This window comes from Stenotrophomonas sp. 57, from assembly GCF_030291075.1.
In the GTDB taxonomy this organism is placed as follows: domain Bacteria; phylum Pseudomonadota; class Gammaproteobacteria; order Xanthomonadales; family Xanthomonadaceae; genus Stenotrophomonas.
In genome coordinates this window covers 4,380,001-4,437,671 of the sequence record NZ_CP127407.1, presented here as the reverse complement: position 1 = coordinate 4,437,671, position 57,671 = coordinate 4,380,001, and the positions used below count along the sequence as shown (strand labels likewise).

The 57,671-nt window shown below is 68.3% G+C and carries 46 protein-coding genes and 1 pseudogene (1 of these 47 running past the window's edge); 24 read left to right on the top strand and 23 right to left on the bottom strand.

The window, feature by feature from the left end; translation table 11 throughout:
- The 3 genes from QP512_RS20320 to QP512_RS20310 all read left to right on the top strand — a co-directional run.
- Positions 1–2,656: the 3' portion of a polysaccharide deacetylase family protein gene (locus QP512_RS20320; RefSeq protein WP_286070446.1), read on the top strand. It extends 17 nt beyond the left edge of the window; the window shows 2,656 of its 2,673 coding nt (coding positions 18–2,673); its start codon lies beyond the left edge, outside the window; the stop codon is at positions 2,654–2,656.
- A 3-nt stretch (positions 2,657–2,659) separates the two neighbouring features.
- Positions 2,660–4,009, top strand: a complete 1,350-nt coding sequence (mnmE, locus tag QP512_RS20315) for a tRNA uridine-5-carboxymethylaminomethyl(34) synthesis GTPase MnmE (protein ID WP_286070445.1) — start codon at positions 2,660–2,662, stop codon at positions 4,007–4,009.
- A gap of 137 nt (positions 4,010–4,146) precedes the next feature.
- Positions 4,147–5,262, top strand: a complete 1,116-nt coding sequence (locus QP512_RS20310; protein ID WP_286070444.1) for a glycerophosphodiester phosphodiesterase — start codon at positions 4,147–4,149, stop codon at positions 5,260–5,262.
- 141 nt (positions 5,263–5,403) lie between these two features.
- On the opposite strand, the gene QP512_RS20305 is transcribed toward QP512_RS20310, so the two are convergent.
- Together QP512_RS20305 and QP512_RS20300 are read right to left on the bottom strand one after the other, a co-directional pair.
- The gene (locus QP512_RS20305) at positions 5,404–6,174 is read right to left on the bottom strand and encodes a rhomboid family intramembrane serine protease (RefSeq protein WP_286070443.1); all 771 of its coding nucleotides are present in this window, start codon (positions 6,172–6,174) and stop codon (positions 5,404–5,406) included.
- 106 nt (positions 6,175–6,280) lie between these two features.
- Entirely contained in the window at positions 6,281–7,243 is a 963-nt protein-coding gene (locus QP512_RS20300) for a TerC family protein (RefSeq protein WP_286070442.1), read from the bottom strand.
- A gap of 319 nt (positions 7,244–7,562) precedes the next feature.
- Here QP512_RS20300 and QP512_RS20295 point away from each other — a divergent pair, with 319 nt between their 5' ends.
- The 4 genes from QP512_RS20295 to QP512_RS20280 all read left to right on the top strand — a co-directional run bounded on the left by QP512_RS20295 (position 7,563) and on the right by QP512_RS20280 (position 11,218).
- On the top strand, positions 7,563–8,732 hold the full coding sequence (locus QP512_RS20295; protein WP_010487449.1) for a class I SAM-dependent rRNA methyltransferase: 1,170 nt from the start codon (positions 7,563–7,565) through the stop codon (positions 8,730–8,732).
- A 96-nt stretch (positions 8,733–8,828) separates the two neighbouring features.
- Positions 8,829–9,509 (top strand): YafY family protein, encoded by a 681-nt coding sequence (locus tag QP512_RS20290; RefSeq protein ID WP_285318740.1) that lies wholly within the window; start codon positions 8,829–8,831, stop codon positions 9,507–9,509.
- Positions 9,510–9,601: 92 nt separating this feature from the next.
- Entirely contained in the window at positions 9,602–9,871 is a 270-nt protein-coding gene (locus QP512_RS20285; protein WP_285318739.1) for an antibiotic biosynthesis monooxygenase, read from the top strand.
- Between the two features lie 105 nt (positions 9,872–9,976).
- A complete protein-coding gene (locus QP512_RS20280) occupies positions 9,977–11,218 on the top strand; it encodes a dipeptidase (protein ID WP_286070441.1) in 1,242 nt (413 codons plus the stop codon).
- A 48-nt stretch (positions 11,219–11,266) separates the two neighbouring features.
- On the opposite strand, the gene QP512_RS20275 is transcribed toward QP512_RS20280, so the two are convergent.
- Together QP512_RS20275 and QP512_RS20270 are read right to left on the bottom strand one after the other, a co-directional pair.
- A complete protein-coding gene (locus QP512_RS20275) occupies positions 11,267–12,694 on the bottom strand; it encodes an amino acid permease (RefSeq protein ID WP_286070440.1) in 1,428 nt (475 codons plus the stop codon).
- A gap of 175 nt (positions 12,695–12,869) precedes the next feature.
- Positions 12,870–13,865, bottom strand: a complete 996-nt coding sequence (locus QP512_RS20270; protein ID WP_286070439.1) for an aldo/keto reductase — start codon at positions 13,863–13,865, stop codon at positions 12,870–12,872.
- A 122-nt stretch (positions 13,866–13,987) separates the two neighbouring features.
- On the opposite strand from QP512_RS20270, the gene QP512_RS20265 reads away from it, so the two are divergent.
- On the top strand, positions 13,988–14,890 hold the full coding sequence (locus QP512_RS20265) for a LysR family transcriptional regulator (protein WP_286070438.1): 903 nt from the start codon (positions 13,988–13,990) through the stop codon (positions 14,888–14,890).
- 23 nt (positions 14,891–14,913) lie between these two features.
- Here QP512_RS20265 and QP512_RS20260 read toward each other — a convergent pair whose 3' ends face one another.
- From QP512_RS20260 to QP512_RS20250, 3 genes are read right to left on the bottom strand one after another with little or no spacing between them, the layout of a single operon-like run.
- Complete coding sequence (locus QP512_RS20260; protein WP_286070437.1) at positions 14,914–15,351, bottom strand: hypothetical protein; 438 nt, start codon at positions 15,349–15,351, stop codon at positions 14,914–14,916.
- Positions 15,348–15,977 carry a leucine efflux protein LeuE gene (leuE, locus tag QP512_RS20255; RefSeq protein WP_286070436.1) on the bottom strand — a complete coding sequence of 210 codons (630 nt, stop codon included), beginning with the start codon at positions 15,975–15,977 and terminating at the stop codon, positions 15,348–15,350. Before leuE ends, QP512_RS20260 begins: the two co-directional genes overlap by 4 nt.
- Before the next feature lie 14 nt (positions 15,978–15,991).
- Positions 15,992–16,963: a LysR family transcriptional regulator gene (locus tag QP512_RS20250; RefSeq protein ID WP_286070435.1), complete on the bottom strand. Its 972-nt coding sequence runs from the start codon at positions 16,961–16,963 to the stop codon at positions 15,992–15,994.
- A 91-nt stretch (positions 16,964–17,054) separates the two neighbouring features.
- Between QP512_RS20250 and QP512_RS20245 the strand changes: the two genes are divergently transcribed.
- A complete protein-coding gene (locus tag QP512_RS20245) occupies positions 17,055–18,062 on the top strand; it encodes a zinc-binding alcohol dehydrogenase family protein (protein ID WP_286070434.1) in 1,008 nt (335 codons plus the stop codon).
- Between the two features lie 161 nt (positions 18,063–18,223).
- On the opposite strand, the gene QP512_RS20240 is transcribed toward QP512_RS20245, so the two are convergent.
- Positions 18,224–18,829 (bottom strand): glutathione S-transferase N-terminal domain-containing protein, encoded by a 606-nt coding sequence (locus tag QP512_RS20240; protein WP_286070433.1) that lies wholly within the window; start codon positions 18,827–18,829, stop codon positions 18,224–18,226.
- A 45-nt stretch (positions 18,830–18,874) separates the two neighbouring features.
- Here QP512_RS20240 and rmuC point away from each other — a divergent pair, with 45 nt between their 5' ends.
- The 3 genes from rmuC to QP512_RS20225 all read left to right on the top strand — a co-directional run bounded on the left by rmuC (position 18,875) and on the right by QP512_RS20225 (position 21,567).
- On the top strand, positions 18,875–20,425 hold the full coding sequence (rmuC, locus tag QP512_RS20235) for a DNA recombination protein RmuC (RefSeq protein ID WP_286070432.1): 1,551 nt from the start codon (positions 18,875–18,877) through the stop codon (positions 20,423–20,425).
- Between the two features lie 71 nt (positions 20,426–20,496).
- Positions 20,497–20,895, top strand: coding sequence for a hypothetical protein (locus QP512_RS20230; RefSeq protein ID WP_197619875.1), 399 nt, complete (start codon positions 20,497–20,499; stop codon positions 20,893–20,895).
- Between the two features lie 126 nt (positions 20,896–21,021).
- Entirely contained in the window at positions 21,022–21,567 is a 546-nt protein-coding gene (locus QP512_RS20225) for a glutathione peroxidase (protein WP_049429202.1), read from the top strand.
- 107 nt (positions 21,568–21,674) lie between these two features.
- Here the strand turns inward: QP512_RS20225 and QP512_RS20220 are convergent, their stop codons facing one another.
- The 6 genes and pseudogenes from QP512_RS20220 to QP512_RS20195 all read right to left on the bottom strand — a co-directional run bounded on the left by QP512_RS20220 (position 21,675) and on the right by QP512_RS20195 (position 25,762).
- A complete protein-coding gene (locus QP512_RS20220) occupies positions 21,675–22,679 on the bottom strand; it encodes a VacJ family lipoprotein (protein ID WP_286070431.1) in 1,005 nt (334 codons plus the stop codon).
- Between the two features lies 1 nt (position 22,680).
- Positions 22,681–22,992, bottom strand: a complete 312-nt coding sequence (locus tag QP512_RS20215; RefSeq protein WP_286070430.1) for an STAS domain-containing protein — start codon at positions 22,990–22,992, stop codon at positions 22,681–22,683.
- Positions 22,982–23,644, bottom strand: coding sequence for an ABC transporter substrate-binding protein (locus QP512_RS20210; protein WP_286070429.1), 663 nt, complete (start codon positions 23,642–23,644; stop codon positions 22,982–22,984). Before QP512_RS20210 ends, QP512_RS20215 begins: the two co-directional genes overlap by 11 nt.
- 56 nt (positions 23,645–23,700) lie before the next feature.
- Positions 23,701–24,165: pseudogene (mlaD, locus tag QP512_RS20205) on the bottom strand (outer membrane lipid asymmetry maintenance protein MlaD); the annotation flags it as partial.
- Positions 24,166–24,224: 59 nt separating this feature from the next.
- A complete protein-coding gene (locus QP512_RS20200; protein WP_286070428.1) occupies positions 24,225–24,974 on the bottom strand; it encodes an MlaE family lipid ABC transporter permease subunit in 750 nt (249 codons plus the stop codon).
- Complete coding sequence (locus tag QP512_RS20195; RefSeq protein WP_286070427.1) at positions 24,974–25,762, bottom strand: ATP-binding cassette domain-containing protein; 789 nt, start codon at positions 25,760–25,762, stop codon at positions 24,974–24,976. The genes QP512_RS20200 and QP512_RS20195 overlap by 1 nt, the downstream gene beginning before the upstream one ends.
- A gap of 189 nt (positions 25,763–25,951) precedes the next feature.
- Here QP512_RS20195 and recC point away from each other — a divergent pair, with 189 nt between their 5' ends.
- From recC to recD, 3 genes are read left to right on the top strand one after another with little or no spacing between them, the layout of a single operon-like run.
- Positions 25,952–29,299, top strand: coding sequence for an exodeoxyribonuclease V subunit gamma (recC, locus tag QP512_RS20190; protein WP_286070426.1), 3,348 nt, complete (start codon positions 25,952–25,954; stop codon positions 29,297–29,299).
- On the top strand, positions 29,296–32,976 hold the full coding sequence (recB, locus tag QP512_RS20185) for an exodeoxyribonuclease V subunit beta (protein ID WP_286070425.1): 3,681 nt from the start codon (positions 29,296–29,298) through the stop codon (positions 32,974–32,976). The genes recC and recB overlap by 4 nt, the downstream gene beginning before the upstream one ends.
- On the top strand, positions 32,973–34,853 hold the full coding sequence (gene recD / locus QP512_RS20180) for an exodeoxyribonuclease V subunit alpha (protein ID WP_286070424.1): 1,881 nt from the start codon (positions 32,973–32,975) through the stop codon (positions 34,851–34,853). The genes recB and recD overlap by 4 nt, the downstream gene beginning before the upstream one ends.
- A 384-nt stretch (positions 34,854–35,237) precedes the next feature.
- Here the strand turns inward: recD and QP512_RS20175 are convergent, their stop codons facing one another.
- The 6 genes from QP512_RS20175 to QP512_RS20150 all read right to left on the bottom strand — a co-directional run bounded on the left by QP512_RS20175 (position 35,238) and on the right by QP512_RS20150 (position 40,927).
- The gene (locus tag QP512_RS20175; protein ID WP_286070423.1) at positions 35,238–35,636 is read right to left on the bottom strand and encodes a hypothetical protein; all 399 of its coding nucleotides are present in this window, start codon (positions 35,634–35,636) and stop codon (positions 35,238–35,240) included.
- Positions 35,637–35,730: 94 nt separating this feature from the next.
- Complete coding sequence (locus tag QP512_RS20170) at positions 35,731–37,770, bottom strand: FUSC family protein (RefSeq protein WP_286070422.1); 2,040 nt, start codon at positions 37,768–37,770, stop codon at positions 35,731–35,733.
- A 3-nt stretch (positions 37,771–37,773) separates the two neighbouring features.
- Positions 37,774–39,243 carry an efflux transporter outer membrane subunit gene (locus QP512_RS20165; RefSeq protein WP_286070421.1) on the bottom strand — a complete coding sequence of 490 codons (1,470 nt, stop codon included), beginning with the start codon at positions 39,241–39,243 and terminating at the stop codon, positions 37,774–37,776.
- On the bottom strand, positions 39,240–40,157 hold the full coding sequence (locus tag QP512_RS20160; protein ID WP_286070420.1) for an HlyD family secretion protein: 918 nt from the start codon (positions 40,155–40,157) through the stop codon (positions 39,240–39,242). The genes QP512_RS20165 and QP512_RS20160 overlap by 4 nt, the downstream gene beginning before the upstream one ends.
- A complete protein-coding gene (locus QP512_RS20155) occupies positions 40,154–40,363 on the bottom strand; it encodes a DUF1656 domain-containing protein (protein WP_109814706.1) in 210 nt (69 codons plus the stop codon). The genes QP512_RS20160 and QP512_RS20155 overlap by 4 nt, the downstream gene beginning before the upstream one ends.
- A 108-nt stretch (positions 40,364–40,471) precedes the next feature.
- Positions 40,472–40,927, bottom strand: a complete 456-nt coding sequence (locus QP512_RS20150) for a MarR family transcriptional regulator (RefSeq protein ID WP_008265191.1) — start codon at positions 40,925–40,927, stop codon at positions 40,472–40,474.
- Positions 40,928–41,518: 591 nt separating this feature from the next.
- Here QP512_RS20150 and folE point away from each other — a divergent pair.
- The 4 genes from folE (at position 41,519) to QP512_RS20130 (ending at position 47,797) form a co-directional block, all read left to right on the top strand.
- Positions 41,519–42,130: a GTP cyclohydrolase I FolE gene (gene folE, locus QP512_RS20145; protein WP_004141296.1), complete on the top strand. Its 612-nt coding sequence runs from the start codon at positions 41,519–41,521 to the stop codon at positions 42,128–42,130.
- 112 nt (positions 42,131–42,242) lie between these two features.
- Entirely contained in the window at positions 42,243–43,712 is a 1,470-nt protein-coding gene (locus tag QP512_RS20140) for a DUF3375 domain-containing protein (protein ID WP_010487509.1), read from the top strand.
- Entirely contained in the window at positions 43,699–44,400 is a 702-nt protein-coding gene (locus QP512_RS20135) for a DUF4194 domain-containing protein (RefSeq protein ID WP_286070419.1), read from the top strand. Before QP512_RS20140 ends, QP512_RS20135 begins: the two co-directional genes overlap by 14 nt.
- A gap of 16 nt (positions 44,401–44,416) precedes the next feature.
- Positions 44,417–47,797: an SbcC/MukB-like Walker B domain-containing protein gene (locus tag QP512_RS20130; protein WP_286070418.1), complete on the top strand. Its 3,381-nt coding sequence runs from the start codon at positions 44,417–44,419 to the stop codon at positions 47,795–47,797.
- A gap of 108 nt (positions 47,798–47,905) precedes the next feature.
- Here QP512_RS20130 and QP512_RS20125 read toward each other — a convergent pair whose 3' ends face one another.
- Complete coding sequence (locus tag QP512_RS20125; RefSeq protein WP_286070417.1) at positions 47,906–48,685, bottom strand: sulfite exporter TauE/SafE family protein; 780 nt, start codon at positions 48,683–48,685, stop codon at positions 47,906–47,908.
- 102 nt (positions 48,686–48,787) lie between these two features.
- Here QP512_RS20125 and QP512_RS20120 point away from each other — a divergent pair, with 102 nt between their 5' ends.
- Positions 48,788–49,180 carry a YchJ family protein gene (locus tag QP512_RS20120; protein WP_286070416.1) on the top strand — a complete coding sequence of 131 codons (393 nt, stop codon included), beginning with the start codon at positions 48,788–48,790 and terminating at the stop codon, positions 49,178–49,180.
- 3 nt (positions 49,181–49,183) lie between these two features.
- Here QP512_RS20120 and QP512_RS20115 read toward each other — a convergent pair whose 3' ends face one another.
- A complete protein-coding gene (locus QP512_RS20115) occupies positions 49,184–50,464 on the bottom strand; it encodes a GGDEF domain-containing protein (protein ID WP_286070415.1) in 1,281 nt (426 codons plus the stop codon).
- Between the two features lie 143 nt (positions 50,465–50,607).
- Here QP512_RS20115 and egtB point away from each other — a divergent pair, with 143 nt between their 5' ends.
- From egtB to QP512_RS20095, 4 genes are all read left to right on the top strand, one after another.
- The gene (gene egtB, locus QP512_RS20110; RefSeq protein WP_286070414.1) at positions 50,608–51,879 is read left to right on the top strand and encodes an ergothioneine biosynthesis protein EgtB; all 1,272 of its coding nucleotides are present in this window, start codon (positions 50,608–50,610) and stop codon (positions 51,877–51,879) included.
- Positions 51,876–52,862, top strand: coding sequence for an L-histidine N(alpha)-methyltransferase (gene egtD, locus QP512_RS20105; protein ID WP_286070413.1), 987 nt, complete (start codon positions 51,876–51,878; stop codon positions 52,860–52,862). Before egtB ends, egtD begins: the two co-directional genes overlap by 4 nt.
- An 87-nt stretch (positions 52,863–52,949) precedes the next feature.
- Positions 52,950–55,109, top strand: coding sequence for a lytic murein transglycosylase (locus QP512_RS20100; protein ID WP_286072075.1), 2,160 nt, complete (start codon positions 52,950–52,952; stop codon positions 55,107–55,109).
- 31 nt (positions 55,110–55,140) lie between these two features.
- The gene (locus QP512_RS20095) at positions 55,141–55,902 is read left to right on the top strand and encodes a GYF domain-containing protein (RefSeq protein ID WP_286070412.1); all 762 of its coding nucleotides are present in this window, start codon (positions 55,141–55,143) and stop codon (positions 55,900–55,902) included.
- Here QP512_RS20095 and QP512_RS20090 read toward each other — a convergent pair.
- Positions 55,896–57,086, bottom strand: coding sequence for a benzoate/H(+) symporter BenE family transporter (locus tag QP512_RS20090; RefSeq protein ID WP_286070411.1), 1,191 nt, complete (start codon positions 57,084–57,086; stop codon positions 55,896–55,898). The two genes, QP512_RS20095 and QP512_RS20090, sit on opposite strands and share 7 nt — an antisense overlap.
- Positions 57,087–57,671: the final 585 nt, after the last annotated feature.

Here is a 57,671-nt window from a genome sequence, read left to right as displayed (position 1 = left end):
GTTCCGCCTGTTCCTGCCTTCGCTGCTGCTCACCCTGGTCGTTGCCGGCTGTGGTGACAATGACGCGAAGGCACCGGCGACCAGCGTCACCCAGCCGAGCGCGCAGGCGGCGGCGGCGGCCGATCCGGCCGCCGCACCGTTGCTGGCTGCGTTGCAGAAGCAGCTCGACGGCTACCGCCGGATCATCGTGCTGCTGGCTGACGAGGACCAGCAGTCGTCTGCCGACCGCGGCACCTCTACGCGTGTGGGCCAGCAGCTGTTCCACGATGGCCTGGAGCAGCGCACGGCGATCGCCGCGCAGTTCGACACGCTGTTGCGCGGTTCCAGTCCGCAGCGCTTCGCCACCCTCGGCACTGTGCTGGACTACATCGAGTCGGCGCCGGAACTGTTCGACGCCGATCGCCTCGCCTTCCGCGAAGTGCTGCGCGATCTGCACGAGCGCGTCGGCACCGACTCGTCGCTGCCGGCAGTGAAGCTGCACCAGCGCATCGGCGAGGACCTGGACGCGCTCGATGAGATCGAGCGCAACTACAACCAGGAACTGACCCGCATCTTCAGCCGCTTCGAACGCACCCGTGCCATCGAACTGAAGCGTGAGAAGTGGGACGACTACATCGCCCACCTGCACAAGGACTACCGCCGCGACGCGATCCTGCGCGACTACGGGGTGATCGAGCCGTACCCCATGTCGATGAAGGACAGCGACCGCGAGATCTTCGGCCGCGACCTGCCGCCGAAGACCGTGGTGCTGACCTTCGATGACGGCCCGCACAAGGCCTATACCGATGAAGTGGTGGCCATCCTCAAGCGCTACGACGTGCCGGGCGTGTTCTTCGAAGTGGGACGCAACCTGGGCAAGGTCGAAGCCGACGGCAAGGTTACCCTTGGACCGATGGCGAAGATCAGCCGCAGCCTGATGGAAGAGGGCTATGCGGTCGGCAACCACAGCCTGACCCACGCCCAGCTCTCGCGCACCACCGGTGATGCGCTGCGCCAGCAGGTGCTGGACACCGACACGTTGCTGAAGGATGTCGACAGCAAGCGCGCGCCGCTGTTCCGCTTCCCCTATGGCGCGCGCAACACCGAAGGCCTGCAGCTGCTCAACGAAGCCGGACTGAAGTCGATCATGTGGAACATCGATTCGATGGACTGGGCCGACCCGGTGCCGGAATCGATCGTGCAGCGCGTGCTCGACCAGGTGAACAAGGAACAGCGCGGCATCATCCTGTTCCACGACATCCACGACCGTGCGGTGAAGGCGCTGCCGCAGATCCTCGACCGGCTGATTGCCGATGGCTACCAGTTCGCAGGCTGGAACGGCCGCGACTTCACCGTCGCCCGCGCGCGGAAGGGTGACTCCAGCGCCGCCACCGTCACCACCGGCTACGAGAAGTCGTGGGCGATCGTGGTCGGCATCGACAATTACGCCAGGTGGCCAAAGCTGGAATACGCCAGCCACGATGCGCAGGCGGTGGCCGATACCCTGACCGGGCAGTTCGGCTTCCCGTCTTCGCAGGTGATCGTGCTGAAGAACGAGCAGGCCACACGCAACAACATCCTGGCCGCCTTCCACGACCGCCTGGCCGATGACCGCACCGGAAAGAACGACCGCGTGTTCGTGTTCTTCGCTGGCCATGGCGCCACCCGCCAGCTCGCCTCCGGACGCGACCTGGGCTACATCATTCCGGTGGATTCGGACCCGAAGGAGTTCGCCACCGACGCCATCGCGATGACCGACATCCAGAACATTGCCGAGAGCATGCAGGCCAAGCACGTGATGTTCGTGATGGATGCCTGCTACAGCGGCCTCGGCCTGACCCGTGGTGGCCCGTCGTCGTCCTCGTTCCTGCGCGAGAACGCACGTCGCAGCGCACGGCAGATGCTGACCGCCGGCGGCGCCGACCAGCAGGTGGCCGACGCCGGCCCGAACGGCCACTCGGTGTTCACCTGGGTGCTGCTGCAGGCGCTGGCCGGCAAGGGCGATCTCAACGGCGATGGCCTGATCACCGGTACCGAACTGGCCGCTTACGTGGCGCCGGCCGTCTCAGCCGTTTCGCACCAGACCCCGGCCTTCGGCAGCCTGCCGGGTTCGCAGGGCGGCGAGTTCGTGTTCCAGGTGCCCGACAGCCAGGAATTCCTCAACGCCGATACGCGCCAGCTGACTGCCGATGCGATCGCGCTGAACAACAAGGTGGATGCCGCCAGCGAAGCCAAGGGTGCCCAGGCGCCGGTGACCGTGGCCGATCTGCAGGGCGGCAAGGCCAAGCTGGTGGTGCCCACCGCCGGTCCGGCCTCCGACCGCCAGCGCGCACAGCAGGCCAATGACCGCGGCCTGCAGTTGTATCGCGAGAAACAGTACGACGAGGCGGCTGCGCAGTTCACCGAGGCACTGAAGCTGCGCCCGGACTTCGCCCAGGCCGCCAACAACCTCGGCTTCGTCTATTACCGCCAGCAGCGTTTCGCCGAAGCCGCGCGCTGGCTGGAGAACACGCTGAAGATCGACCCCTCGCGCGCCGTGGCCTATCTCAACCTGGGCGATGCCTACTTCAACGCCGGCGACAAGGCCAAGGCGAAGCAGGCCTACACCACCTATCTGGCGCTGCAGCCGCAGGGCAGTGGTGCCGCGCAGGCACGGGCGCAGCTGGAGAAACTCTGAGCCATGAATGATGCAATCCGCACCGATACCATCGTGGCCATCGCCAGTGCCCCCGGCGCGGGCGGTGTCGGCCTGCTGCGCCTGTCCGGCCCGCGTGCGGCCGCCATCGCCAATGAATTGGGTGCGCCCACGCTGCGCCCGCGCCACGCGCACTACGCACGCCTGCGCGACGCCGATGGCGAGGTCATCGACGATGGCATCGTGCTGTGGTTCCCGGCACCGAACAGCTTCACCGGCGAAGAGGTGGTGGAACTGCAGGGCCATGGCAGCCCGGTGCTGCTGCAGCAACTGGTCGCGCGCTGCATCGCGCTCGGTGCGCGCCAGGCGCGGCCGGGTGAGTTCAGTGAGCGCGCGTTCCTCAACGGCAAGCTCGACCTGGCCCAGGCCGAGGCCATCGCCGATCTGATCGCTGCGGGCGACAACCGCGCCGCGCGCGCGGCACGTCGCTCGCTGGATGGCGTGTTCTCGCGTCGCATCGACGCCGTGGTCGAGCAGCTGGTGCTGCTGCGCATCCATGTGGAAGCGGCCATCGACTTCGCCGACGAACCGCTGGATACCCTCGGCGGCGCGCAGGTACGGCGTGGCCTGGAACAGGCGCGCAGCGACCTGGCCCTGCTGCGCCGCGACGCTGAACGTGGCCGCCGCCTGCGCGATGGCCTGCATGCCGTGTTGATCGGTCCGCCGAATGCCGGCAAGAGCTCGCTGCTGAACGCACTGGCCGGCAGCGAACGCGCCATCGTCACCGACATCGCAGGCACCACCCGCGACACCCTGCGCGAGACCATCCGCCTGGACGGACTGGAGCTGACCCTGGTCGACACCGCCGGCCTGCGCGACGGCGGCGACGCCATCGAACGTGAAGGCATGCGCCGCGCCCATGTGGAAATCGAGCGGACCGACCTGGCCCTGATCGTGCTGGATGCGCGTGATCCTGCAGCCGGTGAAGCCGCGCTGGGGGATGCCGTGGCGGCGGTGCCGCACAAGGTCTACATCCACAACAAGTCGGACCTGCTGACGGCGTTGCCGGCGCTGGATGATCCGGACCGCGTGTTCGTTTCGGCCGCCACCGGCGCCGGCCTGGAAGACCTGCACGCGCGCCTGCGCGCGATTGCCTCGGCCGGGGCGGGCGAGCAGGTGGACGGCGAGTTTTCCGCACGAACGCGGCATGTGGATGCGATCGAACGCGCGCAGGAACACGCACAGCGCGCCGATGGCGAGCTGGCCCATGAGCATCTGGAACTGGCCGCCGAGGAGCTGCGGCTTGCCCATGATGCATTGGGCGAGATCACTGGGCAGATGAGCGCCGATGACCTGCTGGGAAGGATCTTCTCCAGTTTCTGCATCGGGAAGTAACTGTAGAGCCGAGCCCGTGCTCGGCTGTTCTACCCGTCAGCCGAGCATAGGCTCGGCTCTACAGGTGCAGGCTTCCCCCACCTGTCACATTGCCGCCGCATACTGACACCCATCACATACCGCTTGGGGAAGTCGCAGTGAAGTCGTGGGGTTGTGCGTTGCTGTTGTCGCTGGCCGTGGCACCATCGGTGGCCATGAGTGCTGAATCCTCCACCCCGGCCGCACCCAAGGTGTCGGTCTACGGCCACCGCGGCGCAAGCGCGCTGTTGCCGGAGCACACGCTGGCGGCCTACGCCCAGGCCATCGCCGACGGCGCCGACTACATCGAGCCGGACCTGGTGATGACCAGGGACGGGGTGATGGTGGCCCGCCACGAGAACGAGATCAGCGGCACCACCGACGTGGCCGCGCATCCGGAATTCGCCAGCCGCCGCACCAGCAAGGTCATCGACGGGCAGAAGGTCGACGGCTGGTTCACCGAAGACTTCACCCTGGCCGAGCTGAAGACCCTGTACGCACGCGAGCGCCTGCCGGAGCTGCGCAGCACCGCCTACGACGGCCAGTTCCGGATCGCCAGCCTGGACGAGATCCTGGCCTTCCTGGTGCAGCAGGCCGGCCGCGCCAACCGTGGCATCGGCCTGGTACCGGAGATCAAGCACCCGACCTACTTCCAGTCGATTGGCCTGCCGATGGAAGACAAGCTGCTGGCCGCACTGCGCGGCAACGCGTATACCAACGTCGGTCCGGTCACCATCCAGTCGTTCGAGACCGCCAACCTGCGTTACCTGCGCGGCAAGATCCCGCGTGGCAGCAACATCCGCCTGCTGCAGCTGTTGTGGAAGGGCGATACCCAGCCGGCCGACATCGCCAAGGCTGGTGGAAAGCTGACCTACGCGCAGATGATGACCCCGGCCGGGCTGAAGGACATCGCCACCTATGCCGACAGCATCGGCCCGGAGCTGCGCTCGATCATTCCGCTGGATGACAAGGGCGCACTGGGCACGCCAACCACGCTGGTGCGCGATGCGCACGCAGTGGGGCTGATGGTGATTCCGTACACCTTCCGACCGGAGAACCATTTCCAGGCCAGCAACCTGCGCAAGGGTGCCGACAACGCGCGCAACGCCGAAGGCTCGATCGCCGAAATGCGCGCCTACCTGGCGACCGGCATCGATGCGTTCTTCACCGATGATCCGGCGCTCGGTCGGCAGGCGGTGGATGGAATGGGCGCGGCGCGTAACGCGGCGGACTGACCCGCGCGGGTCCGCGTGCCCTGGTAGGTGCCAACCTTGGTTGGCACGCGACAACCGTGCCGACCAAGGTCGGCCACCACCGGGCCATGAAGACGCCGGATGGGGTGAGAGCCCCTTCGGGGGATCCGACCCCGTCTCCGATCAACCGCGCGGGTCGTCCGGGCGGCGGAACGGGATCACCACGTAGTCCTGCCCCTCGCGCGGCTGCCACAGCACCGGTACGCGATGCGGTGCCGGCGGCTCCAGCTCGTCGTCGGCCAGCGGCTCGACCTCGTCCTCTTCGTCTTCCCAGCTGTAGCGCTGGCGTGGCGGCAGTGGATCGGCGTTGCGGAACAGCAGCGCGGCGATGATTCCGGCGAAGGCGCCGCCCATGTGCGACTGCCAGGACACGCCGTCGGCATGCGGCAGGACGGTCATCAGCATACCGCCGTAGAACAGCATGCCGATCAGGCCGGTAGCGATCGCCGCGCGGTCGCGGCGCAGCAGGCCCAGGCTGGCCAGCAGGAACATCAGGCCATGGGTCACGCCACTGGCGCCCAGGTGCACGCTGCCGGGGTTGCCCAGCATCCACGCGCCCAGGCCCGAACCCAGCCACAGCAGGGGCAGCGCGCGTACGGTGGCTTTCGGATACACGCTGCCGGCCAGGGTGCCCAGGATCAGGATGGCGATGCTGTTGGCGGCGATATGCTCGACCGAGGCATGCAGCATCGGGCCACCGACCAGGCCGAGCAGGCCCTTCGCTTCCAATGGCGCCACGGCCCACGGCCGCCAGTCGAAGGTGCCCTGCAGGGCGAACACGGCCACCAGCACCAGCACCGCGGCCAGGCTGACATTGAACGCCCGCAGGATGCGCGAGCGGTCATTGCGGGGGGCCGGCATGTCGCCGGCGGGCAGGGGCGCGTTGTTGTCCATACCTCAGCAATGGCGGTGACTGGCACGAAACCAAGGCCACCGCAGCGGGAGAGTGGAAACGGCCGGCGGGACAATCCCACCGGCCGTGCCGTTCAACGGGTCAGGCTCAGGCCTGGCCTTCGCCTTCCTTCGGCGGGTACATCAGGCTCAGCACCACGGTGGCGGCGATGATCACCGCGACCACGCCCAGCGACACCGGGGTCGGGATCTTGAACAGGTCGATGATCATCATCTTGATGCCGATGAAGCCCAGCACCAGGGCCAGACCGTACGGCAGCAGGTGGAAGCGGTCGGCCATGCCGGCCAGCAGGAAGAACATCGCGCGCAGGCCCAGCACCGCGAACACGTTGGAGGTGAGCACGATGAACGGGTCAGTGGTGATCGCGAAGATCGCCGGGATGCTGTCCACGGCGAAGATCACGTCGGTGACTGCGATCAGGATCAGCACCGCGAACAGCGGGGTGAACCAGCGCACGCCGTCGCGCTTCACGCTCAGGGCGTTGCCGGCGTAGTCCGGCAGCAGGCGCAGGTGCTTGCGCATCCAGCGCAACGCCGGGTTGGTTTCCAGATCCGGCTCCTGGCCGGCGGCGAACCACATCTTCCAGCCGGTGAACAGCAGGAAGGCGCCGAACACGTAAAGCAGCCAATGGAACTGGCTGATCAGCACGCTGCCGGCGAAGATCATGATCGTACGCAGCACGATCGCGCCCAGGATGCCGATGATGAGCACCTTCTGGCGCTGCTCCTCCGGCACCGCGAAGTAGCTCATGATCATGAGGAAGACGAAGATGTTGTCGACCGCCAACGCCTTCTCGACCAGGTAGCCGGTCAGGAATTCGAGGCCGACCTTGTTGGCCACGACCTGACCGGCGGTCTCATTCAGGTAGTACCAGAGGCCGGCATTGAACAGCAGGGCCAGCGCGACCCAGCCGATGGACCACCACAGCGCCTCCTTGAAGGTGACCTTGTGCGGTCCACCATGGCGCATCAACACGAGGTCGACCAGCAGGGCGATGACCACCACCGCTGCGAAGCCGCCCCACAACCACACGTTACCGATCGTCTGCATTGGGAATGTCCGTTGGAAAGATGAATGCCAGGCCGGACGGCGAGGATCTGCAACGGAGGATCGGAAGGGGATCCAGGGACAGAGCTTCGCCAGTACGGCGAAGGTCTCGCTCGCAGTCCCAGTCGGCTGGAACTGCCGTTGCACCGGAGCCTGCGGGCTCGAAATGACGGCGACAACGTCTGGGAGCTACTCCCCTTCTGGCGCCGATTCTGCCGTCTGGGCGGGCTGCCGTCAAATGGGGCCCGGGCGGGGCCGGAACCCCAATGGAGTCAGAGCCCCTGCGGGGATCCGACCCCGGCGGCCGGTTTACAATAGGTGGATGAATACCCCCCTTCCGATTGTCCGCCTCAAGAATGCGTGGCGTTCCAGCCACCCGTGGATCTTCCAGAAACTGGTCGAGAAGCCGACCGTCCGGCCCAAGCCCGGTTCCATCGTCGACGTCGTCGGCATCGATGGTGAGTTCATTGGCCGCGGGTTCTACAACGGGCACTCGCGCATCGCCGTGCGCATCCTCGAAACCGATCAGAACGTGCCGGTCGATGCCGGCTGGTTCTCGCGCAAGATCGCCCAGGCGGTGTCGCTGCGCCGTGAGGTGCTCAAGCTCGATGCGGTCTCCGATGCCTGGCGCGTGGTGCACAGCGAAGGCGACGGCCTGTCCGGCCTGGTGGTCGACCGCTACGGCGACCTGGTGGTGGTCGAGTTCTTCGCCGCCGGCATGTTCCGCCACCGCGAGTGGATCTACGACGCGCTGCGCGAGCAGTTCCCGGGTTGCCGCTTCCACAGCTTCGCCGACGAGCACGTGCAGAAGCAGGAAAGCTTCGACTTCCATGGCAACACCACCACCGAAGCGTCGGTGATCACCGAGTACGGCATCAAGTTCCGCGCCGACCCGGCCGGTGCGCACAAGACCGGCTTCTTCGCCGACCAGCGCGAGAACCGCGAATGGCTGAGCCAGCAGGTGGAAGGCAAAAGCGTGCTGGACCTGTGCTGCAACACCGGCGGTTTCGCCGTGTACGCGGCGGCGCGCGGTGCCTCGGAAGTGGTTGGCATCGACATCGATGAAGACGTCATCCAGATCGCCAAGGGCAATTCGCGCCTGAACAACGTGCGCCCGAAGTTCGTCCAGTCCGACATCTTCCCGTGGCTGCGCGATGCCGCCAACCGCGGCGAGCAGTACGACGTGGTGATCCTGGACCCAGCGAAGATGACCCGCGACCGCGACCAGGTGATCACCGCGCTGAAGAAGTACCTGGACATGAACAAGCTGGCGCTGGGCGTGGTCAAGCCGGGTGGCCTGTTCGCTACGTTCTCCTGCACCGGCCTGGTGGCCGAGGACCAGTTCCTCGACATGCTGCGCCGCGCGGCCTATTTCTCCGGCCGCACGATCCAGATCCTGAAGGTGGCCGGCGCCGGTCCGGACCATCCGTTCATGGCCCACGTGCAGGAATCGCGTTACCTGAAGGCCGTGTTCTGCCGCGTGGTGGATTGACCGCGTGACCGCCGATCTCTGTAGAGCCGAGCCCACGCTCGGCTGATCGGCCTGGCAGCCGAGCATGGGCTCGGCTCTACACAACCAAGACCGCCCATGCGCAAAGCCGACCGCCTGTTCCAGCTGGTCAACCTGATCCGTGTGCGCCAGCCGGTGACCGCCGCCGTGCTGGCGGCGGAACTGGGCCTGTCGGTGCGCAGCATCTACCGCTACGTCGATGATCTGTCCGTGGCCGGCATCCCGCTCTATGGCGAGGCCGGCATCGGCTATCGCCTTGATCCCGGTTTCGAACTGCCGCCCCTGAGCCTGGATGCGGCAGAAGCCGAGGCACTGCAGCTGGCCGTGGAGATGCTGGCCTGCAGTGGCGCGGGCCACCTGCAACCTGCGGCGCGTTCGCTGCTGCACAAACTGCAGGCGGCCATGCCCACGCGTGCGACCAGCCCACGCACTGCCCGCGCGCTGCGCGCCATACCCGTGTCGCTGCCGTGCTGGCAGCCACTGCATACGGCCATCGCCGACGGCCGCAGTGTGCAGCTGCGATATCGCACGTTGCAGGGCGCATCGAGCGAGCGGACCGTGCACCCGCTTGGCCTGTTCCACTGGGGCCAGCACTGGACACTGGGCAGCTGGTGCGCGCTGCGCCAGGACTACCGCGATTTCCGCCTGGACCAGATCGAAGCCCTCGCCGAAGCAGAGGGGCTGGACCTGCCGGCGCAGGTCGGTCTGGAAGCCTATCTGCGCTACCAACAGCGGGCCTGGGCGCTGCGCGGCCACTGACACCCCGCTGGCAGCAGGGGCTGCGCAGACTGCGCGCTCCTCCCACAACGGGCATCTCCATGCACCCTGCTTCTTCCGTCCTCGAACTGGCCGTGTTCACCGTCAAACCGCACGCCCGTGCCGACATGCCGATGCTGCGTGAGCGGCTGCGCGCGGCCATCGCGCAGTTTCCCGGTCTGATCGACTACCAGCCGTTCTCGCCGATGGACGGCGACGACCGCTTCGTCGACATCGCCCACTGGAAGGACCTGGCCAGCGCGCAGGCGGCGGCACAGGCGTTCGCCGGTGGTGATGCGCGCTTTGCACCGTACATGGCCGCCATTGATGAGCTGCAGCTGATGCAGCACTTCCTGCCGGGTTGATCGACGCCTGGCACCCGTCTGTCAGTGCCGGGCTCATGCCCGGCCCTACAAAAAGGCCGGGCGCAGCGCTATGGTCGGGCTCTTCCCAATGCCGGTGAAAGCCCCATGCCATCGTTGCGTCAGCTGTCCGTCGTGCTTGCCCTGGCGCTGAGTGCGCCGCTGTCCGCCCACGCCATCGAGTTCAGCGCGCAGGAGCTGGCGCGGGCCAAGGCCCTGCAGCAACGCCTGGTCACCCTCGACAGCCATCTGGATACGCCGGCCAATTTCGGCCGCACCGGATTCGACATCGAACAGCGCCACGACCGCAACGCCCTTTCGCAGGTGGACTACCCACGCATGGTCGAAGGTGCGCTGGACGGTGGTTTCTGGGCGATCTACACCGACCAGGGGGACCGCAGCGCCGCTGCGCACATGGCCGAACGCGACCACGGCCTGCAGCGCCTGATGGAAATCCGCGAAATGCTGGCCGCCAATCCCGAGCGCTTCGCACTGGCGCTGACTGCCGATGACGCGGCGCGGATCAAGGCCGCCGGCAAGCGCGTGGTCTACATCAGCATGGAAAATGCCAGCCCGCTGGTGGAAGACCCGAGCCTGCTGTCGTTCTACCACCGCGCCGGCCTGCGCCTGCTCAGCACCGTGCATTTCGCCAACAACGAGTTCGCCGATTCGGCCACCGACCCCAAGGGCGCGGAATGGAAGGGCCTGAGCCCGGCCGGCAAGGAGCTGGTGCGGCAGGCGGTGAAGCTGGGCATCGTGATCGACCAGTCACATGCCTCGGACGCGGTGTTCGATGACCTGCTGGCGATGATGCCGGTGCCGTTCGTGCTCTCGCACAGCTCGGCCAAGGCGGTCTATGACCACCCGCGGAATCTCGACGATGCGCGCCTGCGCAAGCTGGCCAAGGCCGGTGGCGTGATCCAGGTGAACGCCTATGGCGGCTACCTGATCGATACGGCGAAGACGCCCGAGCGCAAGCAGGCCGAAGAAGCGCTCAGCAAGCAGCTGGGCGGCTGGGAAGGCATGGGCATCGAGCAGGGTGTGGCTCTGCTGAAAGCCGAACAGGCGCTGGACCACGAGCACCCGGTGCGCCATGCCAGCCTGGACGACTTCTTCGCCCACTTCGAGCACATCCTCAAGGTGGTCGGCCCCGAGCACGTGGGCATCGGCCTGGACTGGGATGGCGGCGGTGGCCTGAGCGATCTGCCCGATGTCAGCCAGCTGCCGAAGATCACCGCGTGGCTGCTGCGCAAGGGCTATACCGAGCAGCAGATTGCCGGCATCTGGGGCGGCAACCTGCTGCGGGTGATGCGCCAGGCGCAGGAGTACGCGGCAAAGCAGGGCGGTTGACCACCCTGCGGTAGGGCCGGCCAACGGCCGGCACTACCGGTGAACCGGTTATTTGGCGATCAATGCATTGCGGCGGCTGTACAGGAAGTACAGCACCAGGCCGACCACGTTCCACACCAGGAAGTACAGCTGGGTGGTGTGCGGCAGGCTGATGAACAGGTAGATGCAGCCCAGCGCGGCCAGCGGGCCGACCACAAAGGCCAGCGGCGTGCGGAAGGTACGCGCACGGTCGGGTTCGCGCAGGCGCAGCACCACCAGGCAGATGCCCACCGCGGTGAACGCGGCCAGGGTGCCGGCGTTGGCCAGTGCCGCGATCTCGTCCAGGCGCGCCACGCCGGCCAGCGCCGACACCACCACCGCGGTGAACAGCGTGGTCGCCACCGGTGTGCCGGTGCGGGCGTTGACCTTGGACAGGCCACGCGGCAGCAGGCCATCGCGGCTCATCACGAAGAAGATGCGGCTCTGGCCGTACAGGAAGGCCAGCAGTACGGTCGGCAACGCGATGATCGCGATCACGCCGATCACCATCGCCGCGGTCGGATGGCCCAGCTGGCGCATGATCAGGGCGAGCGGCTCGGCGCTGTGTCCGAACACCGCGTAGCTCATCGCACCCACGGCGGCCAGCGCCACCAGCACGTAGACGATGGTGCAGCCGATCATCGAGCCGATGATGCCGATCGACAGGTCGCGGCCCGGGTTCTTGGTTTCCTCGGCGGCCGTGGAGATCGCATCGAAGCCGTAGAAGGCGAAGAAGATGATCGCCGCTGCTGCCATCACGCCGTGCTCGACGCCGTCAGGGCCCATCGATTTGGCGAACCCGTATGGCATGAACGGCTGCAGGTTGGCGCTGTCGAAGGCGGGCAGGGCCACGGCCACGAAGATGGCCAGTGCGATCAGCTTGAACACCACCAGGATGGCGTTGAGCGTGGCGCTTTCCTTGGTGCCGGCCATCAGCATGCCGGCCACCAGCCAGGTGATGATGATCGCGGGCAGGTTGATCATGCCGCCTTCCACGTGCGGGCCGGCCGCAAGCCAGGCCGGCAGGTGCACGTTCCAGCCGAACTGGGTGTGCACCCATTCGAGGAAGCCGACGAAGTAGCCGGACCAGCCGACCGCCACCGTACTCACCACCAGCGAGTACTCCAGGATCAGGCTCCAGCCCACCACCCAGGCGAACACTTCGCCCAGCGCGCTGTAGCTGTAGGTGTAGGCACTGCCGGCGGCCGGCATCATCGTCGACAGCTCGGCGTAGGAGAGCGCCGCACAGGCGCAGACCGCACCGGCGATGGCGAAGGAGATCAGCACGGCCGGGCCGGCCAGGTTGGCACCGACGCCGATCAGCGTGTAGATGCCGGTACCGACGATGGCGCCGATGCCCAGCGCGATCAGGTGCGGCCAGCTGAGCGTCGGTATAAGGCGCCTGCCGGCTTCGTGGACGGTGACGGAATCTAGGGACTTGCGCCGGAACAGGGACATGCAGGCCTCGGAAGGGGTGACTGAGAACGACAAGTTCCCGAGTGTGACCGAACGCAGCGCAGCATTGCCACTGACGGGGGTCATGCATGGCGGGGCGCGCGCTGCGCCCCGGCCAGGCTGCCGGAATCGGCACAATCCGGCGGCAGCCACCCATGTGCGTTGGTCCCGGCCGCTGCTATGACTCGATGTTGGCCATGCCACTGACCGAATAGCGTTCACCCGCGGCGGCATGCAGCGGGAAGGCGGCATCCAGTGCGTCCAGCGTGGCCGCATCCAGTTCCACCTGCAACGCACCGAGGTTCTCGTCCAAGCGTGCCCGCCGCGTCGTGCCCGGGATCGGTACGATGTGCTCGCCGCGCGACAGCACCCAGGCCAGCGCCAGCTGCGAGGCGGCGATGCCGCGCTCGGCGGCCAGCGCCTGCACGGTACCCGCCAGTGCCAGGTTGCGCTGGAAGTTCTCGCCTTCGAAGCGGGGCGAGGTACGCCGGTAGTCGTCGGCGTCGAAGTCATCCGGGCTGCGGATGGCGCCGGTCAGGAAGCCACGGCCCAGCGGCGAATACGGCACGAAGCCGATGCCCAGTTCCGCCGTGGTGGCCAGCACGCCGTTCTGTTCCGGCTCGCGCGACCACAACGAGTACTCGCTCTGCACGGCGGTGATCGGGTGCACCGCGTGCGCCCGGCGGAGGGTGGACGCGGAGGCTTCCGACAGGCCCAGCCAGCGCACCTTGCCCTGTTCCACCAGGCGTGCCATCGCACCCACGGTGTCCTCGATCGGCACGGTCGGGTCGACGCGGTGCTGGTAGTACAGGTCGATGTGGTCCACGCCCAGGCGGCGCAGGCTGGCCTCGCAGGCGGCCTGCACATAGTCCGGGTGGCCGTTGACCTGCCGCGCCTTCGGGTCGGCCGGGTCCAGGCCGATACCGAACTTGCTGGCCAGGAACACCTGGTTGCGGCGGCCGGCAATCGCGCGGCCGACCAGCACTTCGTTGGTGTGCGGGCCATACACATCGGCGGTGTCGAGCAGGGTCACGCCACGGTCCAGCGCGTGCCGGATGACGGCGATGCCGTCATCGTCACTGCCGCGGCCGCCGTAGTAGGCGCTCATGCCCATGCAGCCCAGGCCGAGGGCGGACACGGTGGGGCCGGCGGGGCCGAGAGTACGGGTCTTCATGTGGATCTCCTTGGGGGAAGGCGCCATGCCGGGATGGGCAGTGGCGAGGGGCACAGGATCCTCCACGCCATCATGTGGATAAACTGCGTTCCACCGGACTTACCTTGAAGGCTGCCTTCACAATGGATGCCTCCGTCCCCCTCACTGCCGTGGTCGCCTTCGTCCACGTGGCCGAGCACGCCAGCTTTACCCGCGCCGCCGATGCGCTGGGCGTGTCGACCTCGGCGCTGTCGCAGAGCGTGCGCGCGCTGGAAGCGCGGATGGGCGTGCGGCTGCTGCAGCGGACCACGCGGCGGGTCAGCCTGACCGAACACGGCGCGCGTTTCCTGCAGCGCGTGCGCGGCGGCCTGGACCAGATCGACCAGGCCTTTGCCGAACTGGACAGCGCACGCTCGGTGCCTGCCGGGCGGCTGCGCGTGACCCTGCCGCGCATCGTCGCCGATCGCATGGTGCTGCCGCGGCTGCCCGATTTCCTTGCGCGTTACCCGCAGGTGCAGGTGGAACTGTGCGTCGACCCCGCGCTGACCGATCTGGTGGCCGAGGGCTTCGACGCCGGCATCCGCCTGGGCGAATCACTCGCACAGGGCATGATCGCGGTGCCGGTCGGGCCACCCGAGCGGCAGGTGGTGGTGGCCACGCCGGCCTATTTCGAACGCCATGGCATGCCGCAGACCCCACATGACCTGCAGGGCCACACCTGCATCGTGCATCGCTTGGCCAACGGCCGGCTGATGCCGTGGGAGTTCAGCCGCGAAGGCCACGACCTGGAGGTGGAAGTGAGCGGGCGGCTGGTGTTCAACGATGCCGGTGTTGCCCATCATGCCGTGCTGTCGGGTCTGGGCATGGCCCAGGGGTTCGCCTCGCTGATGGCCGACGACATCGCCGCCGGGCGACTGCAGAGTGTGTTGCAGGACTGGCAGCCGCCGTTCCCCGGCTTTCACCTGTACTACCCCGCGCGCGAGCAGATGGCGCCCAAGCTGCGGGTGTTCATCGACCATCTGCGGGCGGAGATGCACGACCGGTAGATGCCAACCTTGGCTGGCATGCTTCAATCGATCACGCGCGCCGCTACGCCTCCCGGCCAACGGCAGCCCTCTTCCTGCCAGGCCTCGGGGTCATCGTGGAAGGCGGTGGTGCGGCCGTCGCGGGCGCGTTCGTAGCTCAGGTCCAGCACCAGCGCGCCCTGGGTGCTCAGCCGGTAGCGGCCGTTGAGGCGCCCGTCGATGCGCTCTTCCCAGACGCTGTCGAACTGGTAGGGGCGATCTTCGGCCAGGACCGTGGTCTCCATCGAAACCCGGCGCAGGGTCAGGCGCTCACGCTGGCCGGCGTAGCGCACGTCGGCGCCGCCACCCGCCAGCCAGCGCCATTCCAGATGGATGCGGTCATTGCGACCACCGCTCAGGCAGCGATGGTCCTGCACGGTGGCGGCCGAGGCAGTACCGGCCGTCAACAGCAACGCGCCGACTGCGGCCCGCCAGGCCTTCACCCGTTCAGCCCCAGCCGGATGCCGAACCCCACCAGGAACAGGCCGGCCACGCGGCGCAATGCATCGCTGACGCGCGGATGCTGGATCAGCCGGCGGCGGGCCAGGTTGCCCACACCGATCAGCATCGAGCAGTAGGCGATGCTGACCACCAGGATGATCCCAGCCAGCGCCGCGAAGGTGGCGATGCCCTGGTGCGCCTTCGGATCGATGAACAGCGGCAGGAAGGCCATGTAGAACAGGATCGCCTTCGGGTTGAGCAGGCTGACCAGGATCGCCTGCTGGAAATAGCGGCCCGGCTGCATGCGGATCGGGCCAGCGTCACCAGCCTCGTGCTTCGGCGTGCGCAGCAGGCCGATGCCCACCCACACCAGATAGGCCGCACCCAGGTACTGCACGGCATGGAACACCAGCGGATTGGCTTTCAGCAGCGCAGCCACGCCGGCCAGCGCCAGCCACATCAGGATCTGGTCGCCGACCAGCAGGCCGGCCAGTGCTGTGTAGCCACCGCGCACGCCGCCTCGGCCGGTGGCGGTCAACAGGGTGAAGGTGCCGGGGCCGGGCAGGGCGAGGAAAACCAGCACGGCGACCAGAAACGTCCACAGGTCCTGGATGCCCATCCACGGCATGGCGGTGTTCTCTGTTACGGGGGGCTGCCATTGTCGGCCAGCGCCGGGACTGGCGACAGGGGGCCGGCGAGTCCATCGGGCATGCCAGACAGCAGCGGTTGCAGGTGCTGGCGCAGCTGCGCGTGCAGCTGCCGTACCGCCGGCGAGAACTGCTTTCGGTGCGGGCACACCAGCTGCAGCGGAATGTGGCTGCCAACGCCATCGAGCAGCAGCTGCAGGCGGCCGGCCAGCACGTCTTCGCGCAGGTCCAGCCAGGATTTGTAGGTGATGCCTTCTCCCGCCACCGCCCAGCGCCGCACCACATCGGCGTCGTCGCAGACCAGCGGGCCGCGCACCGGGATCACGGTGCGGCGCCCGTCGACCTCGAAGGACCAGCGATCGTAGGCGCGGCCACTGAGCTGGTAGACCAGGCAATCGTGCTCGCGCAGTTCCTCCAGGCGCACAGGCGTGCCCCGTCGCTGCAGGTAATCGGGCGAAGCCGCGAGGACACGACGGTTGCCTTCGAGCAGGGGCAGGGCGACGTAGTTGGCGTCGTCGAAGTGGCCGATGCGGATGGCCACGTCGACCGGGTCGCGGAACACGTCGGCCACTTCGTCGGACAGGCGCAGGTGCAGGCGCAGCCGTGGATGAGCGGCCCGGAACGCGCTCAGCCACGGCAGCAGCAGGTTGCGACCGAAGTCCGACGGCGCCGACAGCTGCAGCGTGCCGTGCAGTTCGGCGTCCTCGCCCTGCACGCGGGCCCGCCCTTCGCGCAGGGTAGCCAGCACCTCCTGCGCATACGGCAGGTACAGCGCGCCCTCGCCGGTCAGGCGCAGGCTGCGGGTGGTGCGCACGAACAGGCGCAGGTCCAGTTCGCGTTCCAGCCGCGCTACGGCAGCAGCGACCTGGCCGGGTAACAGATCGGCCTCGCGCGCGGCCTGCGAGAAGCTGCCCAGTGCGGCCGTGCGGACGAACAACTGCAGGTCGTCGAAGCGGATCATCTTCATTGCCGGAGTGAAAGTGCTGCCCGATTCTGCGCCTTTCTGAGTGGCCGTGCGCGGTGCAACCTGTCCGCTCCTTCCCCACTGGACCGCTGCCATGCGCGCCATTGCCTACACCCACGCCGGCCTGCCGATCGAAGATGCGCAGGCCCTGATCGACATCGAACTGGACCTGCCGCAGCCCGGCCCGCGCGACCTGCGGGTGGCGGTACGCGCGGTGGCGGTGAACCCGGTCGACACCAAGGTCCGCCGCGGCGTGGCCACCGACGGCCCGCGCGTGCTGGGCTGGGACGCAGTCGGCATCGTCGACGCCGTGGGCAGCGAAGTGACCCTGTTCCAGCCGGGCGATGCGGTCTACTACGCCGGCGTGATCGACCGGCCGGGCAGCAATGCCGAGTACCAGCTGGTGGACGAGCGCAGCGTCGGCCGCAAGCCGGCCAGCCTCGACGATGCCGCCGCTGCGGCGCTGCCGCTGACCGCGATCACCGCCTGGGAGCTGCTGTTCGACCGCCTGCGCATCCCCGAGGGCGGCGGAGAGGGTCAGACCCTGCTGGTGATCGGTGCGGCCGGTGGTGTCGGCTCGATCCTGGTGCAGCTGGCGCGGAAGCTGACGAAGCTGACCGTGATCGGCACCGCTTCGCGTCCGGATACCCAGGACTGGGTCTACGCGATGGGCGCGCACCACGTGATCGACCACAGCCTGCCGCTGGCCGAGGGCCTGGCACGCCTGGGTATCAGCGAGGTGCAGCACGTGGCCAGCCTGACCCATTCCGACCAGCACTACGCGCAGATCGTGGAGCTGCTGGCGCCGCAAGGCCAGTTCGGCCTGATCGATGACCCGGGCCAGGTGGATGTGATGGCGCTCAAGCGCAAGGCGCTGTCGCTGCACTGGGAGTCGATGTTCACCCGCCCGCTCTACAGGACCGCGGACATGCAGCGCCAGCATGAGCTGTTGAACCGGGTGGCCGAGCTGATTGACGCCGGTGTGCTGCAGACCACGCTCGGTGAGCACTTCGGGCGCATCGACGCGGCCAACCTGCGGCGCGCGCACGCGCTGCTGGAGAGCCATCGCGCCAAGGGCAAGATCGTGCTGGAAGGCTGGTAAGACCAGACCCGTCCTGTAGAGCCGAGCCCACGCTCGGCTGCCGTTCGGGCATGGGCGTCAGCCGAGCGTGGGCTCGGCTCTACAACGCTTCATCACCGCATGGCGTGGATCCGCCGTGTCGACCAGGGGCGACACCTACCAAGAGCTGGCGAAGCCGTCCGCTACGCCACGCCATTGTCGACGTGTTCCGCAAAACCGGGCTGCTGGCGCAGGCGCTTGAACCAGGCATCCACGCGGGCCAGCACAGGCTTGTTGCCCGGTGTGCTGCGCCAGCGCTGGGTCGACAGCCCCAGCACGACATCAGCGAGGGTGAAGGTGCTGCCCGCCACGTAGCCATCGGTGGCGGCCAGCTGTGCATCAAGCACCCCCATCAGCCGGTTCCACTGCGCCAGGCTGGCCTCGGCGCGGGCGTCATCCGGGTAGTCCGGGTGTTGCCGTACCCGCGCCATGAACACGTGGCGCCAGGCACTGTTGAGGTCGCTGGCCTGCCAGTCCATCCACTGCTCCACCCGCGCACGGGCCTGCGCCGCAGCAGGCAGCAGGTCGTCACGGCCGGCGAGCACGGCCAGGTAGCGGCAGATGCTGTTGGACTCCCACAGCACGAAGTCACCATCGCGCAGCACCGGTACCTGCCGGTTCGGATTCAGTGTGGCCACCAGGTCTGCCGGTGGCGCAGGCTCGTGGTGCAGGGGCAGATCCAGCCCCGCGCACAGCCACAGCACCTTGCGCACATTGATGGAGGTGGGCTTTCCGTACAGAGCGAGCATGGTTCCGGCGCAGCAGCTGAGACTCCGCCAGCCTACACTTGTGCCATGCAAACCGAATATCTGCTCATTGGCGGCCTTCTATTGGCCGTGCTCATCCTGCAGCTGGTCGCCCTGCTGCGCCGTCCACCGCATGACCGCCTGGAACAGGCGGTGCGCGAGGAGGCACGCGCCGGGCGCAGCGAACTGCGCGAACAGCTCGATGGTTTTGCCCGCGCGCTGACCGACCTCTCCACCCGCACCGACCAGCGCCTGGACCTGCTGCGCGAAGCCTTGGGTGAAGACGCCCGCAAGGCGCGCGCCGAAGCCGCCGACAGCCAGCAGCGCGGCGCCGCGTTGATGGGACAGCGCCTGCAGGAACTGCGTGGCCAGCTGGAAACCTTCGGCCAGCAGCAGGAAGCGCGCATCCACGCGTTCGGCCAGCAGCTGCAGGAGCTCACCGGGCGCACCGACACCCAGCTTGGCGCGCTGCGGCAGACATTGGTGGACGATGCGCGCAAGGGCCGTGAGGAAGGTGCGCAGTCGCAGCAGCGCCTGACCGAAAGCCTGGGCCTGCGCCTGCAGGAACTGACCCAGCGCAACGAACAGCGCATCGCCGAAATGCGCGCCACGCTGGAAGAACAGTTGCGCGCGCTGCAGAACGACAACGCACAGAAGCTGGAGCAGATGCGCCACACCGTGGACGAGAAGCTGCAGTCGACGCTGGAAACGCGCCTGGGCAACTCTTTCAAGCTGGTGTCCGAGCGACTGGAGCAGGTGCAGCGTGGCCTTGGCGAGATGCAGCAGCTGGCCACCGGCGTCGGCGACCTCAAGCGCGTGCTGACCAACGTCAAGAACCGCGGCAGCTGGGGCGAAGTGCAGCTGGAGAACATCCTCGAGCAGACGCTTACCCAAGAGCAGTACGCACGTGCGGTGAAGGTGCGGCCGGACAGCGGTGAAATGGTCGACATTGCCGTACGCCTGCCGGGGCGCAGCAGCGATGACACGCCCGTGTGGCTGCCGATCGACTCCAAGTTCCCGCGCGAGGACTACGAACGGCTGCTGGATGCGCAGGAACAGGGGGACGCAGAGGGCGTGCGCCTGCAGGGCATCCAGCTGGAGCGCGCGGTGCGCGTGCAGGCCAAGTCGATCTGCGACAAGTACATCGCGCCGCCGCACACCACCGACTTCGCGGTGATGTTCCTGCCCACCGAAGGCCTGTACGCCGAAGTGATCCGGCGCCCGGGCCTGGTCGACCTGTTGCAGCGCGAGCATCGCGTGGTGGTGGCCGGGCCGACCACCGTCACTGCCCTGCTCAACAGCCTGCAGATGGGCTTCCGCACGTTGGCCATCGAGCAGCGCTCCAGCGAAGTGTGGAGCCTGCTGGGAGCGGTGAAGAGCGAGTTCGGCAAGTTCGCCGGCATCCTGGAAAAGGCCGAGAAACAGATCACCACGGTCGGCCGCAGCATCGGCGAGGCCAGCCGCAAGACGCGCACCATCGAACGACGCCTGCGTGGCGTGGAATCGTTGGCGTCCGAACAGGCGCAGTCGCTGCTGGGTGATCTGGCCGAGGGCGATGGGGCCGGCGAGGACGAAGGCAACGACGGCGACGAGGCCTGAGCCACGCTGACACGCCGCCTGCATCGCCGATGCGTATGCTGGCGGCCTGTCCGCTTCGATCAGGTACCGCCATGCGCCTGCGCCTCTGCTCCAGCCTTGTCCTGACTGCGCTGCTTGCCGCCTGCAGCAGTGCGCCGCCGGCCGTGGACGTGGCGGCGCAGACCGGCACTGCGGCCAGCCCCGAAGCCGCCGAGGCCTACCAGGAGGCACGCGACGTCGACTGCCAGGCGGCCGGTGGCACCCTGCAGCGGCTGGGCCGGCTGCAGCGCGAGCAGTGCGTGATTCCCTACGCCGATGCCGGCAAGGCCTGCAGTCGCAAGAGCGACTGCACGGGCCAATGCCTGGCCAGCGGCGAGGTGGCCGCTGGCAGCGTCGCCACCGGTACCTGCCAGCGCGATGTCAGCCAGAACTTCGGCTGCCGCCAGCGCATCGAGGACGGCAAGGCGCAGGGCACGATCTGCGTGGATTGAAGATGTCCTGTAGAGCCGAGCCCATGCTCGGCTGCCCTGCAATGAGCCGAGCGTAGGCTCGGCTCTACAACAGTGCGCGCGGCGCTATGCTGGTGGGCCATTCCCCGCCGTAGCCGGAGCCCCCGCGTGAGCACCCCGATCCAGGACATTTCCCTCACCACCATCGACGGCCAGCCGTCCTCGCTTGCCGACTACCAGGGCAAGGTGCTGCTGCTGGTCAACGTGGCCTCCAAGTGCGGCCTGACCCCGCAATACGAAGGCCTGCAGGCGCTGTATGCGGAAAAGCACGCGCAGGGCCTGGAAGTGCTGGGCTTCCCCGCCAACAACTTCCTCGGCCAGGAGCCGGGCAGCGAGGCGGAAATCCAGCAGTTCTGCCAGCTCACCTACGACGTCAGCTTCCCGATGTTCTCCAAGATCAGCGTGGCCGGTGACGACACCCACCCGCTGTACCAGCAGCTGATCGCCGCTCAGCCGCAGTCGATCGGTGAAGGCCCGTTGCGCGAGCGCCTGGCCAGCAAGGAGATCCCGATCCACGCAGCACCGGCGGTGCTGTGGAACTTCGAGAAGTTCCTGGTTGGCCGCGACGGCAAGGTCCTCGCGCGCTTTGCCCCGGACGTGGCGGCCGATGACGCGCGCCTGCGCGAAGCCATCGAGGCCGCCCTGGCGGCCTGATCGGCCGGGGCCGGATCCCTTTCCACGGGAAAGGGCTCCGACCCACCCCGCAGCGCCCAAAGAAAAACCCCGCCGAGGCGGGGTTTTTCATGCACCGATCAGCGAGCTCAGTGGGTCCACTGCGGCATCGGCATCGCATCGACCGGAATCGGCGAGTTGGCATCGTCGTGGCCACGGTCGCGCTTGCTGCGCAGATCGTTCTCGATCTGGTAGTTGCGGCGCTGCATCCACGCATCGCGCACCAGCGAGTACTCGTCCACCGCGGTGTCACGCAGGTCGTCGATCGCCAGCAGCTGCGCGCGGGTGTCGACCAGCTGCAGGCCCTGCAGGCCGATGCGGACCTTGTCCTCTTCGATGCGGCGGATCGGTGACAGCGGGATGTCACCGGCCAGGCCGAACACATCGCGCACGGTACGCGGGCCGAAGAACGGCAGTTCCACGTAGCGCGAGCGACGCCAGCCCCACACGCCCAGGGTCTGGCCGAAGTCTTCATTGCGACGCGGCACCATCGCCTTGCTGGCCGGATCGAACAGGCCGCCGATGCCCAGCGTGCTGTTCATCAGGAAGCGGCCCAGGCTGTCCCAGGCATCGGCACCACGGCCCTGCAGCAGCTGGTTGGTGATGGTCACCGGCGCGCGCAGGTTGCTGAAGAAGTTGCTGACGCCCGTGCGGGCGAAGCGCGGCACGACGTGGGTATAGGCGGTCGCCAGTGGGCGGGCGATGCCGCGGTCGACCGCGTTGTTGAACGTGTGGACCTTGCGGTTGAACGGTTCCCACGGGTCGTAGGCCGCCGCGCTGCCGGTATTGCCGGCGCCGCCATAGAGGGCATCGAAGTCATCATCGCCGCCCGGTGCGGTGGCCGCTGCGGTCTTCGCTGCATCGGCACTGGCCGGGGCCGGGGTTGGCGCTGCAGCGGTGGCGACCGGCGGGGTGTTCACCGGGGCCACCGGGGCGACGTCGGCCACGCCGGTGTCAACGGGCGCCGCCTCGGCCGGAGCGCTGGCCGGGACCAAGGTGCTGGCGGACGGCGCCTCGCTGCGTGCGGGCTTGCCGGCACAGGCGGTCAGCGCGGTGGCCAGGACGATCAGGGGGAGAGTGCGTACGACGTTCATGTCAGCTCGCAGCAGAAGTTGCGTTGAAATCCAGGTCGGGCGACAGCCGGTAGGCCGCGCTCAGCTCGTTGTAGCCGGCCGGCGCGCCGGAGATCGCCAGCGGGTGGCCGGCCTTGCGCGCACGTGCCGCCAGTTCGGCCAGCAGGGCCAGGCCGGCGCTGTCCACGCGCTCGACCTCGCCCAGCTCCAGCCGTGCCAGCTTTGCCGGCAGGGCCTGCAGCTGCGGCCACAACGCGATCACCGCGGCACGGTCGAGTACCCCGCGCAGGCGCAGGGTGTCGCCTTCCAGCAGCGCCAGCGCGTTACTTGCCATTGCCCGCAGGGCCGGCCTGCATGCTGCCGTTGTGCAGCTCGGTGGCCACCTGCTTGATGCCCTTCTGGCGCAGCGGGGTATCGAACTGGTTGCGGAAGGTCTGCACGTAGGAGATGCCTTCGATGTTGACGTCGAAGATCTTCCACTGGCCGTTCACGTTGCGCATCCAGTACTCGACCGGGGTCGGTTCGTTGCCGGCACGCACCAGCTCGGTGCTCACGCGCACGCCGCGGTTGCCCGGCAACGGGCTTTCACCCTTCAGGCGGAAGCTCGGCTTGCCCTGGATGTTGAGCAGGGTCGAGCCGTAGCGCTGCATCAGGCTGTCGGCCATGGCATCGGCGAACAGCTTGATGTCCGCGTCGGAGGCGCCGCGGGCGTGCGGGCCCAGCACCAGGCGCGCCGCGTAGTCGCGGTCGAAGGTGCGGGTCAGCTCGCTGTCGATGTAGCTGCGCAGGCTGGCCGGGTTGCTGGTGAACTCGCTCTTGCGCTGCTGCAGGGTGGACAGGATGCGGCTGCTGGCATCGATCACCACCTTGCCGGCCTGGCCCTGCGTCGCGGACGCCGCGGGGGCGGCGGCCTGGGCCTGGGCCAGGAGCGGCGTAGCTGCCAGCAGCGCCGAGGCGAGCAGGGCCGGGATCAGTTTCATCTTCATGGTTGCGGTTCCGTTGCAGGCGCCTGCGCGCCATCGTTGGGCTTCTGGCCTGCGCCGCCACCGGCGCCGCCACTGAACATGTACTTGCCGACCAGCTGGATCAGGTCCACGGCTGGCTGGGTGAAGACAATCTCGTCGCCGGCCTTCAGCACGTCCGGATCACCGCCCGGCTGCAGACCGATATAGCTCTCTCCGAGCAAACCACTGGTGAAGATGCCGGCCGAGGTGTCCGCCGGCAGGTCCTTGACCTTGCTGTCCATGCGCAGGGTCACGATGGATTCGAACTTCACCGGGTCCAGGTCGATCGAGGCGACCTGGCCGACGGTAACGCCGCCGATCTTCACCGGGGCCTGCTTGCGCAGCTGGCCGACCTGGGAGAAGCGTGCTTTCAGCTCGTAGCCGTCGCTGCCCCAGCTCCAGCGCTGGTTGGTCGAGGCCACGGCCAGCACCATCAGCGAGGCCAGGGCCAGCAGCAGGAAAGCGCCGACGGAGAATTCGAGTCTGGGACCGCGGATGGCCATGTGGATTACCTGATCGAGTCGTGGTGGCCGCGCGCGCCTGCGCACCGCCGGTGGAGGGGTTAGGTGAACAACATTGCCGACAGCACGAAGTTGAACATCAGCACCAGCAGCGAGGCGTTGACCACCGCACGGGTGGTCGCCACCGAGGTGCCCTCGATGGTCGGCTCGGCGTGGAAACCAACGTAGGCGGCAACCAGCGCGGCAGTGCCGCCGAAGATCGCCGACTTCAGCATCGCCACGCCGAAGTCATCCCAGAAGTCGACGCTGTTGCGCAGCGCCGACCAGAACACGCCATTGTCCAGGCCCAGCACATGCACGGCCTCGAAGTAGCTGGCGCTGATCGCCAGCGAACAGAAGATGCCGGTCAGCAACGGCACGGTCAGCACCGCCGCCCAGAAGCGCGGCGCCACCGCCTTGGCCACCGGGTCGATGGCCATCAGCTCCAGCGCCTTGATCTGGTCGGTGGCGCGCATCAGGCCCAGTTCGGCGGCAATCGAACTGCCGGCGCGGCCGATGAACAGCAGCGCGGTCAGCACCGGCGCCAGCTCGCGGTACAGCGACAGGCCGAGCAGCGTCGACAGCGCGTCGGCCGCACCGAAGGTGGTCAGCGTGCGGTAACCCTGCAGGGTCAGCACCAGGCCGACGAAGGCACCGCCGACGGCGATGATCGGCAGCGAGCGCGCGCCGATCTTGTAGATCTCGCGGGTCAGCTCGGTCAGGAAATCACGCGTGGGCAGCGAACCGCGCAGCACGGTCAGCGAGAACAGGCCGGCGCGGCCCAGCGAACGGGTGGCTTGAACGAACGGCATCAGGCAACCCTCGCGCGCGGCGCGGCATCGAACGGGATGGGGCCATCGGGCTGGCCATGCAGGAACTGCCGCAGCAGCGGGTCCTGGCTGGACTGCAGCGCCTCGGGCGTGCCCTGGAACACGATGCCGCCATTGGCGATGGCGATCACCTGGTCGCAGATCGGCAGGGTCTCGTGCACGTGGTGGCTGACGATGATGCTGGTCAGGCCCAGGCTGTGGTTGAGGCGCTGGATCAGGCTCATGATCACCCCCGAGGCGATCGGGTCCAGCCCGGTCAGCGGCTCGTCGTAGATCATCAGCGGCGGGTCCAGCGCCAGCGCACGGGCCAGCGCCACGCGGCGCGCCATGCCGCCGGACAGCTCGCGCGGCCAGGCGTCGGCAGCGGCCAGCAGGCCCACGGCATGCAGCTTCATCTGCACCAGCCGGCGCAGCACGGCGGCCGGCAGGCGGGTATGGGTGCGCAGCGGCAGCGCAACGTTCTCGGCCACGGTCAGGTCGGTCAGCAGGCCATTGCCCTGCAGCAGCACGCCCACGCTCTTGCGCATCTCCAGCAGCGCACTGCTGTCATGCGGAATCGGCTTGCCGAACAGGGTGACTTCGCCAGCGACCGGGCGCAGTTCGCCGGTCAGCGCCGCCAGCAGCGTCGACTTGCCGCTGCCGGACGGGCCGAGCACGGCGGTGATGCTGCCCTGCGGGACCTGCAGCGACACGTCGCGCAGGATCGTGCGCCCGCTCCGGTCGATGCGGACGTTGGACAACTGCACCAGACTGGAGGTGGAAGCCGACATGGGCACCATTAACGTTTTTTAGACATCGAAGGATCGGGCCCGTCGGCTGAACATAAGCAGACTGGACGGTCCAGTATTGTTGCACGACAAGGCCTGGCGCAGGCCGGGACAATCGGCCAGAGGCCCGGAACAATCCGTACCGGTGGTGCGCCCACCATTGAATACTGCCTGTCGTCCTGCACACTGTGCATGATGAGTGACCCAGGCAGCGATTTCCGCCTCTACCATTCCAACTCCCTGGACGTGCTGGCCGCGCTGCTGGCGCGCAATGTGCGTGCGCCGGTGCCGGGCCAGCCGCTGCTGGCACCGGAAGTGGTGCTGATCCCGCAGGTGGCGATGCGCCGCTGGCTGCAAGCGACACTGGCCGCCGAGTTCGGTGTCGCCGCCAACCTCGAATTCCTCACACCGGGCGAGTTCGTGGCCCGCGCGCTGAAGGCCAATGTCAGCGGCGAGCAGGACGACCTGGATGCCGCCGGCCTGCACTGGAGGCTGTACCAGGCGCTCCGCGACCCGGCGTTGCTGGCGCAGCCACCGATGCGCGCGCTGCAGTCCTACCTTGCCGGCGACGACGCATTGAAACCCTGGGCGCTGGCCGGCGAGCTGGCCTCGGTGTTCGAGAAGTACCAGGCCTGGCGCCGCGACTGGCTGCTGCGCTGGGCGGCCGGCGCCGATCCGGCCGATCCGCAGGCGATCCTGTGGCGCACCATCACCCAAGGCCACGACTATCGCGCACGGCGCATCCAGGAGTACCTGGACCGGTTCGAGGGTGCTGGCCAGCCGCTGCCGAAGGGCTTGCCGCCGCGCATGTCCGCGTTCGCAACGCTCAACATCTCGCCCGATGTGCTGCGGGTGATGGCCACCCAGGCACGGGTGGGCGAACTGCACTTCTACATGCCCACCCCGGTGCAGTCGTACTGGGGCGACCTGCAGACGTTGGCCGAGCGCCTGCGCAGCGGCGCGCCGGACCCCTTCGGCGAAGCGGCCGGCGAGAACCGCCTGCTGGAAGCCTGGGGCGCGGCCGGCCGCGACTTCATGGCGGTGCTGGGCAGTTACGAAGTGGTGCACCCGGCCGGCGAGATCGCCGCCTATTCCGATCCGGAGGAGGACACCCGGCCGACCCTGGACGAAGGCGGCCTGTCCGACAGCCTGCTGCATCGCCTGCAGCGCGATCTGTTCCACCGCCGCGCGCTGCCCTCGGGCGAGCTGCGCGACGGTCTGCGCAGCGACGATCCCAGCCTGCAGGTGCATGCCTGCCATACCCGCCTGCGCGAGCTGCAGGTGCTGCACGACCAGCTGCGCAGCCTGCTGCAGGACCCGCGCTTCGACCCGCCATTGCAGGCACGCGAGATCGCGGTGCTGGCGCCGGATATCGATCCGTACGTGCCGTACCTGGAAGCGGTGTTCGGTGGCCGCGGCGGTGACGACGAACACATTCCCTATGCGCTGGCTGACAGCAGCCCACTGGCCGGCGAGCCGCTGGCCGACGTGTTCGTGCATCTGCTGGGCCTGCCGGTCTCACGCTTTGGCTTGAACGAAGTGCTGGATCTGCTGGCCAGCGCGCCGCTGGCCGAGGCGGCCGGGCTGGAAGCGGTGGACTTCGACCGTCTGCACGGCTGGCTGCAGCAGGCCGGTGCGCGCTGGGGACTGGATGCCAGGCATCGCGACCAGCATCAGGCGCCGGCCGACGATGCCTACACCTGGCAGTTCGCGCTGGACCGGCTGGTACTCGGCCATGCCACCGGCAGCGAGGCCGATCTGGCCGGCGTGGCGCCGTGGATCGAACTGGAAGGCGGCGCGCTGGACGCGCTGGACCGGCTGCTGCGCCTGCTGCGGGTGCTGGCCATCTACCAGCGCCGCCTGGGCGAACTGCTGACACCGGCGCAGTGGCGACAGCGCCTGCTGTCGCTGCTGGATGCACTGCTGCCCACCGCGCCCAGCTCGCCCAACAGCCAGCGCGCGCTGGAGCGCCTGCGCAAGCTGCTCAACCAGTTCGCCGACGATGCCGCCAAGGCCGGTTTCGAAGACGGCGTGCCGCCGGAGGTGGTGCGTTCGCACTTCGCCGGCGTACTGGGGGAGGCCGATACGCGCGCACCGCTGCTGACCGGTGGCATCAGTTTCGGCCGCATGGTGCCGATGCGCCTGCTGCCGTTCCGGGTGATCTGCGTGCTCGGTCTCAATGATGGCGATTTCCCGCGCCGCGACCCTGCCGCCGGTCTCAACCAGCTCACCGCCGAGCTGGATACGCCGCGCCGCCGTCCGGGCGACCGCTCTACCCGCGAGGATGACCGCTTCCTGTTCCTGCAGCTGTTCGCGGCCGCCCAGGAGGTGTTCTATCTCAGCTATCTCGGCGCCGACCCGCGCGATGGCAGCGTGCGTGAGCCGTCGGTGCTGGTCAGCGAACTGATCGATGCTGCCGCCGCGTATCACCTCGATCCGCCTGCGGCGGTCCGCGACTTCACCGTGCGTCACGCCTTGCAGCCGTTCTCGCCAGCCGCGTTCGGTGATGGCGATCCACGCCGCTTCAGCTATCGCCGCCAGTGGCATCCGGCCGCCGGTCGCCTGACCGGCCAGCGCGGTGGCCTGCAGCCATGGTTCGATGCACCGTTGCCGCCGCCGCTCGACGATGCGGTGGAAGAGGAGGTCTCGCTCGATACCCTGCGCCGCTTCCTGTGCGACCCGGCCGGGCAGTTCCTCGCACAGTCGCTGGGCCTGCGCCTGGCCGACGATGTCGAGGAGGTGGATGACCTGGAACCGCTGGTGCTGTCGTCGCGCGGGCCGGAAAAACGCAGCGTGCAGGCGGCGGTGGTACGCGCCACGCTCAGCGGCGATACCGAGCCGTTGTACCCGCGCCTGCGCGCGCGTGGACTGCTGCCGTCGGGTCCATTGGGCGAGCGCCAGTTCGAGGTGGAGCAGCTGAAAACCCGCCCGTATGCCAGTGCGCTGCTGGGCTGGATGCAGGGCGAACCACTGGAAAGCCGTCGCTACGAAGTGGAGATCGACGGGGTGCGCGTGCACGGCCGCGTGGCCGATCGGCATCCCGAAGGCCTGGTGCGCCTGCGCGCGGGCACCCTCAACGGCAACGCGGTGATCCGCCAGGGCCTGGACTGGCTGCTGGCCAACGCCGCTGGCGACGCGCTGCCGCTGGTGCAGTTCCACGATGGTGGCGACGCCGGCCCCGGCCCGCATGTGCTTCCGGCATTGAGCGTTCCGGCGGCGCGCGCGGCGCTGCGTGCGCTGCTGCAGCTGCGCCAGCGTGGCCTGCGCGAGCCGTTGCGCTTTGCCCCGTATACCGGCTGGGTGCTGTACAACGCGCCGATAGAAAAACAGCGCAGCGAAGGCTGGAAGCAATGGCACGGCAGCGACCGCACCTGGGGTGAATCCAGCAGCGACGCCTGGCAGCTGCTGCTGCGCGGCGCAGACCCGTTCGCCACCGATGCCAGCTATGCTGACCTGCTGCGCAACAGCCAGGTGGTCTTCAGCGCGGTACGCGAAGGCCGCACGCTTGGGGCCGAATCACGCCGGGAGAATGGCGCATGAACAGTGCCATCGCAGACGAGCCGATCGTGCCCATGGTCGGCGACCCTTACTTGGCACTGCCGCTGGACGGCATCCGCCTCATCGAAGCCAGCGCCGGCACTGGCAAGACATTCACGCTGGCCACGCTGTTCACCCGGCTGGTGGTGGAGCAGGGCCTGCGCATCGGCCAGATCCTGGCGGTGACCTTCACCGACGCCGCCACCCAGGAACTGCGCAAGCGCATCCGCGAGCGGTTGGCGCTGGCCGCGAGGCTGGTCGATCTGGAACCGGCCGAGGGCGAAGCGCCGGACGTGCGTCTCACCCGCGAGGTGCTGCAGCGGCATCTGCAGGAGGGCAGTGAAAGCGCCGCCGCACTGAAGCGCCGCCTGCAGGTGGCCGCCGACGAGATCGACCTGGCCTCCATCTTCACCATCCATGGTTTCTGCACCCGCGTGCTGCGCGAGCATGCGCTGGAGAGCGGCCACACCTTCGACCCGCCGGAACTGCTGGCCAGCGATCGTGAACTGCTGGAGGAGCTGGCGGCGGACCTGTGGCGGGTGCATGCCAACGACCCGACCACGCTGGAACCGCTGACCTGGCTGTGGTCCACCCCGGACGCGCTGGCTGCCGATCTGCGCGCGCTGCTGGCCGCGCCGCCACTGCATCCGTTGCCGCAGCCGGTGGCGTTGCCCGATCCGCATCCGGCCCTGCAGAGCGCGGCGGAAGCACTGTCGGCAAGCGTGCGCGCGCATGGCGAGCAGTTCTTCATCGACCTCTGCGATGCCGTCGACAACAAGTGGATCAACGGCGTGTCGTACAAGCTGGGCTGGCTGCACCCGCTGGGCCGGCAGCTGCTGGCCTGGGCCGAGCGTGCCGATCCACGCGAACTGCTGGCCAGCGAACGCCTGCCGGCGCTGCTGCCGGAGGCGTTGGCCGCCAAGACCAACAAGAAATTCGCCGGGCGCACGCCGTCATCCCCGTTGCAGGTGCCGCTGGCGCGCTATGTCGCGCTGCTGGCCGAACGCGATGCCTGGCTGCGGGCCACCGCATTGAATTTCCTGCACGCGCTTCGCGACGAAGCCACGCACCGCCTGCAGGCACTGAAGCGCACCCGCCGGGTGCAGACCTACGACGATCTGATCGATGGCGTGGCACTGGCCCTGGAAGGCCCGCAGCGGCTGGCACTGGTGAAGCAGCTGCGCGCGCAGTACCGCATCGCGCTGGTCGATGAGTTCCAGGACACCGACGACCGCCAATGGGGCATCTTCCACACCGTGTTCGGCAATTCGCCGGAGGTGCGTGAACTCGGCCTGGCGCCGGCGCTGTTCCTGATCGGCGATCCCAAGCAGGCGATCTACGGCTTCCGCGGCGGTGACATCCACACTTACCTGAAGGCCAAGCAGGTGGCGCAGCAGGCGCCGGTACTGGACCAGAACTTCCGCTCGCGCCCGGCGGTGCTGCGCGCGCTGCAGGCACTGTATGACAACGGCGGCGAAGACGCCTTCCTCGAACGCGACATCCAGTTCGAGCGGGTGCGGCCCGGTGGCGTGCGCGTTGACGAGGATTACCTGCGCGATGGCCGCGCTGCCATCGCGCTGACCCTGCACGTGCTGCGCAGTGGTGGCGACAAGGCAATGAGTGCCGACGCCTCCCGTGACGCGGCCACCCAGGCGTGCGTCGCCGCCATCCACCAGACCCTGGTCGATGCGCGGGCCGGCAACGCCGTGCTGCGCGGGCGACCGGTGCAGCCGGGTGATATCGCGGTGCTGGTACGTTCGCATCGCGAGGCCACCCTGGTGCAGCGCGCGCTCGCCGCGGCCGGCATTCCGGCAGTGGCAGCCGGCAAGCAGAGCCTGTTTTCCACGCCTGAAGCGCGTGATCTCCGTGCGCTGCTGCTGGCACTACTGCAACCGGCTGACGAGGGCCGCCTGCGCGCAGCGCTGGCCACGGTACTGCTCGGCCAGCGCGCAAGCGCGATTGCGGCGATGGAACGCGAGGGCGACCTGCAACGCGGATTCCAGGCACAGCTGCTGCACTGGCGCGAACGCTGGCAGCGCGGCGGACCGTTCGCGGTGATCGCCGACGTCTGTGCTGCGCAGGGCGAGCGCCTGTTGGCGCTGATCGACGGCGAACGCCGCCTGACCAACTACCTGCAGCTGGGTGAACTGTTGCAGGAAGCTTCCGCGCAGGCGCTGGGCATGCACGGCCTGCTGGACTGGTTGCAGGGGAAGATGGCCAGCGCCGACCAGGATGACGAGCAGCAGCTGCTGCGCCTGGAATCGGACGCGCGCCGCGTGCAGATCATCACGCTGCACAAGAGCAAGGGCCTGGAATACCCGCTGGTGTTCCTGCCGTTCGTCGGCATCGACGGCGGTGCGCCGAACACCGCCTCGCACTGCACGGTGCATGTGGGCGGCCAGCGCCAGCTGCACTGGAAGCTGGACAAGGACGAGGCCTGGGAAGCAGCTACGGCGCAGCGCGAACGCGAGCAGCGTGCCGAAGATGCACGCCTGCTGTATGTCGGCCTGACCCGTGCCGAGCACGCGCTGTGGATCGCCGTGGGCGACCTGGCCGGGCTCGGCAGGACGCGCCTGGCGCCGCTGCTGGGTGACCTGCAGGGGCTGCGCGCACATGCCGATGTACATGTCGACGACAGCGAGGCGCCGGCCACGCTGCCGCAGCTGGCGGCCGAGGTGGAAGGTGAGCTTCCGGCCGTGCGTGCACTGACCCGGCGCGTGCCGCATGACTGGTGGGTTTACAGCTTTACCCAGCTGGCCCATGCCGATGCGGGCGCCGGCGACGATATTGAAGCGGCCGCCACCGAGCTGCCGGCACCGGCGGCCGACGAACCGGCTGGCCCGGAACTGCCGCTGGAACCGGCCCTGCCGGAACCCACCGCGGCCGCCGAAGACAGTGCACCGCTCGATCCGCGCTTCATGGGCAGTCGCTTCGGCAACGTGCTGCATGAGGCCATGGAGAACGTCGACTTCGCTGCATGGGCGGATTGGCAACCGGGAATGGAAGCGCCCGAGGGGCAGGCCGAGGTACTGCGCAAGGCGCTGCACGACGAAGGCTATGCCGATGTCGATCTGGACGATGGCGTGGCGGTGCTGGTGCCGTTGGTTGGCCACACGCTGACCGTACCGCTGCCCGAAGGCGGCGCCCTGTACAGCCTGGCCGAAGGCGAGCGCCGCGCGGAAATCGACTTCCATTTCGCCATCGAGCCGACCACCGTGCCGGCACTGCTGCAGGTGCTGCATGCGCACGGCGTTTCCAGTGGTCGTCGAGGCTTCGGTCAGCGCCGCCGGCTGGAAGGGCTGATGACCGGCATGATCGACCTGACCTACGTGCGCGACGGGCGCTGGTACGTGCTCGACTACAAGTCCAACCGCCTGCCCGGCTACAGTCCGGACCTGCTGGCCATTGCCATGCGGCACAGCGAGTACGACCTGCAGGCGCTGATCTATACCGTGGCCCTGCATCGCTGGCTGCGTTTCCGCCTGGGCGCGGCCTACGACTACGAGCGCGACATGGGCGGCATCCGCTACCTGTTCTGCCGCGGCCTGGATGCGGCCGGCAATGGCGTGCATGTGGATCGTTTCCCGCTGGCGTTGGTAGATGCGCTGGACGCGCTGTTCGCCGGTGGCGAGCAGGCCCAGGCCGAACTGGCTGCGCGTGCCCGTGGAGCCAGCGCATGAGCCTGTTGAAGGAACTGCACCGGAAGGGCCTGCTGCGCACCCTCGACCATGCGTTGGCGACCAGCCTGATGCGGCTGCGCGACGACACGCCCGAGAGCGTGGCGCTGGCGGCGGCGCTGGCCTCGCTGGCGGTGTCGCAGGGCCATGCCGGTTTCGATCCGGCGCAGCCGCAGCGCCTGCTGGAGGGCGTACCGGAATGGCCGGATGCGCAGGACTGGCTTGCCCAGCTGCGAGCATCGCCATGGGTGGCGACACCCGAGCAGTCCGACGCCCTCGCCGAGGACGCGCCGCTCGTGCTGGAAAACGGCCTGCTGTACCTGCGCCGCTACCGCGAGTACGAGCGCCAGCTGGCCGCCGGCCTGCAGCGCATCGGTCGGCATCCGCTGCCGGCGCCGGACGTGACGGCGTTGGCGCCGTTGTTTGCGCAGCTGTTCCCGCAGGCAGTGACCAGTGAAGATCACCAGGCACGCGCAGCCGGCGTGACCCTGCGCCATCCGCTGGCGCTGGTCACCGGCGGCCCTGGTACCGGCAAGACCACCACCATCGCGCGCCTGCTGCTGCTGCTGGCGGCACAGGCCCGGCAGGCCGGCCAACCGCTGCCCGCGGTGGCGCTGGCCGCGCCTACCGGACGCGCCGCCGAGCGCATGGCCGAGAGCCTGCGCGTGGCCGTGCAACGGCTGCAGGAAAACGGTGTGGACCCGGCGCTGTGCGCGGCACTGCCCAGTACCGGCACCACCCTGCATCGCCTGCTCGGCGTGATCCCGGATTCACCGCGCTTCCGTCACCACGCCGACAATCCGCTGCCGGTGGATGTGGTGGTGGTCGACGAAGCCTCGATGATCGATCTGCCGATGATGGCCAAGCTGGTCGAGGCGATTGCCAGCGGCACCCGGTTGATCCTGCTCGGCGATCCCGATCAGTTGCCGTCGGTCGAAGCCGGTGACGTGCTCAGCGCGATCCTGCGTGCCAGCGGCGATGGCATTGGCACCCGCGCCGACGACGCGCAGGCGCTGCATGGCCTGCTGGCGCCGGCCACGCTGCTACCCCAGGCCGCACCTCGCGCCTTTGCCGGCCGCCGCGTGCAGCTGCAACGTGGTTACCGGCAAAGCGATGCGCTGGATCTGGCGCCGCTGGCGCATGCCGTGCGCGAGGGCGACAGCAGCACTGCATTGCAGCTGCTGCGCGGCGGGTCGCTGGCGGGCGTGCATTTCCACGAAGGCGAAGCCGATCCGTTGCGCGGCCAACGCGAGCATCTGCTGGGGCACTGGCGCGGGTTGGCCGAGGCTGCCGATCCGGTGCTTGCCCTGCAGCAGGCCGGCCGCTTGCGCGTGCTTACCGCATTGCGCGAGGGCCCGCAGGGTGCACGCGGGCTCAACAGCCGCATCGAGCAATTACTGGCCGGCAACACCCCAGGCTACTTCCAGGGCCGCCTGCTGCTGGTCACCGAGAACAGCTACCGGCACCGCCTGTTCAACGGCGATATCGGCATCTGCCTGCGCGATGGCAGCGGCGCGATGGTGGCCTGGTTCCCCGGCGATACCGTCGAGCAGCCACGTGCCTTCCACCCGGCCGCGTTGCCCGCGCACGAAAGCGCGTTCGCGATGACCGTACACAAGGCACAGGGCTCGGAGTTCGACGAAGTGTGGCTGCAGCTGCCACGCCAGGACAGCCGCGTGCTGTCGCGCGAACTGGTCTACACCGGCCTGACCCGCGCCCGCCAGGTGCTGCATGTGGCCGGCAGTGCCGAGGTGCTGCAGGCCGCATTGAAACGCCACGCCAGTCGATTGGGTGGCCTGGCCTGGCGCTTGGGTGCGGAAGCGGTGGCCGAAGCACCGGCGCGCATCGAACAGCCTACCGTGCAGGGCACCTTGTTCTGAACGGGGGTCGGATCCCGTTCCCATCGGGAACGGGATCTGACCCCTTCACCTGATCGCCAGGCAGAAGCAGTCGAGCATGACTCGACTCTACAACAGCGTACTTCGATCATTCCGACGTTCATCCACGCATGCCGTGGATCTACCGTGTCGACCAAGGTCGACACCCACCAGAACAGAACGCCGTGCCGACAGCTCGCAGGAAACTGTCGAAGGCGGGGTGGGTCCGGTTGAGGGGGTGTGAGCGGCATGGATGCCGCGACCAAGCCCCCATGGATGGGTTTACGGCGTCCCCCTCAACCGGACCCACCCCGCCATCCCAAGGAATACCCGCTTTTGACGTTGACGTTGATTCGGCAGGTGCAGGGTGCAGCCCTGCCGCCCCCGTCATTCCGCGATCAGCACCAGCCCATCGGGGAACACGATCGCTGCTTCGTCGGCACTCACATCGAAGAAGCCGACGCCGTGCTTCTCGGCCAGGTCCTGCACGCGCCCATGCGCGCGCTCGGCCACCGAATACGCAAACGCACCGTAGATCACCTCCTGGCCGATGCTGTACTCGGTCACCTCGGCGCGATCATCACCGTCGTTGCTCAACGGGCCGTCCAGGGGCGGGAATTCCTGCGCCATCTCCGCGAACCACGCCTGCAGCGCCAGGCTGCTGACGGCCGGGTCGTCATACTCGTGGCGCTCGTTCCACTGCGTCTGATTTTCGAACCAGGCGATGAACGCCGCGGCCTCGCGTGGGGCGGCGCTGGCCTCGAACACCATCATGTCGTAACTCATTGGAGCTTCCTGTGCAGAGCAGGGGTCAGAGCCTTCGCCCGGGGCGAAGGATCCGACCCCGGCAACGGGGTCTGTGGACGCACAGGGTATCGCGCTACGGCTGTGCGGCTGCGCTCATCGACAACCCCGGCGCCAACGCTTTCGCCTCGGGGAACAGCGCGAAGCGCAGGCCGATCAGGCCCATCAGCGCCTCGTCGCGGGCCTTGCAGGCGCCGACGCTGCCGACCCGGCCCAGCGAAGTATCCAGCCGCTCGCGCAGCGCCTCAGCCGCTACCATCGGCTTGCGCGCGGCAATCTGCCGCCGGTAGTGCGCGGCGATTTCCTCGAGGATGTGCTCGACCGCCTCGCGGCTGCGCTCCGGCAGCTCCAGCCGCGCGCGCCGCAGCTGCAGGATGTTCAGGCCGATGCGCGCCTCATTGAGCATGTCCACCGAAGCGATGTCACTGCCCTCGGGCGTCGCCGCCAGGCGCGGGGCGAGCAGGCCCAGCAGGTCGAGCATGCGCGCGGCGAAGCGCTGGCGGTCCTGCTGGCCACGTCCTTCGGCGGCTTCGGCCAGCGTGGTCCAGCCTTGCCGCACCAGCCGGCGCGCGGTCCACTCGGCACCCACCGAACGGAACAGGCGGGTCATCACAACTGCGAAGCCAATGCCGATGAACATCGCGATGGACGAGTTGAGGAAGCTCTGGATGTTGGCGCTGTAGGTGTTCTGCAGGCTCAGCAGCGCGGCCAGGTTCACCGTCAACGGCAGTGCGAACAGCGCGCTCTTGGGGTGGTGCAGCAGCAGCCCCAGCGGCAGGAACGCCACCGCCAGCACCAGTGCCAGCAGGCCGAAGTCATGCACGGCCGGGAACACACCGAACAGGTGCACGCCGGCCACCAGCGAAGCGACGATGGCCCAGACCAGGAACGAGACCATGCTTGGTGCCGGGTCGTCCTGTGCGGCAAAGAACGCGGCCGTTACCGCGGCCATCATCGCGCCGTTGCCGCCGCCTTCCCAACCCAGGCCGATCCACAGCACGCAGTAGCTCATCAGCGCCACGCCGGCACTGAGCGCGGAGAACAGCGCCATGCCGTAGTCGACGTGCTTGTCGGTGGCCACGCGCTCGGTGCGGATGCGGTAGTGCGCGCGGTCCAGCGGTGCGGTGCCGTGGTCGATGGCGTGCTGCAGGGTGCGGCAGTCCTGCCACAGGTCCACCAGCTCCTCCAGGCGCAGTAGCAGGCTGGCCAGCTGCAGGTGCTGCAGGTCGCGGTCTACCTGCGGCTTCAGCGCGCTGATGCGCGCACGCAGGCGTGCGTAGTCGCTGGCACTGGCAGGCGTATCGATCCAGTCGTGGATGTCATCGACCAGCGCCGGCAGGCCCTCGGGCAGCGTCTGCCCCTCGCTGCGCAGCGCGCTCAGGCGGTCGGCAATCGACGACAGCACCGGCAACAGCAGCAGCATGCGTTCGCGCAGCCGCTCCATCGACACTGCCGAACCGGCATGGCGCGGGTCGTCGCGGCGCAGGAACTCGATCAATGCCTCGAACTGCACCAGGTCGGCGGCCAACCGGTTGCGTGGCGCATGCGCGCGGCCACGTTCAAGAATCTGCCGGCACCACTGCGCCGCGTCCTCCATCCAGTTGCCGATACGGGCGCGCAGCATCGGTCGCACCGACGCGGGGAACAGCAGCGAGGCGAACAGCACCGCCACCACCGTGCCGAGGATGATCTCTTCGCTGCGTGCCACCACCGTGTCGAAGATGGTCTCCGGCGAAGTCACCGCAGGGAAACCGATGAAGGCGGTGGTGTAACCGGCCAGCAGGAATGCGTAGCCACGCGGCCCGCGGTTGAGCAGGGCCATGAACAGGCAGCCGGCCAGCCAGATCGACATCGCCGCGCTCAGCACCAGCGGCGTTTCCACCAGCGCCGGCAGCACCAGCAGGGTGGCCAGCCCGGCCACCAGGGTGCCGACGATGCGGTATACGCCCTTGGCCCGGGTCGGGCCCAGCAGCGGCTGGCTGACGATGTACACCGTGCCCATCGCCCAGTACGGGCGCGACAGGTTGCCGGCCATGGCGATGTACAGCGCGGCCACTGCGGCCAGGTAGGTCTTGATCGAGAACAGCCAGGCCTGGCGGTCGGTCAGCGCGTTCATGGCTTACTTCGCCGAGGCCTGTGCGGTGGACGGCGCAGCGGGGGCAACCGTTGCCTGCCAGCCGCCACCCAGCACCAGGAACAGATGGATCTGGTCGCGCGAGACCTGCGCTTCGGCGGCGGCCAGGGTGGCGTCGCTGGTGGCCAGGCTGCGGTCGGCATCCAGGCTGGACAGGTACGGCGTGCGGCCACCCTGGTACAGCCGGCGGTTCTGTTCGGCGGCCAGTGCGGCCTGCTCCTGTGCGGTACGCAGCGACTGCAGGCGGCGCAGGTCCTGCGCATAGAGGTCCAGCGCAGTCTGGGTCTCGCGCAGCGCCTGCAGCACGGTGTGATCGAACTCGGCCAAGGCGGCGTCGGCACCGGCTTCGGCGGCGTGGATGCGCGCGTGCGTGCCCGACGACGGCAACGTCCACGAGATCAGCGGGCCGATCGACCATTGCTGGGTCATCGGCGTGCCGAAGTCTTCCAGCAGACCGGCGGCGCCGACCGAGGCACCCAGACGGATGTCCGGATACAGCTCGGCGGTGGCCACGCCAATGCGCGCGGTGGCCGAGGCCAGCTTGCGTTCGGCCTGGCGCACGTCCGGGCGGCGCTGCAGCAGTGCACGGCCATCACCGACCGGCAGCGGCTGCGCCAGGCCGGGGGCGTGTGCACAGTCGATCACGCCGGCCGGCAGCTGGCCCGGGGTCTGCCCGAGCAGGGCGGCCAGCGAATAGGCGGCCGCCGAACGCTGCGCGCGCAGCGGCGGCAGTGCCGCTTCCAGCAGTGCCACCTGGGCATTGGCGCGGGCCAGTTCCGGCGGCGTGCCGCGGCCCGCGGCGATCAGGCGCTCGGTAACGGTGCGGCTGCGCTGCTGCAGCTGCAGCGAATGCTCGGCCACGTGCAGTTCGTGGTTGGCGTGGCAGATTTCCAGGTAGCTGTCGGCCACCTGCGCGACCACGCTGACCTGGGCCAGATCGCGTGCCGCCGCCACCGACTGCTCGTCGGCACGCGCCGCTTCGGCGCCGCGCTTGAGCTTGCCGAACAGGTCGAACTGGTAGCTGACCGCGAACTTGCCATCGGCCAGGTTGATCACCGGCAGCTCGTGCTCCTGCAGGAACGATTCGGCCGACAGCTGCGCGCGGCTGACGCCGGCCTCGGCCTCGTACTCGAAGCCGCCGGCGTCCAGCGCCTGTTCGTACACGGCGGCGGCGCGACGCAGGTGCGCATCGGCGGCCTTCAGTTCCACGTTGTCACGCAGCGCCTGGGTGATCAGCCCGTCGAGCACCGGGTCGTTGTACAGCGACCACCAGCGGTCGGGCAGCGCCTGGTTGGCGGCCACCTGCGGGTTCTGCGTATCGATGAAGGCCGCATTGGCCTCCGGGCGCTTGAACGCCGAGCCTTCCGGCAGCGCGTAGTCCGGGCCGACGGTCCTGCACGCGGCCAGGCTGGCCAGCGCGATGATCAGGCCGAGACGGGGCAGGGTGGCGTTCACAGGCCCGCCTGTGTCGGTGCGGTGCCGACCTTGCCTGCATGCTTCGTGCTGTTGGTCTGTACGGTCACCGTGGCGGTACGGCCGGCAATCAGCTCAACGCCCTTTGGCACTTCGTCGATGGCGATGCGCACCGGAATGCGCTGCGCCAGCCGCACCCAGTCGAAGGCCGGGGTCACGTTCGGCAGCAGGGTGCTGCCGTTGCTGCGGTAGCGGTCCTCGATGCCAGCGGCGATGCTCTCGACATGGCCGCGCAGCGGCGCCGATTCGCCCATCAGGCGGATGTCCACGCGCTGCCCCGCGGCCACGCCGCGCAGGCGGGTTTCCTCGAAGTAGCCGTCGATGCGGAACGAGCCGGTGTCCAGCAGCGCCAGCACCGGCTTGCCGGCCACCACGTAGTCGCCCACGCGCATGGTGCGGTCGTTGACCCGGCCATCGGCCGGTGCGCGCACCTCGGTGCGGCCCAGGTTGAGCTCGGCCAGGTCGACCGCCGCCTGTGCGGTGCCCAGCGCAGCCTGTGCAGCCTGCAGCTTGGCGCGACGCACTTCGGCGTCCTCGGCGGCGACCAGATCCTGCAGGCTGCGGTCACGGCCGATTTCGCGGCGCAGCTGCGCCACCGAGGCCTGGCGCTCGGCCAGGCTGGCCTTGGCCTGTTCCAGCGCGATGCGGTAGCGCGCGCGGTCGATCACGAACAGCACGTCGCCCTTCTTCACCGCCTGGTTGTCGGCCACGTTCACCGTTTCCACCAGCCCGGACACGTCCGGTGCCACCTGCACCACGTCGGCACCGACATGGGCGTCGCGGGTCCACGGCTCATCCATGTAATAGACCCACAGCTGGCGCAGCACCAGCAGGGCGACGATCACGGCTGCGCTGGTCAGCAGTATGGGCAGGGTCTTCTTCACGATCTTGTTCACGATTGCATCCAACGCAGGAGGTGGAACAGCAGGCCAAGCACGATCCCGTACAGCGCCAGGTTGAACAGCGCCGGGTGCCATACATGGCGATAGGCGCCGACACGCTGCAGCAGCGCGTGCAGGCCGCTGTTGACCAAGTAGGCCAACAACATCAACCCGAGCAGGGTCGGGACGAACACTCCATGGAGACTGAATTCACCGGGCATCGGAAGGGGCGGGGGCGAGGTGGGGGAGGGGAGGGACAACAGAACAACGGCAACGGGCAAAAGCCGCTGGCGTATGCACGGCAGCGGCGGTGTTCGGGGGCAGCGCTCTTACGTGATGCGGTCGGCGGCCTCGGCCAGCAGGCGCCAGGCCTTCAGCACGGCGTGCAGTTCATCCATGGAAAGCTCGCCGAACACGTCCTGGCGCAGGCCGATCAGCTGGTCTTCCAGCTCGCTGACCAGCGCCTGCCCGGCGTCGGTCAGCCACAACAGGTTGGCGCGGCGGTCGCTGGCATCGCTTTCGCGGCGGACCAGGTCGCTGGCGCACAGCTTGTCCAGCAGGCGCACCAGGGAGGGCCCTTCCATGCCCAGCTGCTGGGCCAGTGCCACCTGGCGGATGCCACCGCCGGAGCGTCCGATCATCAGCAGGGGCATGGTGCAGGCGGTGGAGATGCCGTAGCTGCCGAGCCGACTGTCGGCCAGGCGCTGCCACTGCCGCCCTGCGTACAGCAGGCCGGAGCTGAGCTGCATCTGCAGCACGGTGCGCTCGTCGAGGGGTCGGTCCATAAGATATAGATAGGATACTACTAATTTCATTCCTATCAATGGGTTTTTCTGAATGGGTGGGTGTGTTGAGGAAAGCGTTGCGCCTGTTGGCTATCGGTTGGGGTGGCGGAGGGGGGGACGGGGCAGGGCACGCTGCAAGTACGTCCATGTAAGCTCGATCGGCGCATTCATGCGCCTCACGGCCCCGCCCGGCCCTCCGCCACTCACCCCACATCCCCCGAGCGCGGTGGGTTGGCTCTTAGAAGCAAGAGCAGAAGCAGTGCGGACCAACGGTCCGCACCCACCAGGGCGACGGCGCGCTGCTTCCGAAGCCATGAACCCCAGCTTTTGCCCCCGCTTTCGGGCGGTCCGGCCGCGCTCGCAGGAAACTGTCAGGGATGGGGAAGGGCGGCAGGGCAGGACCGTGAGGCGCATGGATGCGCCGACCGAGCCCCCATGGATGGGTTTACGGCGTGTCCTGCTCTGCCGCCCTTCCCCATCCAAGCCGATACCAATCAAGGCGCCGCCAGACCCCCGATGAACCGTCCCAACAGGACGACCCACCCCCCGGTCGGGTACGATGCTCGCCCCCCGTTCGGGACGCTGTACGCAATGAGCAAGAACAACGAAAAGGCCGCCCCGCAGGGCGACGTGACCCAGGACCAGGCCGAGGATGCCGTGCGCACCCTGCTGCGCTGGGCCGGTGAGGACCCGTCCCGCGAAGGCCTGCTGGATACCCCCCGCCGTGTCGCCGAAGCCTATGGCGACTGGTTCAGCGGTTACCGCGACGACCCGCGCGCCTACATGGAGCGGACCTTCGAGGAAGTGGCCGGCTACGACGAACTGATCGTCCTGCGGGACATCGAGTACGAAAGCCACTGCGAGCACCACATGGCGCCGATCATCGGCCGCGTGCACGTCGGCTACCTGCCGGCCGGCAAGGTGGTGGGCATCAGCAAGCTGGCCCGCGTCGTCGAAGCCTACGCCCGCCGTTTCCAGGTGCAGGAAAAGATGACCGCGCAGATCGCCCAGTGCATCCAGGATGTGCTGCAGCCGATCGGTGTCGGCGTGGTCGTCGAAGGCGCCCACGAATGCATGACCACCCGCGGCATCCACAAGCGCGGCGTCAGCATGGTCACCTCCAAGATGCTGGGCAGCTTCCGCGACGACGCGCGCACCCGCGCCGAGTTCCTGCGCTTCATCGAAGTGGGCGGCAAGCGCTGAGCCGCTTGCCCGCACCGCGCCGGCCCCTGGCGGCCGGCATGCCCACGGCTGCCCCCGCGGCAGCCGTGCATGGCGGCTCGTCCCTGTCAGCCCTACAGACTTCTTTCGCTGCATGAAGCATCGCGAACGCATTGCCCGTTACCGCCACCTGCGCGAACAGCCCCAGTGGAAGCTGCTTGCCGCCGACCACGCCCCGGAAATCATCGGCCTGTTGCAGGGCCTGCTGATGGACGGCGAGCGCACGTTGCCTTCGTCGGTGCTCAACGAGCGCCTGCAGCGCGCGCTGGACCAGCTGGCCGGCGATGAACTCTCGCGCGAGCTGCCGCGTACCGCGCAGGCCTACATCGCGCACTGGCTGGCCCAGGGCTGGCTGGAACGCCGTTTGCCCGAAGGCGCCGACCAGGAGCAGTACGAGCTGTCCACCGCCGCACTGCAGGCGATCCGCTTCGCCGACGGCCTCGAGCAGGCCCGCGTAGCCGCCACCGAAAGCCGCCTGGCGCTGGTCATTGAGCAGCTCTCGGCGCTGGCTGCGCAGACCGAAGCCGATCCTGATGCGCGCCTGTCCGCGCTGCACGACGAGCGCGACCGCATCGATGCCGAAATCGCCCGGGTCGGCACTGGCCGCGTGGTTGCGCTGGACGGCAAGCGCGCGCTGGAACGCACCCGCCAGATCATCGGCCTGGCCGACGAGCTGACCGAGGACTTCCGCCGTGTGCGCGATGACTTCGAGCAGCTCAATCGCGATTTCCGCGAACGCATCATCGACGACGAGGGCGAGCGCGGCGACGTGTTGTCGCAGCTGTTCGAAGGCGTGGATGTCATCGGCGAAAGTGACGCCGGGCGCAGTTTCCAGGCGTTCTGGCGCCTGCTCAACGACGCCGAGCAGAGTGCCCAGCTCGATGCCGCGCTGGAAGCGGTGCTGGCGCGTGGCTTTGCGCGCCGCCTGGACCGCAACGAACGCAACTTCCTGCGCAGCTTCACCAGCACCATGCTCGAACGCGGTGGCCAGGTGCACGACGTGCTGCAGAACTTCGCGCGCAGCCTGCGCGGCTTCGTGCAGAGCCGTGGCTACCTGGAACAGCGTCGCCTCAACCAGCTGCTGAAGCAGGCGCAGTCCGAAGCACTGGCTCTGCGCGACGAATTCCCCGCACAGCGTGGCATCGGCCGTGACCTGCAGTTGACCACCAGCCGCCTGCGCTCGTGGTCGCAGTGGAGGCTGCACGATCCGCGCAGTGCCCAGGTCGATGGCAATGTCGAGTACAACGACGCCGCGGCCATCAGCCTGGAAAGCGTCGGTGATCTGGTCGCTTCGTCCGAAATCGATTTCCGTACCCTGCGCCGCGACCTGCACGACCTGCTCGATGCACAGCCGCGGCTCAGCATCGCCCAGGCCCTGTCGCAGCGCGAAGCGCCGCAGGGCCTCGGCAGCGTCATCGGCTACCTGTCGCTGGGCACGCGCTTCGGCAACGTGGTTGCCGGCGAGCAGGAGCTTGCGCAATGGCGTGGTGGCGACGGCCAGATCCGTCGCGCCCGCATCCCGCTGGTTTGGTTCACTCAGGAGAGACGCCATGAGCTGGCATGAAGATCCCATCGACGCACCGCAGGCCGACGTGGCGGAAGACGCCTACGAGGCCGAGCTGGTGGCGGCCGTGGCGCAGCCCCGCCGTGGCAACGACGTGTATTACCTCGGCGATACCGGGCGCCTGCCGCTGGATGCGCGCCGCGCGCTGTGCCAGCTGCTGATCGGCCCCAGCATCGACCAGCTGCGCCACGCCAAACTGTGGCCGGCGCTGATCCGCAGCGAGGCGGCCATCCGCTCGTCGCTGGCGGACCTGTTCCTGGAACTGGTGCTCGATCGTGACAGCGGCGTGGCGTTCACCCGCCAGGCCGATACCGAAGACGTTGATGCGCCGGTGCTGCTGCGCACCTCGCCGCTGACCTTCATCGACTCGGTGCTGCTGCTGTACCTGCGCCAGCAGCTGGCCGAGGCCGATGCGCGCGGCAACCGCGCGGTGGTCGCCGACGCCGAGATGGCCGAAGCGCTGGCCATCTACGAGAAGAACCTGTCCACCGACCGCGCCGGCTTCAACCGCCGCGTCGCCTCGGCAGTGCAGAAGATGAAGGACAACCACATCCTGACCCGCCTCAGCGGCCAGGAAGACCGCCACGAAGTCTCGCCGGCACTGAAGCTGCTGTTCTCCGCCGAAGACGTGTCCCAGCTTTCGGCGGTCTACCGCCAGCTGCGCGAAACCCCGGCCGCCGAGGCCTGAGAGACCCGACCATCGCATGGCTATCTCCAAGCACACCCCCGCCCTGTTCAACGAAGGCCTGCCGGACCCGCGCCTGCAGCAGTTCCGCATGCGCCGTCTGCAGGTGCACAACTGGGGCACCTTCAACGGCCTGACCGAAGTGCCGATCGCCGAGCGCGGCTTCCTGTTCGTCGGCCGTTCCGGCTCGGGCAAGTCGACCCTGCTCGATGCCATGTCCGCGCTGCTGACGCCGCCGGCCATCGTCGACTTCAACGCCGCCGCGCGCGAAGCAGAGCGCAGTGGCCGCGACCGCAACCTGGTGTCCTACGTGCGTGGCGCGTGGGCCGACCAGCAGGACAGCGGCACCGGCGAAATCGCCACCCAGTACCTGCGCAAGGGTGCCACCTGGACCGCGCTGGTGCTGGAATACCGCGCCGGCGATGGCCGCGTGGTCAGCCTCGTGCGTCTGCTGTGGATCTCCGGCAACGGCACCTCGGCCGGCGATGTGCGCAAGCACTACATGATCGCCGAGCGCCCGTTCGACATCGCCAAGGATCTTGGGGGTTTCGACCTGGACCTGCGCAAGCTCAAGCAGAAGCTGTCCGACCTGCACCACTTCGACACCTTCTCCGGCTACGCCGAGCGCTTCCGCGACCTGCTCGGCATCGACAATGAGATGGCGCTGCGCCTGCTGCACAAGACGCAGTCGGCGAAGAACCTGGGCGACCTCAATGTCTTCCTGCGCGACTTCATGCTCGACACGCCGAAGACCTTCGACGCGGCCGAGCGCCTGGTCAGCGATTTCGCCGAGCTCGATGGCGCGCACCAGGCGGTGGTCACCGCGCGCCGCCAGGTGGAAACCCTGCTGCCGGCACGCGCCTACTACAACGATCTGAAGGAAATGCACCGCCAGCGTGGCGACGACGAAGCGCTGAAGCTCGGCGTCGACAGCTTCCGCGAAAGCCGCCGCCAGGCGCTGATCGAAGCACGCCTGCGCGAGATGGACGTGCGTGACCGTGGCCTGCTGGGCGAGGAAGCCCAGCGCCGTGCCGCACTCGACAACCACACCGAGCGCCTGGCCGAGCTGGAACTGCAGCGCCGCCAACAGGGCGGTGAGCGCATCGAGGAACTGGAACGCGAACAGGGCCGTGCCGAAGCCGAGCGCGACCGCCGCCAGGCCAAGCGCGAGCAGGCACGCCAGGCCGCGCAGCAGCTGCAGACGGAACTGCCGGATGACGCCCACGGCTTCGCCGAGCTGGTCGAGCGTGCGCAGAACGAGCTGCAGGACCGCCAGCGTGCATCTTCGGCGCTGGACGACGCGATCAGCGATCGCCTGGGTGGCAAGCGCGATGACGAGCGCCGCTTCGGTGAAGTCCGTGCGGAACTCGAAGCGATGCAGCGCACGCCGTCCAACATCCCGGCGCCGATGCAGAAGCTGCGCGCGCGCCTGGCTGAGGAAACCGGTATCGCCGAGGCGGCGCTGCCGTTCGTCGGCGAGCTGATCCAGGTCCGCTCGGAAGAGCAGGGCTGGCAGGGGGCCATCGAGCGCGTGCTGGGCGGTTTCGCGCTGTCGCTGCTGGTCGATGACAAGCATTACAACGACGTGGCCGAGTGGGTGAACCGTACCCACCTGGGCATGCGCTTCACCTATTACCGCGTGCGCCGCAACGACGATGCGTTCGCCCGCGAGCCGTCGGCGAAGTCGCTGCTGCACAAGCTGGAACTGCGCGAGCATGTGTTCGAAAGCTGGCTGCGGCGCGAACTCGGCAAGCGCTTCGACTACGAATGCGTCGATGCCAAGCAGCTGCGCAACGTCGACCGCGGTATCACCCGCGAAGGCCAGGTCAAGCATCCGGGCGACCGTTTCGAGAAGGACGACCGCAGCGCTGTTGGCGATCGCCGTCGCTGGATCCTCGGCTTCAACAACCACGACAAGGTGGGCGCTTTCGAGCGCGAAGCGCAGGAACTGGCCAAGCGCATCGCCAGCTGCGAGACCGACATCGCGCGCCTGCGCGGCCAGCGTGACCGCGACAACGAACGCCGCCTGGCCTGCCACGAGCTGGTCAGCATCAGCTGGAACGAGATCGACATCGCCGCGCCGCAGCAGCGCCTGAGCGATATCGAAGCGACTCTGCGCGATCTGCGCGAAGGCAACGCCGACCTGGCCAAGCTGGCCAAGCAGATCGACGCGGTGCGCGCCGACATCGAACAGTCGCGCCGCACCTATGAAGACGTCCGCGTCGAGCGTGGCCAGCTGGTCAAGGAACGTGATCGCCTCGACCGCGCACGCCAGCAGAGCCGTGCGCTGGTGCTGCCGAGCCTGGCCCAGAAGCAGGAAGCCGGCCTTGCCGAGCGCCTGCAGGAACAGGGCCCGCTCAGCCTGGAAACGCTGGAAGCGCACATGCGCCAAGTCAGCAACGCGCTGAACGAGCAGCTGTCCTCCTCGCAGCAGGACCTCAACCGCATCGAGAACCAGCTGATCGGCTGCTTCCGCCGCTTCATCCAGCAGTGGCCGGAGGAATCGGGCGACTTCACCGTGTCGGTGGCGTCGGCCGAGGACTTCCTCGCCCGCCTCGAACGCCTGGAGCGCGATGGCCTGCCGCAGCACGAAGAGCGCTTCTTCGACCTGCTGCAGAACCAGAGCAAGAACAACCTGCTGGCGCTGCAGCGCCATAGTGCCGAAGCCCGCAAGTCGATCGGCCAGCGCCTGGACGAAGTGAACGCCAGCCTGGAACAGGTGCCGTTCAACCGTGGCACGTTGCTGACCATCGAACTGAGCGACCGCCGTCTGCCGGAAGTGGGCGAGTTCCACCTGCAGCTGCGCGAGGTGCTGTCGCAGCAGCAGACCGAGCAGCGCGAGCTGGCCGAGTCGCAGTTCACCGTACTGCGCCAGCTGGTCAACCGCCTCGGCTCGCAGGAAGGCGAGGACAAGCGCTGGCGTGAGCTGGTGCTGGACGTGCGCATGCACGTGGAGTTCATCGGCGTCGAGCTGGATGCGGAAACGCGCCAGCAGGTCGAGATCTACCGCAGCGGCGCCGGCAAGTCCGGCGGCCAGCGCCAGAAGCTGGCCACCACCTGCCTCGCCGCCGCGCTGCGCTACCAGTTGGGTGGTGCCGACAGCCAGCTGCCCAGCTATGCCGCCGTCGTGCTCGACGAAGCCTTCGACAAGGCCGACAACGAGTTCACTGCGCTGGCAATGAACATCTTCGACAACTTCGGCTTCCAGATGGTCGTCGCCACACCGCTGAAGTCGGTGATGACGCTGGAACCGTTCATCGGTGGTGCTTGCTTCGTCGAAATCAGCGGCCGCCACGATTCGGGCGTCCTGCTCATCGAGTACGACGAAGAAGGCAAGCGCCTGAAGCTGCCCGAGCGCAGCCGGCAGCAGGCCAACGAACCGGAAGAAGCCGAGGCCTGACTGCCTCGGCCGGCACTCTCCTGTAGAGCCGAGCCATGCTCGGCTGCTCTGCGCGACCGGCAACAGCGGGCCAACCAAGGTTGGCACCTACCAGATCATGTTGCGCCCTTATGCCCCGCGGAACGTATCCCACGCCATCCGTGCGATCAGCACCACCACCAGCCCCACGAACAGCTTGCGGATGAACGGCGTGCCGCCCTTCAGCGCCAGGCGCGTGCCCACCACCGAACCGATGATGTTGGCTGCTGCCATCGGCAGCGCGAACAGCCACAGGATGTTGCCGGTCGGCACGAAGAACGAGATCGCTGCAACATTCGTCGCCAGGTTCACCACCTTCGATGCCGCTGAAGCGCGCAGGAAATCCAGACCGAAGAAGCGCACGAACAGGAAGATCAGGAAGCTGCCGGTGCCCGGCCCGAAGAAGCCGTCGTAGAAGCCGATCGCCGCACCGATCGCCAGCGCGATCGCCAGCTCGCGCCGGCCGATCTCCTGTGGCCGGTGCAGCGCGCCGAAATCCTTCTTCCACAGGGTGTAGGCCAGCATCGCGACCAGCAGGACCAGCACCAGCGGCCGCACCGCATCCTTCGGCAGCAGGCTCACCGCGGTGGCGCCGGCGAAGGAGAAGATGAAGGCCGTGCCGGCCGCGAACAATACCGGCTTCCACGGGAAGCGCACATTGCGCGCATATCGCCAGGCGGCAGCGCCGGTGCCGAACATCGAGCTGAACTTGTTGGTACCGAACAGCATCGCAGGCGTCTGCTGCGGCAGCACCGTGAACAGACCGGGTAGCTGCACCAGCCCACCGCCACCGACGGCGGCATCGACCAGGCCGGCGATGAAGGCGATCACCACCAGCCACCACAACTCAGGGGGAACCAGTTCCAGCACGGCGATCAATCAAAGTGGGGGCGCGACAGCATACGCCTGTCCTGCATCGGCTGACCCACGCCCCGCGTGGATCAATCCGCACAAGCCGGCGACAATGCGCGCATGAGCCGAAACCCTGCCGATCCCTGTCCCTGCGGCCTGCCCGCCGAATACGCCGCCTGCTGTGGTCGTTTCCATGCCGGCGAAGCCGCCCCAGATGCCGAACGCCTGATGCGCTCGCGCTACAGCGCATACGTGCGGGGCCTGGCCGACTACCTGCGCCAGAGCTGGCACCCGGAGACCCGTCCTGCCGAGCTGTCACTCGACGATGCGCCGGGCCAGCGTACGCACTGGCTGGGCCTGACCGTGCACGAACACACGGTCACCGGTGCCGACAGCGCCGAAGTGCGTTTCACCGCACGCTACCGGGTGGGCGGCGGCAGTGCGGTGAAGATGACCGAGCACAGCCGCTTCCTGCGCATCGACGGCCGTTGGTACTACCTCGACGCGGTCTGAGCCTCAGCCGCCGCGTACCGCCAGCACGCGCTGGCCGCCGTGCGCGCGGACCTGGTTGCGGCCCTCGTCCTTGGCCACGTACAGCGCCTGGTCGGCGGCCTTGATCACCGCCACCGGGCGGGGGTCCACGCGGCTGTCGGCCAGCCCGATGCTGACCGTCACCTGCACTACCTGGCCGCTGCCGCCGCGCCCGCGCTGCTGGCGACCGGTCTCGTCGTCGCGGCTGCGCGTACCGCGGTCGCGCAACTGCATGCGGGTGTCCTCGATGCTCTGGCGCAGCGCTTCCACCGCGTCCACGCAGGCCGCCGCCGGCCGGTCGAGGAAAACGACCGCGAACTCCTCGCCGCCGTAGCGGAACGCGCGGCCTCCGTCGCCAACCCGCGCGAGCCGCGAGGCCACCAGTCGCAGTACATCGTCGCCGGTATCGTGGCCGTGGGTGTCGTTGAACGATTTGAAGTGGTCCACATCCACCATCGCGATGCTGTAGGTGCCCCGCGCCCGCTGCAGGGTCTCGTTGAACGCGCGCCGTCCCGGCAGGCCGGTCAGTTCATCGCGGAACGCCATGTGGAATGACTCCTGCAGCATCGCGCCCAGCATCAGCAGCAGCGCGGCACTGCTCAGCGCCGGCAGCAGCACCGGCTTCAGGAACACCCGCGGCAGCATCCACCACAGGCACAGCAGCGCCAGCAGCATCGCCGTGTGCAGCGGGCGAGGGCGCTGCCAGGCCAGCCAGCCCAGGGCCGTGGTGGCGGTCAAGAACAGCAGGGCCGGCAGCTGTGCCAGCGCATTCCAGTCGCTCGGAATCCAGGCGAAGTGCCGGTTCGACAGCAGGTCATGCATGCCCTGCGGCTGCTGCGCGGCCAGCAGGGCGAAGATCGCCAGCAGGGTGCCGCTACCGATCCCGCGCAGCAGCAGGTCCTGGCGCCGCCGGCCACGCTCGGGCCACAGCGCATGCAAGGTAAACAGCAGCGGCAGCCAGGCGGATACCGCATGGAAGCGCAGCGGCGTCAGCGGGCTGATGTAGCCCAGCCGCAGGTAGTGGGCGAGGTCGGGGTGCAGCACCGTGAACACGGCCGCCACCAGCAACAGCATGCACAAGGTGCGCACCTGGTTGTACATCAGCGCCAGCCCCGCACCCAAGCAGGCCAGCAACCAAGGCAGCACGCGCTGGCCGGCTCGGCCGACATCCTCGTCGCCCAGGGTAGCCCACAGCACCAGTGCGACCAGCAGGGCGGGCAGCACGAACAGGTAATGCGCAGGCTGGCGGAGCGGATGATCGGACAAGCGGTAATTCCAGCGCGGTCACTACACGGTCGCAGCACTGCCGTTAGCGGCGTTGGCGCAGGGTTCTTGAATGGGCGCGATGTGAATGCGCTGCCGCCATGCGATGACATCGCGCTCACCCGCGGCAGACGAAGCTGGTGCCCATGGACAGCGCAACCCTCGCCGTCGCTGCCCCGCAGCGTGAACTCGCCAGCCACTTCGCCCATGTGCGTGGACGCAGCCAGCAACTGGCGGCACCGCTCAGCGCCGAAGACGCGATGCTGCAGAGCATGGACGATGCCAGCCCGGCCAAATGGCACCTGGCCCACACCACCTGGTTCTTCGAGCGCTTCGTGCTGGCCAGCGTACGCGGCCACCAGCCGTGGGATCCGGCCTGGGACTTTCTCTTCAACAGTTACTACAAGAGCCTCGGCCCGGCCCATGCCCGCCCACGCCGTGGCCTGCTGTCGCGGCCCTCGCTGCAGCAGGTGCGCGACTATCGCCGGCACGTCGATGAGCAGCTGCTGGCGCGCCTGGCCGACGGCGATCTCGGTGAAGAGGCGCTGCAGCACCTGCAGCTGGGCCTGCAGCACGAACAGCAGCACCAGGAACTGCTGCTGACCGACATCAAGCACGCCCTGTGGTGCAACCCGCTGCAGCCGCCCTATCGCGAAGACCTCGCGGCGGTCACCAGCGTGCACAGCGCACAGGGATGGGTTGCGCGGGAAGAACGCATCGTCAGCGTCGGTGCAGCGCGTTGGCCGCAGCACGCGCCCTTCGCCTACGACAACGAATCACCACCGCACCGCGTGCTGCTGCCTGCACACGCCATCGCCGAGCGCCCGCTCAGCAACGGCGAGTACCGTGCCTTCGTCGATGCCGGCGGCTACCGTGATCCGCGCTGGTGGCTCAGCGAAGGCTGGGCCCTGTGCGAGGCCGAAGGCTGGCAGCACCCACTGTACTGGCACGACGACCTGCAGCACGAGTACACCCTCGGCGGCTGGCGCGCGCTCGATCCACATGCGCCGGTCTGCCACCTCAGCTATTACGAAGCCGACGCCTGCGCGCGTTGGCATGAGGCACGGCTGCCGACCGAATTCGAATGGGAGGCGGCCGCCGCCACGCAGCCGCCCAGCGGGCACTTCGCCGATGACGACGGGCTGCATCCGCATGCAGGGCAGGGCACGGGCCTGCGCCAGCTGTTCGGCGATGTCTGGGAATGGACCTCCAGCGCCTATGGCGCTTACCCCGGCTTCCAGCCCTTCGGCGGCAACCTGGGCGAGTACAACGGCAAATTCATGTGTGGCCAGTGGGTGTTGCGCGGCGGCAGCTGCGCCACCCCGCGTGGCCACGTCCGCAGCAGTTACCGCAACTTCTTTAATCCACCGGCGCGCTGGCAGTTCTCCGGCGTGCGCCTGGCGAGGGATCTTCCATGAGTACCGTGCAGGACGCGCTGCAGGCGCTGACCGACCTCACTCCCGGCCGCCAGCAGATCATGGCCGACGCCGTGGCCGGCCTTTCGTGCGCCACACGCCAGCTGCCGTCCAAGTATTTCTACGACGCGCGCGGGTCGCGCCTGTTCGAGCAGATCACCCACACCCGCGAGTACTACCCCACGCGCACCGAGCTGGCCCTGCTCGACCAGGTGCTGCCGGAGATCGCCAGCGCCGTCGGCGCCCATGCCCACGTGGTCGAACTGGGCAGTGGCAGTGGTCGCAAGACCGCCCTGCTGCTGGCTGCCCTGCACGATCCGGTGGCCTACACCCCCATCGAAATCTCGCGCGCCGCGCTGCTGTCCAGCATCGACCACCTGGCCCCGGCGCTGCCGCAGGTGGAGATGCTGCCGGTCTGCGCCGACTTCACCCGCCCGGTGCAGGTCCCCGAACCGGAACGCCAGGCCGCGCGGCGCCTGTTGTTCTTCCCCGGTTCCACGCTGGGCAACTTCGCCGGCGAAGAGGCCATCGCCCTGCTGCGCGCGATGCGCCAGACCATGGGCGATGACGGCCTGGCGCTGGTCGGCATCGACCTGCACAAGGACCCGGCGCTGATCGAGGCCGCCTACAACGATGCCGATGGCATCACCGCAGCGTTCACCCTCAATCTGCTGGCCCGCCTCAACCGCGAGGTCGGCAGTGATTTTGATCTTGATGGCTTCCGCCACCAGGCCCGCTACAGCACCGCGCGCCTGCGCATCGAAACCGACCTGGTCAGCCAGCGCGAACAGGACGTGCACCTGGACGGTCAGACCTTCCACTTCCAGGCCGGCGAACCGATCCGGGTCGAGTACAGCCACAAGTACACCGATGACAGCTTCAACCACTTGGTGCAGCAGGCCGGGCTGGAAACCATCGCCCACTGGAATGCGTCCGATCCGGCGTACGGCCTGCGCCTGCTGCGCGCCTCGGCTCCGCATCGGTAGCGCCGGGCCGTGGCTGGCGGATGCCAGGCCGTCTGCCCGCGCTAACATGGCCCCAGCACCGGCAACACAGAGGACGCCATGCCCTTGATGACCACGCTCGGCCTGGCCGCCGCGCTGGCCGCGCCGTTGACGGCGCAACCGACACCTGCCGCTGATCCGGCCTTTGCCCGCTGCATGACGCAGCTGCAGGCAACGGCCGCCAGGCAGGGCATTGCCGCGGATCGCTTCGCTGCCATCAGCGCCGGCCTGCAGCCCGACCCCAGCGTGCTGCCGCTGCTGGATGCGCAGCCGGAATTCACCACGCCGATCTGGGATTACCTGGCCGCGCTGGTTGATCGCCCGCGGGTGGACGATGGCCGCGCCATGCTGCAGCAGCATCGCGATCTGTTGCAGCGGGTATCGGCGCAGTACGGAGTCGATCCGGCAACGATCGTCGCCGTATGGGGTGTGGAAAGCGATTATGGCCGCGTGTTCGGCAAGCGTCCGCTGCTGCAGTCGCTGGCCACGCTGTCCTGTGCCGGCCGTCGCCAGCCCTTCTTCCGTGGCGAACTGCTGGCGCTCATCAAGCTGATCGAGCAGGGCGACCTGCAGGCGCAGGGACTCACCGGCTCCTGGGCCGGTGCCTTCGGCCACACCCAGTTCATGCCCAGCACCTATGCGCGCATCGCCGTCGACGGTGATGGCGATGGCCGCCGCGATCTGGTGGCCAGCATTCCCGACGCACTGGCCTCCACCGCCAACTATCTCAAGCGCGCCGGTTGGCGCAGCGGCGAACCGTGGGGCATGGAAGTGCGTATTCCCGAGGGTTTCAGGACGGCGCAGGCCGGGCGCACCCAGCGTCGCGCGCTGGCCGACTGGCGCGCACTGGGCATCACCGGCCTGGATGGCAGCGCCCTCGCACCGCAGGGCCTGCCGGCCGACGCCCGCGCGGCCCTGCTGCTGCCCGCCGGCAACAAAGGCCCGGCGCTGCTGGTGTTCCGCAACTACGATGCGATCTACAGCTACAACGCCGCCGAGAGCTACGCGCTGGCCATCGCCACCCTGGCCGACCGTCTGCGTGGCGGCAACGGCCTGGCGACCGCCTGGCCCACCGATGATCCCGGCCTCGGCCGCGACGAGCGCCGCCAGCTGCAGACCCTGCTGCTGGCCCGTGGCCACGATATCGGCAGCGCCGATGGCATGATCGGCAACGCCAGCCGGCGCGCGATCCAGGTCGAGCAGCGCCGCCTGGGCTGGGCCGAGGCCGATGGCCGCCCCGGCCAGCGCATCCTGCGTGCGCTGCAGGCCGAACCGCGCACGCCGGCCACGCCCACCCGTTTCAGTCTTCCCGCCAACTACAGTGCCGCGCAGTCGCCGGCCTTACGGAGTCGATCCACCGTGCAACAGATCCAGGGTGTCAGCAGCGGCCAGTTCCAGGGACTCGATGCCTGGCTGGTGGAAACCCCCGAGGCCACCGCCGCCATCAGCGTGTTCGGCGGCCAGCTGCTGTCCTACGTGCCCAAGGGCCAGCCCGACGTGATGTGGCTGTCGCCCAAGCGGGCCGAGCTGCCTACGCCCATCCGTGGCGGCAGTCCGGTGTGCTGGCCTTACTTCGGCCGCCAGGGCCAGGGCAATGACGTGCCGGCGCACGGCTTCGTCCGCACCCTGCCGTGGGAACTGCAGCAGGCACGCCGCCTCGACGACGGCAGCATCGAGCTGACCCTGGCGCCGCCGGCGCTGCAGGATCTCGGCCTGCGCCTGACCATGACCGTGCGCGTCGGCCGCGAGCTGCGCCAGCAGCTGGTCACCGAGAACACCGGCAGCGCACCGGCCACCTTCACCCAGGCCCTGCACAACTACTTCCGCGTGGGCGATGCCACCCGTGTGGAAGTGGACGGCGTGGACGGGGTGACCTACCAGGACAAGTACGAGAACTACGCCCAGACCCGCCGCCAGCAGGGGCCGTGGTCGTTGCGCGACCCGCGCGATCCGGGCCGCAGCGACCGCATCTACAGCCCGGCCGGCGGCCGCTACGTGCTGCGCGATCCGGTGCTCAAGCGCCGTATCGAACTGCGTACCGAAGGCAGCCGTGCGCTGGTGGCCTGGAACCCCGGCGCGGAAGCGGCAGCGAAGATGACCGACGTCGGCGACGGCTGGCGTGACTACGTCTGCCTGGAGGCCGCCAACGCCGGTCCGGATATCGTGACCGTGGCCCCGGGCGGTCGCCACGTGCTGGTGCAGGTGCTGTCCAGCCAGCCCCACCCCTGAGCGGGGTCCGGTTACAGACAAGGAGCGATGCATGCAGGAAGCACAGTGGTTCTACGCCAACAGCAGCCAGCGCGAGGGGCCGGTCGACCTGGCCGGCCTGCGGCAGCTGCAGGCCGAGGGCAGGGTAGGGGCCGCCACCCTGCTCTGGTGCGAGGGCATGCCGAGCTGGCGCCCGCTGGCCGAACTCGAGGCGTCAACCCAGACGGCCGACGTCGCAGCCCCTTCGGTTGTCGTCGACCGTGGGATCGATGACCCCTACCGCGCGCCCGACACGGCGTCGGCGCTGCTGGCCGGCTCCGCGCAGGACAGCCAGCCATTGCAAGGCGAGATGGCGCTGTACGCCGCGGTGGTCGGCCGCAACTTCGCCCTGTACCGGCGGCGCTGGCGGCTGGACCAGGGCCTGCCCAGCGCGTCCGGCACCTGGCATTGGCCCGCGTTCCTGTTCGGCCTGCCGTGGATGATGTACCGGCGCATGTACCGGGTGGCGATGCTGTGGATCGCCGTGCTGGTGGTCAGCAGCGTGGCCGAAGCCCTGCTCGACGTGCCGCAGGCCTTCTCGTCCATCTCAAGCCTGGCGCTGGGCGTTACCGCCGGCGTGTTCGCCAATCACTGGTACCTGCGGCACTGCCAGCGCCAGATCGCCCAGGCCCGCGCGCTGAAGGGGAACGACCCGGTCGCGCTCCAACAGGAACTGGCCCGGCGCGGCGACGTCAGCTGGCTGGGCCTGGTGCTCAGCCTTGTTGCAGTGCTGGCATTGCTGGTGGGCCTGGCGTTCCTGCCGACGTCCTATTGAGCCTGCACCCTTGGGCGCAGCACCAGCAGGCACAGCGAGCCGGCCACCAGGCCCCAGAAGGCCGAACCGATGCCGGCCAGTGACACGCCGGAGGCGGTGACGAGGAAGGTGACCAGCGCGGCCTCGCGGTCGCGTTCCACGGCCAGTGCGCTGGCCAGGCTGTTGCCGATGGTGCCGAACAGGGCGATGCCGGCCACGCAGGCGACCAGTTCCTTGGGGAAGGCGGCGAACAGCGCCGCCACCGTTGCGCCGAACAGGCCGATCAGGATGTAGAAGGCGCCGGCGGCCATCGCCGCGGTGTAGCGGCGCGCGGGATCCTCATGGGCATCGCGGCCCATGCAGATCGCCGCAGTGATCGCCGCCAGGTTCAGTGCATAGGCGCCGAAGGGCGCCAACACGGTATTGACCACGCCGATCCAGCCGATCACCGGCGAGATGGGCGCGCTGTAACCAGAGGCGCGCATCACCGCCACCCCTGGGATGTTCTGCGAGGCCATGGTCACCACGAACAGGGGCAGGGCGATGCCGGCCACCGCCCGCCACGACAGTGAGGGCGTGACCCAATGCGGGGTGGCCAGCTGCAGATGCAGGTCCTGCGCATGCAGCAGGCCACGGCTGGCGGCGATGATGATGCCGACCAGCAGGGTGGCGATCACCGCATAGCGCGGGAACAGGCGTCGTCCGGCCAGCCAGGTGGCGAACATCGCCAGGGCGAGAACGACCTGGGTGTTCATCGCCACGAACACATCCAGGCCGAAGCGCAGCAGCACGCCGGCCAGCATGCCTGCCGCCAGCGCCATCGGCACCCGCTGCATCAGCCGGGCGAAGACGCCCGAGAAGCCGGCAATCATGCCCAGCACCGCGGCGAGCAGGAATGCACCCGTGGCCTCGGACAGCGAGGCGCCACCGGCACCCACCACGAGCATTGCCGCACCCGGGGTCGACCAGGCGGTGACCACGGGCACCCGGTAGCGCAGCGAGAGACCAATACAGGTGACGCCCATGCCCAGGCCGAGCGCCCACATCCACGAAGCGATCTGCGCCTGGTCAGCACCCACGGCCTGTGAGGCCTGGAACACGATCACCGCCGAACTGGCGAAGCCCACCAGCACGGTGATGAAGCCGGCCACGATTGCCGGCATCGAAAGATCGCGCCACCACGTGCGCCGCACCTGCATGTTCATTGCTCGCTCTCCACTGTGCATCCCTGCATTGTGCATCCCTGTATTGATAGGGGTTGCGGCGTTGACCGCGCAACGCGCGGGCAACGCCGCAGTGATCTTCGAGCGCACGTCATGCGTGATGTTGCGGTGCTTCTGTCATCAGCATGCAAAAAAGCGCTTGACGAAATCTGCAGGATCTCTAGAATTCGCTCCCTTGCTGCAGCGCATCGCTTCTTCGGAAACGGCACGCGAACAGTGACGCCACCACCGACGAACGAGATGATCGAACGAAGGTGTTGACGGACTCGAAAAGTCCGGCATAATAGGCGGCTCGCAACGACGAAAGGCCCTCGGGCCCAGCGACGAAGCGGCATCGGCAACAACGTCCACTCCGGTGAGACGGCCTTGAAAAAAGGTGTTGACGAAGCGGAAAAGCCGGCTATAATGGGCGGCTCGCTACGAAGGAAACTTCGCAGCACACGGGAACGGCGCTGAGGCCACTTCCCAGGATCTTTGAAAGTATGCGCAGGTATCTTGTGAAGGCGCCTGCAGGAAGGATGATTGTCCATCTTGCAGACGTTTGATCAAGCAACTATTAATTGTTTT

What these genes read in the sequence shown, in the direction of transcription:
- mnmE (WP_286070445.1), top strand. Translation starts at nt 2,660, where the DNA reads ATGAATGATGCAATCCGCACCGATACCATCGTGGCCATCGCCAGTGCC.
- QP512_RS20305 (WP_286070443.1), bottom strand. Translation starts at nt 6,174, where the DNA reads ATGGACAACAACGCGCCCCTGCCCGCCGGCGACATGCCGGCCCCCCGC.
- QP512_RS20300 (WP_286070442.1), bottom strand. Translation starts at nt 7,243, where the DNA reads ATGCAGACGATCGGTAACGTGTGGTTGTGGGGCGGCTTCGCAGCGGTG.
- QP512_RS20295 (WP_010487449.1), top strand. Translation starts at nt 7,563, where the DNA reads ATGAATACCCCCCTTCCGATTGTCCGCCTCAAGAATGCGTGGCGTTCC.
- QP512_RS20290 (WP_285318740.1), top strand. Translation starts at nt 8,829, where the DNA reads ATGCGCAAAGCCGACCGCCTGTTCCAGCTGGTCAACCTGATCCGTGTG.
- QP512_RS20280 (WP_286070441.1), top strand. Translation starts at nt 9,977, where the DNA reads ATGCCATCGTTGCGTCAGCTGTCCGTCGTGCTTGCCCTGGCGCTGAGT.
- QP512_RS20275 (WP_286070440.1), bottom strand. Translation starts at nt 12,694, where the DNA reads ATGTCCCTGTTCCGGCGCAAGTCCCTAGATTCCGTCACCGTCCACGAA.
- QP512_RS20270 (WP_286070439.1), bottom strand. Translation starts at nt 13,865, where the DNA reads ATGAAGACCCGTACTCTCGGCCCCGCCGGCCCCACCGTGTCCGCCCTC.
- QP512_RS20265 (WP_286070438.1), top strand. Translation starts at nt 13,988, where the DNA reads ATGGATGCCTCCGTCCCCCTCACTGCCGTGGTCGCCTTCGTCCACGTG.
- leuE (WP_286070436.1), bottom strand. Translation starts at nt 15,977, where the DNA reads ATGCCGTGGATGGGCATCCAGGACCTGTGGACGTTTCTGGTCGCCGTG.
- QP512_RS20250 (WP_286070435.1), bottom strand. Translation starts at nt 16,963, where the DNA reads ATGAAGATGATCCGCTTCGACGACCTGCAGTTGTTCGTCCGCACGGCC.
- QP512_RS20245 (WP_286070434.1), top strand. Translation starts at nt 17,055, where the DNA reads ATGCGCGCCATTGCCTACACCCACGCCGGCCTGCCGATCGAAGATGCG.
- QP512_RS20240 (WP_286070433.1), bottom strand. Translation starts at nt 18,829, where the DNA reads ATGCTCGCTCTGTACGGAAAGCCCACCTCCATCAATGTGCGCAAGGTG.
- rmuC (WP_286070432.1), top strand. Translation starts at nt 18,875, where the DNA reads ATGCAAACCGAATATCTGCTCATTGGCGGCCTTCTATTGGCCGTGCTC.
- QP512_RS20230 (WP_197619875.1), top strand. Translation starts at nt 20,497, where the DNA reads ATGCGCCTGCGCCTCTGCTCCAGCCTTGTCCTGACTGCGCTGCTTGCC.
- QP512_RS20220 (WP_286070431.1), bottom strand. Translation starts at nt 22,679, where the DNA reads ATGAACGTCGTACGCACTCTCCCCCTGATCGTCCTGGCCACCGCGCTG.
- QP512_RS20215 (WP_286070430.1), bottom strand. Translation starts at nt 22,992, where the DNA reads ATGGCAAGTAACGCGCTGGCGCTGCTGGAAGGCGACACCCTGCGCCTG.
- QP512_RS20210 (WP_286070429.1), bottom strand. Translation starts at nt 23,644, where the DNA reads ATGAAGATGAAACTGATCCCGGCCCTGCTCGCCTCGGCGCTGCTGGCA.
- QP512_RS20200 (WP_286070428.1), bottom strand. Translation starts at nt 24,974, where the DNA reads ATGCCGTTCGTTCAAGCCACCCGTTCGCTGGGCCGCGCCGGCCTGTTC.
- QP512_RS20195 (WP_286070427.1), bottom strand. Translation starts at nt 25,762, where the DNA reads ATGTCGGCTTCCACCTCCAGTCTGGTGCAGTTGTCCAACGTCCGCATC.
- recC (WP_286070426.1), top strand. Translation starts at nt 25,952, where the DNA reads ATGATGAGTGACCCAGGCAGCGATTTCCGCCTCTACCATTCCAACTCC.
- recB (WP_286070425.1), top strand. Translation starts at nt 29,296, where the DNA reads ATGAACAGTGCCATCGCAGACGAGCCGATCGTGCCCATGGTCGGCGAC.
- recD (WP_286070424.1), top strand. Translation starts at nt 32,973, where the DNA reads ATGAGCCTGTTGAAGGAACTGCACCGGAAGGGCCTGCTGCGCACCCTC.
- QP512_RS20175 (WP_286070423.1), bottom strand. Translation starts at nt 35,636, where the DNA reads ATGAGTTACGACATGATGGTGTTCGAGGCCAGCGCCGCCCCACGCGAG.
- QP512_RS20170 (WP_286070422.1), bottom strand. Translation starts at nt 37,770, where the DNA reads ATGAACGCGCTGACCGACCGCCAGGCCTGGCTGTTCTCGATCAAGACC.
- QP512_RS20155 (WP_109814706.1), bottom strand. Translation starts at nt 40,363, where the DNA reads ATGCCCGGTGAATTCAGTCTCCATGGAGTGTTCGTCCCGACCCTGCTC.
- QP512_RS20150 (WP_008265191.1), bottom strand. Translation starts at nt 40,927, where the DNA reads ATGGACCGACCCCTCGACGAGCGCACCGTGCTGCAGATGCAGCTCAGC.
- folE (WP_004141296.1), top strand. Translation starts at nt 41,519, where the DNA reads ATGAGCAAGAACAACGAAAAGGCCGCCCCGCAGGGCGACGTGACCCAG.
- QP512_RS20140 (WP_010487509.1), top strand. Translation starts at nt 42,243, where the DNA reads ATGAAGCATCGCGAACGCATTGCCCGTTACCGCCACCTGCGCGAACAG.
- QP512_RS20135 (WP_286070419.1), top strand. Translation starts at nt 43,699, where the DNA reads ATGAGCTGGCATGAAGATCCCATCGACGCACCGCAGGCCGACGTGGCG.
- QP512_RS20130 (WP_286070418.1), top strand. Translation starts at nt 44,417, where the DNA reads ATGGCTATCTCCAAGCACACCCCCGCCCTGTTCAACGAAGGCCTGCCG.
- QP512_RS20120 (WP_286070416.1), top strand. Translation starts at nt 48,788, where the DNA reads ATGAGCCGAAACCCTGCCGATCCCTGTCCCTGCGGCCTGCCCGCCGAA.
- egtB (WP_286070414.1), top strand. Translation starts at nt 50,608, where the DNA reads ATGGACAGCGCAACCCTCGCCGTCGCTGCCCCGCAGCGTGAACTCGCC.
- egtD (WP_286070413.1), top strand. Translation starts at nt 51,876, where the DNA reads ATGAGTACCGTGCAGGACGCGCTGCAGGCGCTGACCGACCTCACTCCC.
- QP512_RS20100 (WP_286072075.1), top strand. Translation starts at nt 52,950, where the DNA reads ATGACCACGCTCGGCCTGGCCGCCGCGCTGGCCGCGCCGTTGACGGCG.
- QP512_RS20095 (WP_286070412.1), top strand. Translation starts at nt 55,141, where the DNA reads ATGCAGGAAGCACAGTGGTTCTACGCCAACAGCAGCCAGCGCGAGGGG.
- QP512_RS20090 (WP_286070411.1), bottom strand. Translation starts at nt 57,086, where the DNA reads ATGAACATGCAGGTGCGGCGCACGTGGTGGCGCGATCTTTCGATGCCG.